Genomic DNA, 46,109 nt, shown 5'->3' on the forward strand with positions numbered 1-46,109 from the left:
CGGAGAAGATCGCGCGGCGCGGCTATCACATCTATCGCGAATATGGCGTCGATCCGCTGGAGCGGCATCACGTCGACCAGGTGATGTCGCGCGGCGTGCAGACGATCGACGCCGGCCTGACCGTGCGCGACGCGCTCGCGACCTTCTTCGGCGACTCGCAGACGCATCGCGCGTATCCGGCGGTGCGCGACGGCGCGGTGATAGGCATGGTCGACCGGGCAACGCTCGCGCTCGATCCGGATTCCACCGTCGCCGATGCGCTGCGCGGCGTGGCGCCCGTCGTCGCGCTGCCGGGCGAAAACTGCCGGCTGGTCGCGACGCGGCTCGCCGTCCACGGCCTCGAACGGCTGCCGGTTGTCGCGGACAACGAGACGCGGCGGCTGATCGGCATCGTATCGCGCAGCGATCTCGTGAAACCGTCGCTCGCCCACTTCGACGAAGAGCACAAGCGCGAACGCTTTCGCCGTATCGGCCCGGGCGGCGCGGCGGCGTTCGCCCGGCGCAGACGCACTTCGCGTCCCTGACACCCTCGTTCCGACGGACTGCGCAACGCAGTCCGTGCTATTTGTCCGCGTCACGCCTACTCTCCTTGTCACCGGAGGCGCGCGGAACTGTCTGAACAAAACCTCTCCCGCTCCAAAAAACTTCCGTGCCCGCTCCCGGTGGGGATTTCCCTGCTTTACACGCGACTCCGCGCGGTATTAAATAAATCAACTTGATTTAATTAATCAGAAAACGACGGTTGGTTTCCAGGAGGAGACGCGTGAGAAGCCCCCACATCGGCCAAGGCAGCAATTCGGCCAACGTGCGCCGCTACAACGAGCGCTTGCTGCTGCAGGCGCTGCGCCGCACGGAGCCTGCATCGAAAGCGGATCTCGCCCGCCACGCGAATCTCACGAGCACGGCCGTCGGGAGCATCATCACGTCGCTTGGCAAGGCGGGTTTGATCGAATTCACCGGACGGCGTCTCGACGGCCAACGCGGCCAGCCCGCCTCGCTCATCAAGCTGGACCCGCGTGGCGCGTTCGGCATCGGCGTGCGGCTGGATCGCACGAGCATGGAGACGGTGCTCGTCAACTTCACGGGTTCCGTGCTGGCGCGCGCAGCGTACGACATGGTCCTGCCGCATCCGACTGAAGTCCTCGAAATATTGCAGCGCGACATCCAGGCGCTCCTGGAACATCTGACCCCGAGCGAGCGCGAACGTCTCGCGGGCGTGGGCCTCGCGCAGCCGTTCAATCTCGGTAGCTGGCTGCGCGAACTGAGCCTGCCCGCCGACACCTTCCGCGCCTGGGACGAAATGGATTTCCCGAGTGAACTCGGACGCGCGATCGGCCTGCCCGTGTTCAACGAAAACGACGGCAACTCGGCCGCCATCGCCGAACTCTTCTACGGCTGCGGACGCCACTGCGACGATTTCATCTATCTGTTCCTCGGCTCGGCGATCGGCGCGGGGATCGCGGTCGATGGTGACTGCCTGCGCGGTGTGAGCGGCAACGCGGGCGACATCGGCGTGATGCCGGTAGCGCCCAGCCGCCTGCCGTCGGCGCCGCAGCCCGACAAACAGTGGGACATCCTGATTTCGCGCGCGTCGCTCAATGCCCTGGCACGTCACCTGCGCTACACGGGCGAATCAATCGAAAGCCGCGCCGATATCGAAGCCTGCATCGCGCGGAAACTGCCGGCCGTCGATGAATGGATCGACGACTGCATCGATGCCCTCGCCCCCGCCCTGCGCGCGATGCTGTGCGTGCTCGACGTGCCCGTCGTCGTGCTCGATGCCGACGTCGACGCGGGCCTGCTCGATACGCTGATCGAGCGGCTGCGCGCCACGATGGCCGCGAACGCTCCGGAATCACGCGGCGTGCCGGTCATGGCGCGCGGCTCCTTTGGCCGCGATGCGGGCGCGATCGGCGCCGCGACGCTGCCCATGTTCTTCAACTTCTCTCCGCGCGCGGGGATTCTCAAGGGCGCTGGCGCCCATCCGAATGAGGTGAACTATGTCCAGTCCTGACTCGAGGCCCGCGCTGCTGGAAATGCGCGGCATCAGCAAGACCTTCCCGGGCGTGCGAGCGCTCGACAACGTGCGGCTCGCCGTCCACCCCGGCGAAGTCCATTCGCTGATGGGCGAAAACGGCGCCGGTAAATCGACGCTGATGAAAATCCTGTCCGGCGCCTATCAGGCCGATCCGGGGGGCCAGATCCTGATCGACGGCAAGGTCGTTGTAATCGATGGCCCGCTCGCCGCGAAAGATCTCGGCGTCGCGGTGATCTATCAGGAACTGAGCCTCGCGCCGAATCTCTCGGTGGCGGAGAACATCCACGCGGGACGGGAGTTGCGCAACGGCCTCGGCCTCGTCGATCGCGGTGCGATGGAGCGCGGCTGTGCCGACGTGTTGAAGCGCCTCGGCGCCGCTTTCAAGCCGCATACGCTCGTCGGCGATTTGTCGATCGCGGAGCAGCAACTGGTCGAAATCGCGCGGGCGGTGCATGCGCAGGCGCGCATCCTCGTGATGGACGAGCCGACCACGCCGCTCTCCTCGCGCGAAACCGATCGCCTGTTCGAACTGATCCGTACGTTGCGCGCCGAAGGCCTCGCAATCATCTACATCAGTCACCGGATGGCGGAGATCTATGAACTGTCGGATCGCGTGTCGGTGTTGCGCGACGGCGGCTATGTCGGCACGCTGGAGCGAGCGGATCTGTCGGCGGAAAGCCTCGTCAAGATGATGGTCGGCCGCGATATTTCCGGCTTCTACAAGAAGGAGCACGCGCCCTATGATCCGGGCAAGGTCGTGCTGCAAGTGCGCGACGTCGCCGACACCGGCCGCGTGCGCGGTTGCAGCCTCGACCTGCACTCGGGCGAAGTGCTCGGCATCGCGGGATTGGTCGGCGCGGGGCGCACGGAACTCGCGCGCCTGATCTTCGGCGCGGAACCGCGCACGCGCGGCGAAGTGACGGTCGACGGCAAGAAGCTCAACCTGCGCACCCCGCGCGATGCGATCGATGCTGGCCTTGTCTATCTGACCGAAGACCGCAAGGGCCAGGGCCTCTTTCTCGACATGAGCGTGCGCGACAACATCAACGTGGCCGTTGCGGGCCGCGATGCGCGCGCGGGCGTGCTCGATCTCAAGCGCGGCGCGGCGCGCGCGCGGGACGCGATCTCGTCGCTGACGATCCGCGTGCCGAGCGCGAAGGTGAACGCTGGCGCGCTCTCCGGCGGCAACCAGCAGAAGGTGCTGCTCTCGCGGCTGCTCGAAACCAAGCCGCGCGTGCTGATCCTCGACGAACCGACGCGCGGCGTCGACATCGGTGCGAAGTCGGAGATCTACCGGATCATCAACGAACTGGCGAAGACGGGCGTCGGCATCATCATCATCTCGAGTGAACTGCCCGAGGTGATCGGTACCGCGGACCGCGTGCTCGTCATGCGCGAAGGCGCGCTCGCCGGCGAACTCGGTGGCTACACCGGCAAGCCGATCACGCAGGAAGCCATCATCGAACTCGCCACCGGGTCGCGCCCGGCGCTCGGCGAAGCCGCTTGAATAGACACGCAACACATTAGCGACACATATATCCGGAGGACGACATGAGCAATCCCATCAAGCAGGAACACGACGCGCCCGTCATCGCAACGGCCCAGGGCCAGGCCCAGCGGCAATCGCGCATCGAGCACAAGGAACGCATGCAGACGCTGATGCGAACGGCCGGGATGCTGCCCGTGCTGATCCTGCTATGCATCGGCTTTTCCGTCGTCACCGACGGCTTCTTCAGCCTGCAGAACATGTCGATCGTCACGCAGCAGGCCGCGATCAACGTCGTGCTCGCGGCGGGCATGACCTTCGTGATTCTCACGGGCGGTATCGACCTTTCGGTGGGTTCGGTGCTCGCGGCATCGGCGGTGACGGCGCTGATCGTTTCGACGATTCCCGGCTGGGGCTACCTCGGCATTCCGGCGGCGCTGCTCGTCGGGCTGCTGTTCGGCTTGATCAACGGCGCGTTGATCGCGTTGTTGCGGCTGCCGCCGTTCATCGTCACGCTCGGCTCGCTGACCGCGGTGCGCGGCATCGCGCGGCTGATCGGGCATGACACGACCATCTTCAACCCGAGTCTGCCGTTCGCGTTCATCGGCAACGACACGGTGCTCGGCGTGCCCTGGCTCGTGATCATCGCGGTCGCCGTGGTCGCGCTCTCGTGGTTCATCCTGCGACGTACCGTGCTCGGCCTGCGCATCTACTCGGTCGGCGGAAATCCGGAAGCGGCTCGCCTCTCGGGTATCAAGGTGTGGGGCATCCAGATGTTCGTGTACGCGGCATCGGGCGTGCTCGCCGGGCTCGGCGCGGTAATGTCGTCCGCACGGCTTTACGCGGCGAACGGCTTGCAGCTCGGGCAGTCGTATGAACTCGATGCCATCGCGGCCGTGATTCTCGGTGGCACGAGTTTTGTCGGCGGCGTGGGGTCGATCGTCGGCACGCTGGTCGGCGCGCTGATCATCGCGGTGCTGACGAACGGTCTCGTGCTGCTCGGCGTGTCGGACATCTGGCAGTACATCATCAAGGGCCTCGTGATCATCGGCGCGGTGGCGCTCGACCGCTATCGCCAGCGGGGCTCGGCTCGCACCTGATTCACTTCATTCTTCGCGACGGCGTACGGGAACATGCAGGTCCGCTTGTTCCCGCCAAAACCAACGGACCACCCTGGAGACAACAACATCATGTTCAAGCAAAAAGTCGCATACGCCAGCATCGCGCTGGCCCTGGGCTGCAGCCTCGGCGCCTCCGCCGCGCAAGCCGCCGACAAGGAACTGAAGTCGATCGGCATCACCGTCGGCTCGCTCGGCAATCCGTACTTCGTGACGATTTCGAAGGGCGCGGAGGCAAAGGCGAAGCAGATCAATCCGAACGTCAAGGTACAGGCGGTATCGGCGGATTACGACATGAACAAGCAGTTCACGCAGATCGACAACTTCATCTCGGCCAAGGTCGACCTCATCCTGCTCAACGCGGCCGATCCCAAGGCGATCGAGCCGGCGGTCAAGAAGGCGCGGGCGGCGGGGATCGTCGTGATAGCCGTCGACGTGGCTGCGGCCGGCGCCGATGCCACCGTGCAGACGAACAACATCCAGGCGGGGCAACTGGCCTGCGATTTTCTCGCGAAGAAGATCAACGGAAAGGGCAATGTGATCATCGAGAACGGGCCGCAGGTATCTGCCGTGATCGATCGCGTGAAGGGGTGCAAGGAGGTGCTCGCGAAGAATCCGGGAATCAAGATTCTTTCCGAGGACCAGGACGCGAAGGGTTCGCGCGAAGGCGGGATGAACGCGATGCAGGGTTATCTGACGCGTTTCCCGAAGGTCGATGGACTTTTTGCGATCAACGATCCGCAGGCAGTGGGCAGTGATCTTGCGGCGAAGCAGTTGCATCGGAAGGATATGGTGATTACATCCGTGGACGGTGCGCCGGATATCGAAACCGCGCTGAAGAGCGATACGCTGATTCAGGCGTCTGCGAGTCAGGATCCCTGGATGATGGCGCAGACGGCCGTCGATGTCGGTTACAAGCTCATGAACGGGCAGAAGCCGGCGAATCCGCTGATCCTGATGCCGTCGACCCTGATTACCCGGGAGAATGTGGGGGCGTATAAGGGGTGGTCGTCGGCGCGGTAAATGGCTGAAATCGGGAGAAGCGCTCGCGCGGGTCGGCGGGCGTTTTTTTATGCCGTCAGAGCGGCAAGACGCTCAAACCCAAAGCCTCCCCCTTCCCCCACCTTCACCCCCGACCAGATCACTCCACGGAAACGGTAGCGCTTCCATCCGGCGCACTTCCTCGTCGTTCAGTGCATCGCGGCGAATATCCCACTGCTGCCCAGGCGGATACGCGCCGACGACCTGAAACCGCCCGTCGCTGGAAGGCAGACAATGCCCCGTCCCCGCCGGCAGCACGAGCGCATCCCCCGCCTGCACGGAGTCGATTCGCCCCGCCGGACCACCGAGAATCAGTTGCGCCCGCCCAGCCGCGACGCCGAGCGCCTCGTGCGCGGTCGAATGATAGTGGTGATAGTCGAAAACGCCGTCACGCCATTGCGGCGGCCAGCCGTTCTCGCTGAACATCGCCTCGAAGTGGCTGGCGAGATTCGTCTGCTTCCCGCCGATCACCCCGCGATACAACAGCACCGGCAGCCGCCGGTTGTTCGGCACCCAGCCGTTTGCGTGCAGCATGAAAGGTTCGCAACGTGAGTCGACAGCTTGCAGATGGTCGGTTCGTAAGTCATTGCAATTCTCCTGAAGCTTCGTCGAATACGGCGCAAATCGCGTTCCACCTGCAACGGCTGAAGCAAGCCCCCATCAAGCTCCGAGGCCCAGCGCGGAACCACTCGTCTGTCAAAGCCAGATACAGATTTCGGACCTCGGCTATCGCGTGCTACGGGCGAAGGACGCGCAAAGCGCGCTCGCCATCGTCGAAAGCGGCGTGCCGATCGACGTGCTCTTCACCGACGTCGCGATGCCCGGCGCGCTGCGCAGCACGGAACTCGCGCGCGAGACGCGCGAGCGGCTGCCGGCCGTCGCGGTGCTTTTCACGTCGGGTTACACCGATAACGCGATCGTGCATTCGAGTCGGCTCGATGAAGGCATCGAATTGTTGAGCAAGCCGTACACGCACGAGGCGCTCGCGCGCAAAGTGTGGCACGTACTCGCTGATCCGCACCGGCGCGCGGCGTCGAATGTGCTTGCTGCCAGCCGGCCGCAGGAGCGCGAAAGCGACACGGCCCTAGCGGCGGTGCGGCGTTTGTCGATCCTGCTGGTGGAAGACGACGTCCTCGTGCGCTCAAGCACCACGGAACTGCTCGCGACCTTCGGGCTCGCCGTCATTGAGGCAAACTCGGACCTGAAAGCGATGCGCGTGCTGCGCGAGCGCCCGGTCGATGTGATGCTGACCGATGTCGGGCTTGGCGGGGTGTCGGGCGTGGGGTTCGCCATCGCGGCGCGGCGGCTCATGCCAGCGCCAGGCGTGATTTTTTTGAGCGTGCGCGATCTCGCGCTGAGATCGGACGAAGAGCACGCGCTCGCGGGCGCGCAGCAGTTGTGCAAGCCTTACGATCCGCATGATCTGATCGATGCGCTAAAGGCTTGTGTCAGATAGCTGAATTTGAGGGCGCGATGCGTCTTTAGTGCGAAAAGTCAGCGGCGTGAAGCACGATCGACGCGCTCTTGTCGCGTAGCATTTTTCGCTCGACGGCGGCCGCGATGCGCTTGCGCCCGTCCGCGAACGCCTTCAGGAGCCGCGCGTCGGACGCACCGATCGGCGACCAGAAGTGCTCTTCGAGCGCGTCCCGGGTAATAGCGCACTGCACCGTCTGCCCGTGCGCGGCGGCCACGAAGACTACTCGCTTTCCGTCTGACGAGACGCTCGCTTCTGCCGTAAGTGTGCTTTCCATGACCGCGCTTCTTTTTCAGCCGACCGGCCCCGGAACGTCCGGAGCGCCGCACCTCCAATTCGTTCTCAGCGGAAATGATAGCGCCCAAATGCGGGGAGCGTCGTGTCGCGGCGTGCAATGGCGGCGAGGTTGGTTTCCTCTGGTGTTTGGGGTTCGGACAGACCGGCCGGCTTCGTTTTGATGGCACGCGGACCACATGCATTCGATTAAGCATTTGCTTGGCTTTTGCAAAAGACACTGCGAGTGGCTTTAAGCTTCTCTTAGCTCTGCATCTTTAATACGGTCGATCCCTTCGCTAAACGCGCTAAAGGTGGCATAGTGCGATCAACACCCCCTTTTAGGAGTTGACCATGGCAACGCTCGCACAGCTTAAGCAACGGATTGCGAAGCTGCAAAAGCAGGCTGAAACAATCGCCGCAAAAGCGGCGAAGTCGGTTTTGAATGACATTCGCGCGATGATGGACGAACACGGTTTGACGACCGCCGACATCGAGGCGCATGACGCAGGACGCAAGACCGCGCGCAAGGCGGCGCCGCCGAAAGCGGCTAAGAGAGTCGCCAAATCCTCAAAGGCTTCGAAGACCGCGAGTTCCAAGGGCAAGCTGCCAGCCAAATACATGAACACGAAGACGGGCGAGACCTGGAGCGGCCACGCGCGGCCTCCGGCCTGGATCAAGGACGTGAAGGACCGCACGAAGTTCTTGATCGACGGCGCGGCGGCGCAACCGGTCGTCGCTAGCACGAAGGTCGCGGCCAAGAAAGCCCGCTCGGTCAACGGGATCGCCTCGACCAAGACCACGACAAGCCGCAAGTCTGCTGGCAAGAAGGCGACGTCTACGAGCAAAAGCGCCCAACCGGGCAAGCCTGTCACGCGACGCGCACGTGTCAAGCCCGCGAGCAACGGAGCGGCGCAATCGGCTTCGGTCGACGGTGCAACACCGGCGGCTGTCGTCGCGTAGGGAATTGTGTTTGTCGCGCGGTGCTGTTTTGGCCGCGCGGTTTGGCGCGACCACATGGCAATTCTCCACTGAGGAGGAATATATGCCCTTCTTCTGCTACGCCTGATTCGTATCGGCGCACCGCCCTCTTCCCTGCAATGAACTTGTCTTTCATCGTGCGCGGGTACTCATCGACACGGTGTGGCGAAGACGAGGGACTGATCCCTTGCTCTTTTAGTTCAGAGTGTTCTATCGCGACGACGAGGCTTCGCACGCTCGAAGAATGGCGTCGAAGGCTTCGCGAGCTTCCTTTTTTAGCTACTGCATCAATGCTCCATTGCACGAGTTGCGGAATCGATCGGCGCGATGCGCCTTATACCGCAAGATGAACTTCGAGTGCGGGGCATGCCGGTTCCACTTCCTCGCCGTGATGGTGGCGAGTTGGATTACCGGTCGTAGATTTCGATGGGTTGAGCTTCGGTCATACGCTTTGAGAATTCGCGTTTACGTCGCTTGAAACAGTGAGTTGGTTCGCCCTGTTTCGCCTGCATCAATGATCGCGATTTCTTTACGGCATCGGCTCCGTCCGTATATGAGGTACACCGTCGGAATGTCGAATCTTCCCTGCTCCAGAAACTTCGCCCATAAAAGCTACTAACGGATGTGAACCTATCATTTAACCAAGGGATAGACTTTCCAGCATGGTCATGGAGTTGCTTCCTTAGAAGCCTCGCCTCCGGGAAACGTGGAGTGTTGCTTGACGAGACGCTCGGATTTACGCAGACCCTCGTCAGTGAGCGCCACAGATTTGGCATATTGACGGGATCGCCATTCATGCCTTGCTCGTAAAGCCTGTTTGGCGCATCCCAGTCGAACCTCTTCCATGCTCGGTCTCGGTCATGAAGCTAAAGAAGGGCAAGTGCTGTGTCATCGATCGCAGCGATGTCGATGTTCATAGTGGTTACGCCGATACCGTCTGGATTGCCTCGGCTAAATTCATGGAGGCTCACGCGATTTTCTTCAGCTTACTCGCCGAGGCGGCGATGAACAATTTCACGACTCTCGTCAACCCCGTTGTCGTTGTTGGCTCGAACGTCAACCACGACCTGTCGCTAACGGAAAGTGAAGAGCGCTCGATGTCGAAGAACCTGATGGGCCCCGCTACGAAAAAGGCAATCGCGTCGCGAACGCCGCTGGCGCGGCACAGCCTCTTGGTTTTCGAGCGACATATTCGTGGGCACGATCACACACTATATCTGCGGTTCTCAATCTGCTGGGATCGTTCAACGAACATTCCAGTCATCATTCGATAGGCGCGCATGCTGGAAAGCGACTCCCGACTCGGGTACTGCTGACTGCTTCCGCGTCTGCACATATTTTTGCGAGCCATTTTCGCGTCGCGTTCGACGTGTGGAAAGCAGGGTGTCACTTCCCGCAATCGCGCTCATAGCCGCAGCGCTCTTGATCGTCGATCTCCATCAGGGGTGTGCGCGAAGGAAGCGAAAACGTCGTGACCGGTTGGCGCAGATCACATTGCTCAGTAGGACCGCGTCGAAGATGTCTTCGAACAATGGCGCTCCGCTGTCGATTACGGGAAGTGAGCAAAGCATCGCTTTTATAGCGAAACTCGTCGCGTCGAACGCCACGGTCTAGAGGCGCACGCGTAAAGAAAGGCACGGCGTCCTTGAGTCCCTAACATTTTGAATCTCATGCAGTCTTCGACGAATGAAAACAATAAAGGCGTCGAAGATCGCGGGCACAAAGTCAGGAAAGTCCATCCGTCGCGCCGTGGACATCGCCGCAACGAGAGAGCAGAACGTCGTGAGCATCTCGCATACGAATCAGGTCACTTTTGAAAGTGCAGGACGGTTTCGCGTTTCCGACAGGATAAGACGTGGTTGTGCGGGGCTTGGGTGGAAAAAATTGACTTAGCAATCGCGCGAGCTTTCTTGCTCGAAGACCCCATGCAAATGACGTTATGCAGCAACTGCGTTGTAGTTACTGGGTGGGCTGCCCATCTGTTTTAACAATGTGCCTCGCGGCGTCGAGCGCGTTCAAGCCGAAAGATATCTTAGGCGGAGGACGGCAAACTCGGTCTTTCCAATTTGGGAACCGTTATGGCGTGCGTCTCTAGCCCGGCTCGGAAATAGGTTAGCGCGATCTTAGACGGTAGCAAAATTATGAAATTTGTAACGCTTGCTACATTTGCCAAGCAAAGTCTAGGCGGAGGTGTCTAATCTGCGGAAATCGCGTAAAAATCATGCTTGTAGACGGGATAAGCGTGAAACATGTTCATATTTGGATTGCAACTGCTTGATTTATAACAGAACTATCCGTTAGCTTGTGGAGAGCGATTGTTCCACGGTGTATGAAATTAGCGAGTCCGCGGCGGAAATCTTCGACCCACTGCCTCTTCCCCGGTAAGTTCAGCGAATGGTTGACACCAGGGACCGTTAGCGGCCGCCGCACCGAGACATTCCGGGGCGCATCGGCGGGGACAGACTTAGACGGTTGCGCTCGAGGCAACGCCTCCACTTTTGGCGTGAGAACTTGCGCCGTTTATCCGGGCAGCGTAACTCGCAGCGCAATCCGCTTGGCCGCATTCCTGTTCCAAGCAGCAATCGAACGCGTCATGCGCCTGACGGACGGCGACCGTTCAAGTCTTCCCCAGTTCCAGGACATAAACCGCCGTGCGTTTACGTCCCGCCGAAAAAATCGGCCCCGAACGGGCCGCTATAAGCCGCGCGCGTCTCGAAACAACACTTCAGAGTTTACTTGAGGTTTACCGGTTCGCCGTTTATTCTTCGGTTTGCGACATCTTCCACACAAACCGAAGAATTTTTGCTTACCTAGGCCCGCCAGTGACTGCGAATTCCATGTTAAGCGCTCGGCTTCCCGAAGTCGACCAATCCGTTTCAATCGAAACGCTCTTGGGAGTGGCTGCCCAAGCTACTGACATCCTTAACCAGATTCGCGATGCGATGCTGGAACCGTATCCGCGAAAAAACGCGCCCACTTTTACTAGCGCCCAAGTTGCGTCGCTCTGCGGCCTGGACAAACAACGTTTCCAATATCTCACTACGAAAGGCGATTTGCCGCCCGGAACGTCCAAAGGGGCCGGGCGGAGCAAGGAATTTACGCTTGCCGAGACGCTCACATGGGTTCAAGCGACGTCCGAGCGGCCGCAGCGACCTCAGGGTAAACGCGGACGCATCGTCACGGTCGCAAACTTCAAGGGTGGCGTCGCGAAGACCACGACGGCCGTGTCGGCCGCGCAGGCGCTAACGCTGCTCGGGCGCAAAGTACTGGTCATCGATTGCGATCCGCAGGGAACGACCACGCAGCTTTGCGGGTGGGCACCCGACGCCGAGATCTCCGACGACCAGACCCTCCTGCCACTCATCTATGGCGATCAGCAAACCTTGCACTATGCCGTGCAGGAAACGTACTGGCACAACCTGGACTTGATTCCCGCGTCGTCATCGCTATTCGATGCCGAGTTCGAAATCCCCGCGAAGGTGCTGAACGACAGCACTTTCGAATTCTGGGAGATCGTGCAGAAGGGACTCACGCCCCTGGCATCGGACTACGACGTCATCGTCATCGACACGCCGCCTGCTCTCAGTTATCTCACGATCAACGCTTTGCTGGCGTCGGATGCGATTTTGCTTCCCTGCCCTCCCGAAGCGCTGGACTTCGCCAGCTCGACTCAGTTCTGGCATTTGTTCGCGGATATCGCGAAGAAACTGCCAGGCGTACTCGAGCAAAAGCGCTTCGACTTTGTGAACGTGATCATGACCAAGGCGAAATCGGACGATGTTTCGCGCGTCGTCCGCGGATGGCTTCAGAAGGCTTACGGCGATCGCGTGCTGCCATTCGAAATTCCGGAGTCAACGGTCCCGAAGGGCGCGTCCGCGCAACTCTCAACGGTGTACGACCTTTCGAAACCGGACGGAAGTACGGCGGCATACAACCGTTTCAAGGAACCGTTGGATCGGCTGGCAGAGCATCTCGATGCGCAGTTCGTGCGCTCATGGAACAAATCGGAGGCTTAAATGGGCATCGGGGACAGACTACTTGCAAAAACGGCGAACGTTGGCTCGAAGCCAGCGGATGCGAGCCCGCCCAGGCCGGTGAACCCGGAACCGCGGACGTCGCCGGGCCGATTGATGGACGCGCAGAACCGGATCAACTCGGCGCAGGCGCGAATCAAGGAACTGGAAACGCAGCTTGAAGAGAAGGCGGCGCTCGAGGTCGGGCTGGACTCGTTAGTCGAAGTCAACGGCAGACGACGCAAACTGACTTCCGAGCAATTTCAGGAATTGAAGAACAACTTGGCGCAGCACGCGCTCGCGACGCCTATCCTCGTCCGAGCCCTACCCGACGACCGGTTTGAAATCGTCGCCGGCCACAATCGCGTGGCGGCGTATCGCGAACTCGGACGGAAGAGTATCCGCGCCAACATCGCGTCGATTGAAGAAGGCGAGATCGAGTTTGCCGCCTTCTTTTCGAACCTGCTTTCGCCGTCACTCACGGACTTCGAAAAATACTGGAACTTCAAGCGGCTCCAGGAAATTTCCGGACTGTCGCGCACTGAGATATCCGGAAGTGCCGGCCTCAGCAAAAGTCACGTAACGCGGATCTTCTCATTCGATGCTCTCCCCGACGCCGCCAAGGCCGCACTTTCCGAGAAGCCCGAGCGACTGGGAAGTAATGCGGCCCAGAAACTCGCGGCACTTGCAGATGCGGGGAAGACGGAAAAGGTAGTGGAAGCTATTCGCCGGCTTGTGGACGATGAAAGCTTTACCCAGGACCGCGCCGTTGCTTTTGCCACCGAGAAGCCGCGCACAGCGCCTACGTCACCAACAGTGATCAGGGCAGGAAAGCGGAAGGTTTGCGAAATCTCGGCTCGAAATGGGGTCGTGGGCGTTCGATTTTTCGAAAAAGACGCAGCAGACGCCAGTGAATGGGCGCGACGAATTTCCGTGTTCATTAACCAAAGTCTTAGCGAAGACGCCAGCGGTTGAGTTTCTAGTAGGTTCTTTCGTTAAATCAACGACTTAGCGAAAGTGCACGCAACGGATGTAGAAGCTCTAGTAGAGTTTTCTTAAGAATCAACGACTTAGAAACAACCACCTTAGAGGTCGGCTATGTAGATTTACTGCTTCAGAAAGACAAAAGCCTTCGGCGCCAACCGAAGGCTTTTGAATATCGGGCTTAACTGTCGTTCGCCCGTTACGCTTCCCGACGCCAATCGGGTCACGAGTGCACACCTCGAAGTGTAGCGAATAGCGTTCGCCAGTCAAGCGTTTGTCTTCCATTTTTTCAGAAATGGACGCACTGGACATGCTTATCGCGCAACTTCCCGTTGCTGGCGAGGAAAACTGTCGTCTCCTCGCTTCATCACCCGTCGGCCTGAATGAAGATCGAGCAGCATTCGAAGAATATGCTTGCGACCGATCCAACTTGCCATGGGTCATCTTTCGAGCGGCCCATCGCGCCAATCACGTCGAGGCGCTCCCTGCACGCTCGCGAGCGCTGCTTGCCGCCCTCGCTCGCACTGTCGATGCCCATCGACCGTATGCGGCCATCTTCGCGCGACGCGAGCTGTTAACCGGTCGCGCGCTTCAATCAATGCGAACGTTCTATCGAAGCCTCGACGATCTCGAAGCTGAAGGGTTCATCGTCCGTCCGCCGCAGAAGCGTCATGGCAATGCGGGGCTCTTCGGACGCGCGTATCTTCATCTCACTGACAAAGCCGCCGCTCTTCTGGGCCTAGTCGATGAAGACCGAACGCAATCGTCGCCGCAAGTTACAGATGCCTCCCGAGACGCTGCCCAGACGGGCGAGTCCTTTTCGCTCGCGATGCCGTGTGCCACCGTGGCAGACGGAGCTATATATAAGGATCTATACCCTAACATTCAAAAGAGACAACCAGCCAGACTGCCTGAGGACCTTCAGCGCCTGCTGAACCTGGGTTTTCACGAGTTTCTGATTTTCAAACTGATGCGTGAAGCGAAACAGAACCTCAAGCGACTTTCCGACGTCGTCGAAGCCACCTGGGAGCATTTGAAGCACGCCAAGTGTCCAATCAACTACCTCCGGGCGCTGTTGCGTTCCTCCGTCGATTTCGCACACCAACTTCGCGCCAAGCACGCCGCGCGTGTCGAAGCCGATAAGCTACGGAATAGGGCCGCTGAAGTCGATGCAATCCTCAAGCAGCACGCCGGTGAAACGTTCTTCGATCGTTCGACGGATCGGCGCTTCGTTTTGTGTGCCGATGCCGCGGAAATCACTGTTCAACACCATGCGGAACTGTCGCCGCGCGTGCGCGTCGCAAATTGGGCTCAAGACTTTGTCACAGCGATCGACGAAGGGCGTATCGTCCGTGCGACGCCAGAGCGGGCATCTGCGTTCGCAGCGAAGCTTGGACAACGTATTTCGCCTGTCAATCTGGAACATGCCTCGATGCATGCACGGCAAAAGCCCGTCCGCACGTCCGCGATCGACCAGCGTCTCAACGAAATGAAACGCCTCTTGCGGAAAAGTTGCGCAGGTGTGATTGCAACCGGTAGTGCTAGTGGGTGAGGATTGGAAAACAGATATTTTCATTCCTTGCAGCCGTGGTTATCAGCAGTGATTCGCGCTGATGTAACCGCTTATAAGGGGCTTTGGGCCACACATGGAATGAACAAAATCCGCGGCATATCAACGACGTATGCAACTAACCGTTAACTTGCACCACGGTTTCATATGGACCTTTGGGATGTTCGGACGCTCTTGAGTGAGCGCGCGTATCTTCATGCACGACGACAGAACAGCGGCCACAACGCTGGCGAAAACGCTTCCGGCCGCCAAACGATACGACCCTTCGACCCCACACGATCCACGTCAGCGTCTCGAACCAAGGACCACCTAATGATCAAGTTCTACTACCATCCTTCTCCAAACCCTGCGAAGGTAGCTTTGATGCTGGAAGAAACGGGAATTCCTTACGAACTAGTACCCGTCGACACCCGCAAAGGCGACCAGCATGCGCCCCTGTTCACCGCGATCAACCCAAATGCAAAGACACCGGCGCTGGTAGATGGTGATGCCATCGTTTTCGACAGCAACGCGATCCTCCTGTACCTCGCGGAAAAGACAAGCCGCTTCGTCCCACCGAACACGCCCGCCAACCGCGCCCAAATGTACTCTTGGCTGATGTTCGTCGCGACGGGAATCGGCCCATACTCCGGTCAGGCCGTCCACTTCAAGCATTTCGCGCCCGCCCCGAAGGACTACGCCGTCAATAGGTACGACTTCGAAGCATGGCGCCACTGGAACATCATCGACGCTAGGCTCGCCGCGTATCGCTACATGCTTGGCGATGAATACACGATCGTCGATATGGCCGTGTGGGGATGGGCGCGCGCCCTTCCGTTCGCGCTGGGTGCCGACGCCTGGGACAAATTGCCACACGTCAAACGTCTGTTCGACGAAATCAACGCGCGCCCAGCCGCCGTGCGCGCCGACGCGCTGCGCACCGCCCACCAGTTCAAAACCGAAATGGACGACGACGCTCGCCGCGCGATGTTTCCCCAAAACGCGCGTTTGGAGGCGTGAGAAAACGCGTCAAAGAGCGTAGTCTCCACGGACCGGCGCAGCATCCGCCCACGCGCGAACCCCGTTGATCCACAGTCGCTAATTAAATTTTTATTGCTGCGACGCAGCAAGCGCGGGTATAATCTAAGGTTGCGCGATTTGCGCACAGTTCCAAACCGGCCCGCCCGTTATGCGCGGGCCGCGTTCTTTGCTCGTAGCGATCTTACAGGTCGTGGGATCGTGGAACTCTCAGACCGCGAATGTCCGCGGCGCGAGAGACGGCGATACCTGTAGCCACTGGTCCCGCCATCGCCGAGCAAGCCTGTCGAGGAGAATGTATGGCAAGTTTTGATCGGGAAGATTCAGGGTCGGAAACGACCGTATCCGCGCGGAAGACAACGGCCCGGCGCGCAGGCAAAGGCAAGGCAGCCGCCGCCTTGCTACCGTTGGACGCCGCGTCGACGGCGTTGCAGGACGAAGAGCGGCAGCGCCAGATGCGTGCCCTCATCCAGTTGGGCAAGGAGCGCGGTTACCTGACCCACGCGGAAATCAACGATCACCTGCCCGACAACTTCGCGCAAACCGCCGCGATCGAAACCATTGTCAGCACGTTCAATGACATGGGCGTGGCGGTCTACGAGCAGGCGCCCGATGCAGAAACGCTGCTGCTCAATGACGCCGCACCGGCCGCCGTATCCGACGACCAGGCGGACGAGGAAGCTGAAGTCGCGCTGTCGACCGTCGATTCCGAGTTCGGCCGCACGACCGACCCCGTGCGCATGTACATGCGCGAAATGGGTGCGACCGAACTGCTGACACGAGCGGGCGAAATCGCGATTGCGAAGCGCATCGAGGACGGCCTGCACGAGATGATTCAGGCGATCGCGGCGTGTCCGGCGACCGTCGCGACGATTCTCGCGAGCGCGGCGCAAGTTGAATCGGGCGAGCTTCGCATTGACGAACTCGTCGACGGCTTGAACGAAGACGGTGAGGAAGAAGAACTTGCGGCATCGGATACGACGGCTACGACCGAGATCGATACTGCCGACACGTCCGATTCCGACGACTCCGACAGCGACGACGACAGCGACCTCGAAGCCGTCGATTCGAACAAGGCCAACGAAGCGCGTCTGAAGCAACTCGCGAGCGACAGCCTCGCAATCTTCGCGCGCGTTCGCGAACTGTTCGAACAGATGCCGCGCAGCCGCGCCACCGACGAAAAGGGCGCCGCCGCCTTCGCTCGTGTGCGTGAAGAAATCCAGCGCGAACTGGTGCCGATTCGCTTTACGGCCCGCACGATCGACCGTCTCTGCGCCGATGTGCAGCAGCAGGTCGCGCAGGTGCGCGCAGTTGAGCGTCGCATTTTGCAGATCGCCGTTGACCGGTGCGGCATGCCGCGCGACAAGTTCGTGGAGTCGTTCCCCGGCCACGAAACCGATCTCGGCTGGACGGCGAAGACCGCGTCGGCATCGTCGTCGCGTGAATTTGGCGCTGCGCTCGAACGCAGCTTGCCCGCGATTCAGGCCGAACAGCAAAAGCTGATCGACATCGAAGCGAGCGTCGCGTTGCCGCTGCAGCAGTTGAAGAAGATCAACCGTCAGATGACGGCCGCTGAGGCGAAGATGCGCCAGGCGAAGCGCGAGATGATCGAAGCGAACCTGCGTCTCGTGATCTCGATCGCGAAGAAGTATGTGAACCGTGGCATGCAGTTCCTCGACCTGATTCAGGAGGGGAACATCGGCCTGATGAAGGCGGTCGACAAGTTCGAATATCGGCGCGGCTGGAAGTTTTCGACGTATGCGACGTGGTGGGTGCGCCAGGCCGTGACGCGTTCGCTCGCTGATCAGGCGCGCACGATCCGCGTGCCGGTGCACATGATCGAGACGATCAACAAGCTGAACCGCATCTCGCGCGAAATCCTGCAGCAGACCGGGCAGGAAGCGCATCCGGCCGTGCTGGCCGAGCGCATGGAAATGCCGGAAGAGAAGATCCGCGGCATTCTGAAGATCGCGAAGCAGCCGGTTTCGCTCGAAACGCCGGTCGGCGAAGATGCCGACGCGACGCTCGGTGACATGATCGAGGACTCAAGCGCGGCATCGCCGGCGGATGCCGCCGTGCACGCTAACATGCGCGCCGCGATCGACGATGCGCTTAACGCGCTCTCGCCGCGCGAGGCGAAGGTGTTGCGCATGCGCTTCGGTATCGATACGGCGTCGGATTACACGCTCGAAGAACTCGGCAAGCAATTCGACGTGACGCGCGAGCGGATTCGCCAGATCGAAAGCAAGGCGATGCGCAAGCTCATGCATCCGAGCCGCGCCGACAAGCTTCGGCCGTTTCTCGATCGTTGATATTGGGGGGCGCTTTCGAGCGCTCTGTCAGATGTGCAAAGCGGCCAACTTGGCCGCTTTTTTTTGCAGTAAAGACTCTCGGGAGCTCAAAAGCACCGCTACCGCTGCGCGCTATTTTCGGGATCGATCGATACAGAAGGCGACGTCGAGCACGTTTCCAGCGCTGTGATCGCTTTTTTCGCGAGCGTCATCGTTTCGTCGCAGGCGGGGCGGTCTCTGAAGATCGCACAGCCGCCTCCCGCTTCCACCTTCGACAACGCCCGTTTCACCCGCGCCAGCGCAAACTCCGCCGAGCCAGCGTCGGCGATGAGCGCCGCCACGTTGAACACGCTCCCCGATGCCGTCTCCACCCAGTTCGGGCACGCGGGACCGGCCTGGGCAAGCGTCGAAAGGAGCAGGGCGGTACAGCCGACGAGCCAAAGCAAGTGGTGTCGCGAACCCGGGGAACACGGTTTCATGATGATCTTCCGCTACACAAGCGATCGGCTTAATCACTGAGTGAATCACCGATCATTAAACGCCTACTAACATTATCCACAGCTTTTGTTGAGAAGCTTGTGGATATCTTGCCTGAATCGTCGATAAAGCACTGACGCGAAAGGAAAATCATCGCACGAACGATCGGGTGGCAATGGGTGGGCAACAGGCATCGGAGCACCGGCCGGGACGCCGTCGGATCACGGTAGCGAAACAAAAAAAAGGCGGCAAGATCCGGCGGAATTCGGCGGGCGATAGCTTGCTTGCACGAGCACCCGAGCCAAGCTCGGCGGCCCGAAGGCCGTCACTGCGACGACCCGATCACGCAAAGGCGGAATTGGCGAACTGAAAATGCTCCCTTACGCTCGCTTCGGAATGTCCAGCGCCCTGACAACCGCCGGACGCGTCAAAAACGCATTGAGCGCGCGTGCGACATTCGGAAACTGCTCGAACGCTACGATTTCGCGCGCTTCGTAAAACCCCACGAGATTGCGCACCCAAGGAAACACGGCCATATCGACGACTGTGTATCCATCGCCCATGATCCACGCGCGATCCGCGAGCCGCGTCTCGAGCACGCCGAGCAGCCGCTTCGTTTCCGCGACATACCGATCGCGCGGGCGCTTGTCCTCGTATTCCTTCCCCGCGAACTTGTGGAAGAACCCCAACTGCCCGAACATCGGCCCGACGCCGCCCATCTGGAACATCAGCCACTGGATCGCTTCATAGCGCTCGGCAGGGTCGTGCGGCATGAACTTTCCAGTCTTGTCGGCGAGATAAATCAGGATCGCGCCCGATTCGAACAACGTCAGCGGCTTGCCGCCGGGACCGTCGGGATCGACAATCGCGGGAATCTTGTTGTTCGGACTCACCGAAAGAAACTCGGGCGTCATCTGGTCGTCCTTTTCGAAGCGCACGAGATGCGGCTCGTAGGGGAGGCCGGTCTCCTCCAGCATCGTCGATACCTTGACACCGTTGGGCGTCGGCAGCGAATAGAGTTGCAGCCGCTCAGGGTGTTCGGCGGGCCATTTCTTCGTAACGAGGAAGTTGGAAAGATCGTTCATCGGGGTCCTTAAACAAAGGCGCCGGTCGAGTCCGGCGATAGGCTGTCCAATATAAACACTCCCGTCATTCTTGTCTTTTCTGCTCGGAAAGCGCGGCGGCCGCAGCTTGCAATTACTATCGCGCGGACCTTGCAAAAAGGGACTGAGGGTTCGCGTACAGACTTTCGTCGCCGTCAGCGCGAAGCTGTAATCACTCGCTCGGCAACACGGAAACAAGGCCTTCCTGCAAGGCGGCACGCGCGGGAAAGCGCCAGGTCCGCAGCGCCCTTTCGACGACGAAATATTGGCGCGTTTATTGCATCGATCCTGACGCCTCGTACCGTCAGAAACACGATCGACGCATGCCATGAAACAGCGCCTTCTAAATCTCGCTACCGCGCTCGCCACGACAAGCGCCGCCATTGCGGCCGTCGTCCCCGCCACGTCATACGGGCACGCGCTCGATCGTCCCCTCGATTGCAAGTCGAGTGCGCACACGTTCATCGCGCCGCTCGTCAACGCGCGCTATATCGAGACGACGCCGATGCGCGTCGAGTCGAATTCCGTCAACGCGTTTCGCCCGACGCATGGCAGCGACCTGACCGCGTTCGGCTTTCGCGTGTACGCCGTGCTCGGCTACGAACGCGACGACGCAATGTTCAAGAAGGGCAGCGGTCAGCCGCTCACCGATTCGGCTTATGGCGTCGTGGTGACGGGTCCGGCCGAACAGGTCGAGGAGCGGGTGCGGGCGTCGGGCAGTGATGCGGTCGTGCATTCCGTGGTGCCGCTCGTGCTGACGGCCGTGTTTTGCGGGAAGGGGTGAACGAATCTTACGACTGCTTGCGGCGGTGCGTCGAAGCGAAAGCCGGGAGTGCGCCGGTCGGCGAAGGATTTGCCACCGTCATCATTTTCTTGATCTTTGAACGTGCCCGGCTGGACTGCGTGTGCCCGCGCTACCGCGCAGCGGCATCCTGTTTGCGGTGGCTCGCCGAGGTCGACGATGTTTGCGCCGCTCTGCCTCCTCCCTCGACAAAACGCGCCCGGGTGCCCTGACGGTCCGTGTTCTCATACGTTTCGCGCGTCCCGCTCGTGAACGGCATTTTTTTCGGCAAACACTAGAGTGCTCGAAGCGAGCGAATTCGCCGTTTCCGCCGAGTTCCCGATGATCATTACGTCGTGCTGTTTTCCTCATCGACGAAGCTCGCGCGCATTCCGTAAGCCTTTCCCCGTGTGCACGACGCCTAAAGTTGGTAATGTCCAACCTTCGGCACAGCGTGCGATAACACGGAGAAGACGGCAATGTCAGAAGGAAGCAACGAACGCATCGCAATCGTGACGGGCGCGGGGTCCGGTATCGGCCGGGCCGCGGCGCTGGCACTGCTTGGCGACGGATGGCGCGTCGCGCTCGCCGGCCGCCGGCCCGAGCCGCTTGACGCGGTCATCAACGAAGCAAACGCGCAAGACCGCGCGCACGCGGTCCCCACCGACGTATCCGACCCGGAATCGGTCGCGCGTCTTTTTGCGTCGGTCGTCGAGCGCTTCGGGCGCGTCGACCTGGTCTTCAACAACGCCGGCGTGAGCAATCCGCCCGGCCCGTTCGAGGACTGGACGCCCGAGCAATGGAAGGGCGTCGTCGACATCAATCTGAACGGGATGTTCTACTGCATCCAGGCCGCGTTTCGCGTGATGCGGGAGCAGAATCCGCGCGGCGGCCGCATCATCAACAACGGTTCGATTTCGGCGACTGCGCCGCGTCCCAATTCGATGGCCTACACCGCGACCAAGCACGCCGTCGAAGGACTCACGAAAACCGCCTCGCTCGACGGCCGCAAGTACGACATTGCGGTCGGACAGATCGACGTAGGCAATGCGCGCACTGAGCTGTCGCAGCGCATGGAGAAGGGCGTGCCGCAGGCGAACGGCGAGATCGCCGCCGAGCCTATGATGGACGTGCGCTTCGTCGGCCAATCGGTGCTCTATATGGCGAACCTGCCGCTCGAGGCGAACGTGCTGTTCCACACCGTGATGGCGACGAAAATGCCGTTCGTCGGACGCGGCTGAAGAATCAGGCCGTCCGGTACCACACGCGGATGCCTGAATACCAGTGGCTGACGCTGGTATCGTCGCCAGCGCCGAACGTCGAGAGGCTCTCGACGTTCAGAACGTCGATACCGTGCTCCGCGATCCACGCGTTCGCCCGCTCGACGAGCGCCGCGCCGTTCTCGTAGACGTTTCCCTTGATCAGGTGATGCTGCACCACTTGCCGCTCGAAGTCTTCGAAGGCGATTTTCGGCATATTGTCTCCTGGCTGTCCGGTCAGATTTTTCTTATGGCTTTCAGTCTATCAAAGGCGTCGGCGCGCTGACATCTCGCGCGCGTCCGCTTTCGTGGGACTTAAGCATTCACTTCGATGCGGTTTGCCCCAACGCACGCGCAGTCAGCTACAGTAGGAGTCCCGTCCCAAAAATCGGCCGAGGCGAAACGAGGCGCTCCGAGAAGCGCCCGAGCCGCGCCGCACGGGCAGGAGACACCAAGGAGAGCACGATGGACATGCGGCAACGCAAGCACATCGAGGCGGTAGTCGAAGCGACCACGCGCACCCCGCCGATGGTCGCGGCGCGCACGCACGAGGCGATCATCGAGTCGTCGTGGCGGCGCTGCGTGCATCAGTACGGTCTCGACCCGTCGCGGATGCAGGAGGCGCGCATCCTGCCGCAGACGCGGCTGCGCGAGCACCAGCAGCGTATCGACGACTTCGCCCGCATCGCCCGGCACGGCCTTCAGACGCTCTACAGCCAGGTCGCGGGCCTCGGCTACGTCGTGCTGCTGACCGACGCGCAGGGCGTGACGGTCGACTATCTCGGCGACGCCAGCACCGACGCGAGCCTGCGCCGCGCGGGCCTCTATCTCGGCGCGCAGTGGAGCGAGAACGGCGCGGGGACGTGCGCCGTCGGCACCGCGCTCGCGACGGGGCAGGCGTTGACCGTCCATCAGGTCGATCACTTCGACGCCACGCATATTCCGCTCACCTGTACCGCCGCGCCGCTCTTCGATTCGCACGGCAGCCTCACCGCGATCCTCGATATTTCCGCGCTGACTTCGCCGCAGGCGCGCGAGAGCCAGAGCCTCGCGCTGCAACTCGTGCGCGTCGCGGCGAGCCGGATCGAGAACGCCAATTTTTTGCGCACGCATCGGCAGGACTGGATTCTGAAGCTCAACGCATCGCCGGAATTCGTCGATGTCGATCCGGAATTTCTCGTCGCGCTCGATGCGGGCGGGCGCGTCGTCGGGCATAACCGGCGCGCGCACGAAATGCTTGCCGCCGAAGTCGGGCAAGGCGGCGTGCCGCTGGCGCCGCTGATCGGCGCGCGTTTCGAGGCGCTGTTCGACGCGCGGCTCGAAGACCTCGGCCGCTTCGTCTATTCGCGTCCGAGCGAATTGCGCGCGCTGGCGCTTGCGCGCAGCGGCGCGTTGCTGTACTTGAGCGTGATGCCGCCCGCGCCGCTCTGGCAGCCGAACGCGAGCGCCACGCGCGACGCGGCCCGCGCGATGAAAATCCCTGCGCCGCTCGCTGCGCTGTGCGGCGGCGATGCTGCGCTGGGACGCCAGCTCGAACGCGCGGCCAAACTCGTCGATTCGCCGATCAACCTGCTGATCAACGGCGAGACCGGCTCCGGCAAGGAGTATTTCGCGAAGGCGCTGCATCAGTCGAGCGCGCGGCGCGGCGGGCCGTTTATCGCGGTGAACTGCGCGGCGATCCCCGAGACGCTGATCGAAAGTGAATTGTTCGGGCATCTGCCGAACAGTTTCTCCGGCGCGGGGCCGAAGGGCAAACGCGGTCTGATCCAGGAAGCAGACGGCGGCACGCTCTTTCTCGATGAAATAGGTGACATGCCGCGCGAGTTGCAATCGCGCCTCCTGCGCGTGCTGGCGGAAGGCGAAGTGCTATCGATCGGGGCGTCGCGGCCGGTGTCGGTGGACGTGCGCGTTATCTCGGCGACGCACCATCCGCTGGACGCGCTCGTCGAAAGCGGCCGGTTCCGCGAGGATCTTTACTACCGGTTGAACGGCGCGCGCTTTGCGCTGCCGCCGCTTCGTGAAAGGAGCGACCTCGACTGGCTGATTCAGAAGCTTCTGAAGGATCTGTCGGGCGCGACGGTGACGTTGTCGGAGGAGGCGCGCGAGCGGCTGCATCGGCATCGGTGGCCGGGGAATCTGCGCGAGCTGTGCAACGTGCTGCAGTACGCGCGCGCAGTGTGCACCGATACGCATATCGAAGTCGACGATCTTCCCGAGAACCTGTCGACGGTCAAGCCGACGCAAGCGGCTAAGCCAGCGCTGCCCGCCGCGAGCGCTCCCATCGATGAATTCGATCCGCATCTCTTGCCGCCCGAAGGCATGCTGCTGATGCAGTACCTGCGCGCGGCGAGCTGGAACCTGAGCGCGGTCGCGCGGCAGATCGGCGTAAGCCGGATGACGCTCTATCGGCGCATGGCGCGGTATGGCATCCGCTCGCCCAATCAGCGCGATGCAGGCGTGCACTGAGCGTTACGCCTGTACTCCCCGCGATACATCTGCCGCTGTGACACCTGTCACAGCGGTTCTTCCTTCTGGCTGCCGACAGCCTCAATTCAAGCGCTTTTGTTCGGGTAATCCCTCGACATTCGCGCGTCTTCAGATTGGCATAGCGCTTGCCTAGTACTCCCGCAAAACAGAGCTACATGGAGACAACGCATGCGCAGCCCCACGCCCGCAAGGCCGCCGCTCGTCGGCATCATCGCGAATCCGATTTCAGCGCGTGACATCCGTCGCGTGATCGCGAACGCGAGCAGCCTGCAACTCGCCGATCGCGTCAGCATCGTGCTGCGGCTGCTTTCGGCGCTCGCGTCGTGCGGGATCGAGCGCGTCGCGATGATGCCGGACCGCGAAGGCCTCAAGGTGATGCTCGAGCGCCATTTGTCGCGGCGCCAGGGTCCGGATGCCGGGCTCGCCGCTGTCGACTGGCTCGACATGCCCGTCACCGCCCGCGTCGACGACACGTTTCGCGCCGCGCAACTGATGCGCGAGGCGGGCGCCGCCGCGATCGTCGTGCTCGGCGGCGACGGCACGCATCGCGCGGTGGTCCGCGAGTGCGGCGCGGTGCCGGTCGCGGGCCTTTCGACCGGCACCAACAACGCGTTCCCCGAAATGCGCGAGCCGACCATCGCGGGCATCGCCGCCGGTCTCTACGCCGCCGGACGCATTCCCGCCGACGACGCGCTCCAGCGCAACAAACGCCTCGACATCACAATCCGCGACGCAAAAGGCAACGTGCGGAGCGACATCGCGCTCGTCGATGCCGTCATCTCGCACGAGCACTACATCGGCGCGCGGGCGCTCTGGAAAATCGATACGCTCGCCGCCGTCTACGTGTCCTACGCCGATCCGCAGGCGATCGGGCTTTCCTCGATCGCGGGCCTGCTGGAACCGGTCGGCCGGCATGAACCGGGCGGCTTGGCCGTTGAACTCGCCGCGCCCGGCGAAGGCGAATTCGAGCTGTGCGCGCCGATCGCACCGGGCCTGATGCGCGCGGTGCCGATCGCCGGCTGGCAGCGTCTGCGCGACGGTATCCCGCAGCGCGTGCGCCAGCGTGCCGGCATCGTCGCGCTGGACGGCGAGCGCGAAATGGCCTTCGCCGCCAGCGACGAAGTGACCGTCACCTTGCGCGAAGGCGCCTTCAACAGCATCGACGTGGCCGCGTGCATGCGTTACGCGGCGCGCACGGGCCTGATGCGCCAGATGGCGCACGTGCAGCCCTGAACCGTTTTTCCGCCCCACCCACTTCAAACGAAGGAGACAGACATGACAGTCCGTTCAACGCAGCAGGACGCAGGTGCGCTGCCGCTCGGCAAGGAGGAACTGCTGACGGTCTATCGCAAGATGCGCACGATCCGCGATTTCGAGGAGCGCCTGCACGTGGACTTCGGCCGCGGCGACATCCCCGGCTTCGTGCATCTCTACGCCGGCGAGGAAGCGGCTGGCGTCGGCATCATCCATCACCTGACGGACGGCGACCGCATCGCGAGCACGCACCGCGGACACGGCCACTGCATCGCGAAGGGCGTCGATCCCGTCGCGATGATGAAGGAGATCTACGGCAAGAAAGGCGGCTCGTGCAACGGCAAGGGCGGCTCGATGCACATCGCCGATCTGTCGAAGGGGATGATGGGCGCGAACGGCATTCTCGGCGCGGGCGCGCCGCTCATCTGCGGCGCGGCGCTCGCGGCGAAGTTCCGCGGCAAGGGCGAAGTCGGCATCACGTTTGCGGGCGACGGCGCGTCGAACCAGGGCACGTTCCTCGAAAGCCTGAATCTCGCGGCGGTGTGGAACCTGCCGGTGATCTTCGTGATCGAGAACAACGGCTATGCGGAATCGACGTCGCGCGAGTACGGCACGGCGGTGGACAGCTACGTCGATCGCGCGGCGGGCTTCGGCATCCCGGGCGTGACGGTCGATGGCACGGATTTCTTTGCGGTGCACGAAGCGGCGGGCGAAGTGATCCGGCGAGCGCGCGAAGGCGGCGGCCCGGCGCTGCTCGAATGCAAGATGATCCGCTTCTACGGCCACTTTGAAGGCGATGCGCAGACGTATCGGGCGCCGGGCGAACTCGACGATATCCGCTCGAATAAAGACTGCCTGAAGAAGTTTGCGCAGACGGTGACGCAGGCGGAAGTGATCACGCGAGCCGAGCTGGATGCGATCGATCGCGATGTCGCCGTGCTGATCGAACGCGCGGTTCAGGAGGCGAAGGACGCGCCGCAGCCCAGCGCCGCCGATCTGCTCACCGACGTGTACGTCAGCTATTAATCCAGCGAAGACACGAAAACCTTTCATGGGACCAGAGTACGGCGCTAAGCGCCAACTCTGGTCGACCGCAGCTTGCATGGGACCAGCGTAAGGCGCTAAAGCGCCAGCTCTGGTCGACCGCAGCTTGCATGGGACCGGAGTAAGGCGCTAAAGCGCCAACTCTGGTCGACAGGAGACGAAACATGGCCCGCAAACTCAGCATGAAGATGGCAATCAACGAAGCCCTCGACCAGGAAATGACCCGCGATCCGAGCGTGATCGTGCTCGGCGAGGATATCGTCGGCGGAGCAGGCGCCGATGGCGAGAAGGACGCATGGGGCGGTGTGCTCGGCGTCACCAAGGGACTCTACGCGAAGCACGGCGACCGGCTGCTCGACACGCCGCTGTCGGAGTCCGCGTATGTCGGCGCGGCGATCGGCGCGGCCGCGTGCGGCATGCGTCCCGTCGCCGAGCTGATGTTCATCGACTTCATGGGCGTGTGCTTCGACCAGATATTCAACCAGGCCGCGAAGTTCCGCTACATGTTCGGCGGCAAGGCGGAGACGCCGGTCGTGATTCGCGCGATGGTCGGTGCGGGCTTTCGCGCGGCCGCGCAGCACAGCCAGATGCTTACACCGCTATTCACGCACATTCCGGGGCTCAAGGTAGTGTGCCCGTCGACGCCGTATGACACCAAGGGCCTGCTGATCCAGGCAATCCGCGACAACGATCCCGTCATCTTTTGCGAGCACAAGAACCTGTACGGCTTCGAAGGCGAAGTACCGGAGAACTCGTATGCGATTCCGTTCGGCGAAGCGAACATCGTGCGCGACGGCAAGGACGTGTCGATCGTCACCTACGGCCTGATGGTGCATCGCGCGCTCGAAGCGGCCGCGACGCTCGCGAAGGAAGGCATCGAAGCGGAAATCGTCGATCTGCGCACGCTCTCGCCGCTCGATATCGATACGGTGCTGGAGAGCGTCGAGAACACGGGCCGGCTCGTCGTGGTCGATGAAGCCAGTCCGCGTTGCAACATCGCCACCGATATCTCCGCGCAGGTTTCGCAGCAGGCGTTCGGCGCGCTGAAGGCCGGCATCCAGATGGTCGCGCCGCCGCATACGCCGGTGCCGTTCTCGCCGACGCTCGAGGATCTCTACATACCGAGCGCCGCGCATATCGTGGAAGCCGTGCGCAAGACGATGAACAAAGGAGGGTCGCACTAATGTCCGAGATCACACCGATCGTGATGCCGAAGTGGGGCCTGTCGATGAAGGAAGGCACGGTGAACGCATGGCTTGTCGATGAAGGCGCGCAGATTTCCGTCGGCCTGCCGATCCTCGACGTGGAAACCGACAAGATCGCCAACGCCGTCGAGGCGCCCGACGCGGGCACATTGCGTCGCAAGGTCGCGGCGGAGGGTGACGTGCTGCCGGTGAAGGCGCTGCTCGGCGTGCTCGCGCCGTCCGAAGTGAGCGACGCCGACATCGAAGCGTACATCGCCGCGTATGAAACCCCGCCCGACGACGAAGGCAGCGACGATGAAGCCGCCGCCGCGTATCACTTCATCGAAGTCGACGGCATCCGCGTGCGTTATGCGAGCCGCGGGGAGGGCGGCAAGACCGTGCTCTTCATCCACGGCTTCGGCGGCGATCTCGACAACTGGCTCTTCAATCTCGATGCGATCGCCGAAAAGCACAAGGTCGTCGCGCTCGATCTGCCGGCGCACGGCCAATCGACGCCGAAGCTGCCCGGCACGACGCTCGAGGATCTCGCGCAGTTCGTGCTTCGCTTCATGGACGCGCTCGACATCGGCGAGGCGCATCTCGTCGGGCATTCGATGGGCGGTGGCGTGGCGGCGCAACTGGCCGTCGATGCGCCGGGGCGCGTGCTGTCGGTGGCGCTGATATCGCCGGCAGGGCTCGGCGACGAGGTCAACAACGGCTACACGGAGGGCTTCGTGAAAGCGCAGTCGCGGCGTGATCTGAAGCCGGTCGTCGAACTGCTGTTCGCGGACCCGGGGCTCGTGAGCCGCCAGATGCTCGACGATCTGCTGAAGTACAAGCGGCTCGACGGCGTGAGCGAAGCGCTCGCGGCGCTCGGCGGCAGTCTCTTCGGCGACGGTCGGCAAAAGGCGCTGCCGGGCGCGAAGCTCGGTGCGACAGGCAAACCGGTGCTCGTGGTGTGGGGCGCGCAGGATCGCATCATTCCGGCCGCGCATGCGCAGAACGCGCCGGCGGGCGCGACCGTCAAGGTCTTCGATGACGCTGGCCACATGAGCCAGATGGAGAAGGCCAACGACGTCAATGCGCTGTTGAAGAAGCATCTGGCGGGGTAAGGGGAGGGCGGACGTGGTTTGCGCCGCGTCCGCTGTTCTTCGTTACCATATTTGCTTTCGCCAGGCGCTTGATCATGCCCTTCGAACTCATCGATTTCGACGCTTCTGCCGCCAATCCCCTCGACGCCGAGCAGGCGCTGCTTGCGTATGCGTCGGCGGGTCGCGCGGTGGCGCATCTGTGGGAGGCGCCGGTGTCGCTGGTGTTGCCGCGCAGCTATCAGCGCTACGCATCGCTCGATGATGCCCGCGCCGAGTTCGCGCGGCGCGGCTGTCCCGTGTGGTTGCGGCTTTCGGGCGGCGGGCTCGTGCCGCAAGGGCCGGGGATCCTCAATCTGAGTCTCGCTTATCCGCTCCGTGCAACGATCGGGACGATGGCCGACGCGGTGTATCTGCATCTGTGCGAAATTCTCGCCGATACGCTTCGTCAGGTGGGCGTGGAAACGCACTGGCAGGCGGTGGAGGGATCGTTCTGCGACGGCCGCTTCAACCTCGCGTGGGGCCCGGCGGACGATGCGCGCAAGATCGCGGGTACGGCGCAGTACTGGCGGCGCGTGCCGGACGCAGCGGGCGACGCAACGTATGCGGTGCTCGCGCATGCGGTGCTGCTAGTTGATGCCGATCCGGTCGAGATCAACCGGCGCGCCAACGCGTTCGAAGCGATGATCGGCAGCGGGCGGCGCTATGAAGCGGGCAAGGTGGTGAGTGTGGCGCAGGCGATGAGGTCGCCGGGCGATAACTTGCGCGCAAGGGTTAAGGACGCGCTACGTGCCGCTGTGCTTGCGGCTTCTCCACCGATCGCGGACTTTCAAAAGTGAACAAAACCGATCTCTCCGATATCTACAGAGGCTACATCGCGTGCCTGAACAATCAGGATTGGGCGAATCTGAATCAGTTCGTTGGCGATGACGTGCATTACAACGGTCAGCGTATCGGTTTGTCGGGTTATCGCGCGATGCTCGAAAAAGACTTCACCGAAATTCCTGACCTTCATTTCGACATTCTGCTGTTGATTGCCGACTCGCCGTATATAGCGAGTCGGTTGGGCTTTGCGTGTACGCCAAAGGGAAAATTTCTTGGGCTGAACGTCGATGGGAAGAAAGTGTCCTTTACAGAGAATGTGTTCTATCAGTTCCAAAGCGGAAAGATCGAGCAAGTATGGTCTGTCATAGACAAAGCGGCTATCGAAGCTCAGCTTTAAGACGCGCTTACTTTTTCTCAGGCATCACCGACGAGTGATGACTCGTAATCAGCCATTGCGTCCCATCCCAGCGATACGTGTATGTGTAGCGCGCCTTTACGACCGCTCCGGTCTTGGCGAACGTGAACGTATAAAGCCCGGCATCGACCGCGGTGTTGCATCCTAGTTCAAGCTGCCGAAAATCGATTTTCCCGGAAGGGCCACCGGGTAAAAAATGGCTGAAGTAATCCTCCTTTTCAGCAGGCGTCAGACGCGGCTTGTCGGATACCGTTGCAAGAAGAATTGAACGCTCCGCGTAATTGGCCACCACCTTGTGCGGATCACCGGTTTGCAGGGACTGATTCCATCGATCGAATAACGCCGCAATCTCCTGATCGGATACAGCCTTACAGCTCTCCGTTCGCGATGGCGACGCGCTATTCGACGACATGTCCTTGTTCGCCGCGCATCCGGCGAGCATAAGCGTTAGGGCAGCAATGGTGATTGGCTTCATGGCGGCTTACTCCCGTTAGTAGGTGAGAGGAAAGCAAAACGCCGGAAGGAGGGCCGTCCTTGTCTCATTGGAGTCGTGGGACCTGGCCGCTTCTGACTGACGGAACGGTTATGGTCCCGACAGCATTCGAGTATGCGCCCTGTTACTCAACGAATAACGGTTAAGGGAAGCAATCGAATGGTGTGATGTTGAATATCCTGTCCGCTTGGGGCGCTTGAGATTCGAATTGATCTTGAAAGTGCAACGTGCGGTTTAATTGCTGCGATTGCTTAGCGAGCATGTAACTGCTTAACGATGCATTTTCTTAAGGGCGGCGACTCTTCGCTTAAGGATCACCCGCCCAAGCAGAGTCGAGCCGACAAAAAGCGCGGACCATCAGCATCAGGCAAAGGGATTTCAACTTGAAGGTGGCGGAGGCGGGGGCATCCCGGGAGGCGGCGGTGGAGGCGGTGGCCCGTACGGCCGTGCGTTCGGCGTAGACATCAACCCGCTCACCGGCACGCGATCCCCCGCTGCGTACATGCATTGCAGATACGCGTAGTCGTAGCGTCGCTGCACTTCGTATCCGGAGGCCTGAGCCGGCCCCATCCCGACGAGACTCCCCGCCAGCAATCCCGCGCCCGCGCCCACGGCCGCCCCGGCGCCGCCATTGAAAGCCGCCCCCGCCGCCGCCCCCAGCGCCGTGCCGACCGCTGCGCTTCCGACCGCGCTGCCCGTCGCCGCCTGATTCGCCGACACCCCGCCGACCTGGTTGAACGCAAATTGCCGGCAGGAATTATCGTCGGCGCGGAACTGGTCGAAGGTCTTGCCGGTGCCGGGAAGCGCCATGACGCTCGGCTGCGTCGGCAGGACGACGCAGCCGCCGACGCACGCCGACAGCGCCGCGACGGCTACAAAGGATGAACGTTGCATAGTGCTGGATCGTCAGTTGGAAGGCTCGGGCTGCGGCGCGACTTCACGCCAGCCGCCCGGACACTGCTTCACATAGGGGTAGTAGGCGCGCGACGCGTCGCAGTAATACCAGTTCCCGCTCGGCTGGCCGGGACCGGCCGCGACCTGTCCCTGCTCGACATAGACCGGCGGCGCGGACGGCACGGCGACGACCGGAGGCGGCGGATAGTAGTAGTACGGAACCGGCGCGACCGGATAGTAAAGCGGCCCTCCGATGAACACGCCGACGTGCCCGCCGGCATACGCCGATCCGCAAGCGAAAGCCGCGGCGGCCACCGACAGCGTGACGAAACTCTTCAGGCGTATCACGACGATCTCCTCGTTGGATTTCGATCGCCGTCGGCTTCGAGCGGAGCACTTACAGGAAACTGTGGCGCGGCGATTGGCGCACGATTCGGCGCACTAATCCAACGCTATGCCAGTTGGTCGTGAAATTCAATTGCAGGCTGGCTCGCTTATTTTTCGGCGCGTTACGCGGTAAGGCATCAAGCCAGCAGGGAAACCGCCTTCACCTGCGCCCACACTCGCATTCCGACGCTCAGCCGCAGATGATCCCGCGAATAGCGCGTAATACGCGAAAGCACTGGCGTTCCATCGATATCGAGCCGCACCATCACCTGCGCCGGGTCGGCCGCCGCCTCGATCTCGACGACCGTCGCCGGGAGCACGTTGAGGATGCTGGTGTCCTCGGCGGCGTTCGCGGCGAGACTCACGTCGCGCGCCCGGACGACGATGCGCATCGGCTTGCCCTCGGGCAGCGGCCCATGCGCGGCACGCAGCGTCGCGCGCCCGCCCGGCAGCCCGAGTGTCAGCAGCCCGTAGTGCGCGTCATGCGCGCCGACGGTGCCCTCGATCACCACCGACGCATCGTCGGCCATCGCGACGGGCAGGTCGAGGCGCGCGAGCGTCTCGGCGATCGGCCCGCTGGCGACCGCGCGGCCGTTGTCGAGCAGCACGAGGTGATCGGCGAGACGCGCGACTTCCTCGGGCGCGTGGCTGATGTAAAGCACGGGGATGTCGAGCTCGTCGTGCAGCCGTTCGAGGTAGGGGAGGATTTCGAGCTTTCGCTTCTGGTCGAGCGACGCGAGCGGTTCGTCGAGCAGCAGCAGACGCGGGCTCGTCAACAGCGCCCGCGCGATACCCACGCGCTGCTTCTCGCCGCCCGACAGGCCTGCCGGCATCCGTTCGAGCAAATGGCCGATGCCGAGCAGATCGGCGGCTTGTGAAAGATCGACGCGGCGCGTCGCGGGCGCGACGCGCTTCATGCCGTATCGCAGATTGCCCGCGACTGTCAGATGCGGGAACAGGCTCGCTTCCTGGAAGACGTAGCCGAGCGGGCGCTTGTACGTCGGTATCGAAAGGCCGGTTTCGGTATCGAGCCAGACTTCGCCGTCGACGGAAAGACGCCCGCTTGACGGCTTCACGAGGCCCGCGACGCAGCGCAGCACCGTCGTCTTGCCCGAGCCCGAATGGCCGAAGATCGCCGTGACGCCGCGTCCGGGCAGGCGCAGGTCGACGTCGAGGACAAAGCCGCCATGTTCGACGCGAAAGCGCGCGTGAATGCCTTCAGCCATGTTCTGTCAGACGTAAGCGGAAGGTCGGCGCCGGCTCGAATAGAGCGCGAGCAGCACGAGAAACGAGAACACGACCATGCCGCCCGCAAGCCAGTGCGCCTGCGCGTATTCGAGCGCCTCGACGTGATCGAAAATCTGCACCGAAACCACGCGCGTCCGGTTCGGAATGTTCCCGCCGATCATCAGCACGACGCCGAATTCGCCGACCGTGTGCGCAAAGCCGAGAATCGTCGCGGTGATGATGCCGGGGCGCGCGAGCGGCAGCACCACGGAGAAAAAGCAGTCCCACGGGCTTGCGCGCAGCGTCGCGGCGGCTTCGAGCGGCCGGTCGCCGATGGCTTCGAACGCGTTTTGCAGCGGCTGCACGACGAACGGCATCGAATACAGCACCGAGCCGACGACGAGCCCCGCGAACGTGAACGGCAGCACGCCCCAGCCGAGCGCCTGCGTCGCGTGTCCGACGTAGCCGTTCGGCCCCATCGCGACGAGCAGATAGAAGCCGATGACGGTCGGTGGCAACACGAGCGGCAACGCGACGATCGCGCCGACCGGCCCCTTCAGCCGCGAGCGCGAGCGGGCGAGCCACCACGCGATCGGCGTGCCGACGACGAGCAGCAGTAGCGTCGTGAGCGAAGCGAGCTGAATCGTCAGCCAGATGGCTTCGAAATCGGCGCGATTGAGGGGCATCGATCAGAGCGCGATCAGAGCGTGTAGCCGTACGACTTGATCACGGCAGCCGCCTTCGGTCCCTTCAGATAGTCGGAGAATTGCTTCGCGACCGGGTTGTCCTTGCCCTTGTTCAGGATCACGGCGTCCTGCTTGATCGGCTCGTGCAGCGACGCCGGCACGACCCACGCCGAGCCGCTCGTGATCTTGCCGTCCTTGTAGATCTGCGACAGCGCGACGAAACCGAGCTCCGCGTTGCCCGTCGCGATGAACTGCTGCGCCTGCGAGATGTTCTGCCCTTCGACGATCTTCGATGCCACCGCCTGCGTAAGCCCGAGCTTGTCGAGCGCCTGCGTGGCGGCAAGGCCGTACGGCGCGGTCTTCGGATTCGCGATCGCGAGATGGTTGTAGGCGTTCTTCTTCAGGACGTCGCCGTTCGCATCGACGTAGCCTTCCTTCGCGGACCAGAGCGCGAGCGCGCCCGTTGCGTAGGTGAAGCGGCTGCCGGGCACCGTCATGCCTTCGGTTTCGAGCTTGGCGGGCGTGGTGTCGTCGGCGGCGAGGAATACTTCGAACGGCGCGCCGTTCTTGATCTGCGCATAGAACTGCCCGGTCGCGCCGAACGACGCGACGACCTTGTTGCCGGTGTCCTTCTCGAAGTCGGCGGCGATCGCCTGCACGGGCGCCGTGAAGTTGGCCGCGACGGCAACCTGGACTTCGCCGGCGAAAGCGGCACTTGCCGATGCGGCGGCGATGATCGAGAGGACAAAGCGGAAAAGTCGGACCTTCACGGAAAGCTCCTTAAGCGGCGCGTTGAGCGTTGATATTGGTCGGCGCGATGCGTGTTGGCGTGCGCCGTTTTCGAGTACCGTAATATAGCTGAATATATTGCGCGGGCGTGCGTGAGGCGCGCACATGTATGAGCGTTATGTGTGCTGGACGAACTTGGCGCGCGGCCGTCAGAATGGATTGATTTAGCGTGATCCAACATCAAGCGACGAGGCCCAGCCAATGATCATCCTGCACCATTGCATGAGCGCGCGATCGTTCCGGCCGCTGTGGATGCTCGAGGAAATCGGCTTGCCCTACGAGCTGAAAATGCTGCCGTTCCCGCCGCGCGTGCTCGCGCGCGCGTTCCTCGACACCAATCCGCTCGGTACGGTGCCCGCCTTCTTCGAAGGCACGTTGCGCATGACCGAATCCGCTGCGATCTGCCAGTATCTGGCGGCGCGGCATTCGCTCGGCGTGCTCGATGTCGCGGTGCACGAGCCGGACTTCGCCAGCTATCTCAACTACCTGCATTTCGGCGAGGCGACGCTCACGTTTCCGCAGACACTCGTTCTGCGCTACACGCATTTCGAGCCGCCGGAGCGCCGACAGCCGCAAGTCGCGGCGGACTACACCAAGTGGTTTCTCGCGCGCCTGCGCACGCTGGCTCCGCTACTCGCAGAGCACGAGTTTCTTTGCGCGGGGCGATTTACGGCGGCGGATGTATCGGTTGGGTACGCGCTGCTGCTCGCCGATCATCTGGGGCTGGCGGAGCGCTTCGAGCCGTCGGTGCGTGCTTATTGGGAGCGCTTGCAGCAACGCGATGGATATAGGCGCGCGCTGGCAGCACAGAAAGCGGCGGCCGAGGCGCAAGGCGTGTCGATCGTGGCCGCGCCGGATGCGCGGTAAAAAGATGCAGAAACCCGTGAGGTCGCGTTGTTTTTAGGGTAAGACCGCGAACCGCGAACCGCGAACCGCGAACCGCGAACCGCGAACCGCGAACCGCGAACCGCGAACCGCGAACCGCGAAACCGCGAACCCGCGAACCCGCGAACCCGCGAACCCGCGAACCCGCGAACCCGCGAACCCGCGAACCCGCGAACCCGCGGAGCCCGCTCAGCCCAGCGCTGACGCACGCTGACCAATGCCGAAGAAGCGCTAAAACCCGCGCTGATCTTGCATGCAGAACCGGTGCCGAGCGCGCAAGCGCACGCACCCCCCGGAAACACCCCCCTTCAAGTCCCCGCATCAGCGGGGCTGCCTGATCGTCGACACGAAACTAACCTTCGAATTCAGACGCATCTGATTGCTGATCGCGTTCCAGCCGAGTTTTCACCGCGAGTCATTTTCTTCAGGCATCGCTATCGCGCCGGACGCCATCCCCTTCGAGTCGATTCGCTCGCGGATGCCAACCATTGCGAGGTAACTGAAATGACGACCTTTTCTATCTGGCTGACGTCGATTTGCATCGCTCTCGTGGCCACCTGCACGATCGCGCTCACGCTGCCGATCTCCCCCGAAGACGAATTGAGCCGCGCGACGGCCCCCGAAGCGATTCTCAAGGTCGGTGTGCCGGCGCTGCCGCATTGGCTGGAGGCATCGGCGTCGACGGTTGCACAGCCTTTCCCGCGCGCGACGGACAGCGAACACAAGTAAAGCGCAGATAAGCCGCGCCCGCCCGGTGGCTTTCGCGCCAAGTCCTTTTCAATCAAAGCGTTGCCGCTTTCCCGCCGCCGATATCCACAGGGTTAGTCACAAAAACTGTGGATAAATCGGCGGTTTGCACGCACCCGCACTCACGCGTCGCTACGGGGCGTGTCGGCTGGCTTGGCTGCATCCGTCGGCGGCGGGAAAAACGCGTTCCACACCGCACGCACGCCCTCGGCGGCCGTCGCTTCCGCCCCGATGTTTTCCTCAGTCCCAGCGCCCGCTGACGGATCCGACGCCAGCCCGCGCCAATGCGTGAAGGCGAGCACAGGCTTCTCGGTCCATGCGCCGTCGGTGAATTTCGAGAAAGCGGTTTCGCCGCTCGTGAGCTGGACTTCGTACCACCCGTCGCGAACGGGCGCGTGTTCGTCCAGCGGGAACCATGCCGTCGATTCGATTTCCATCGTCTCCTCCGCGTTTTATTTCATTAGGGACAACGCATCTTTTGTACCAGATTTGTCCGCGCGCAGTCTCAAATCGGATGAGAATTCCAGATAGTGGATTTCGTTGATATCCAGGCGGAAACACGACGAATGCAAAGGACCATAAGAAAAGCCCGCACTCGGCGGGCTTCTCCTTGAAATGAGGCGGGGCGCAAACAGGCGGCGTACCTTCCGGCCAATCCCGCTTTCACCCCGTGTGTGACTCATGTTCGACACGAATCACGATTACAGAATAGGCGATCAGCGGGCAGAGTCAAAGTTTTTTGAGACGCCGCCATTCGTCCGAAAAAAGACAAAAAAAAGCCCGCTCTCGTTGAGCGGGCGTAATCCATATCGGTTGAGACATGGAGGAGACAGGAGTAAGTATAAACCCTTAAATCGTCCTGTCAACTATTTTGACAAATTCCGCGTCGTCCATCAGGGGGCCTTCAGGCTGTGGTAGTACGCGGCGAGATTGGCGATGTCGGCATCGGACAGGGGTTTTGCCATCATGTTCATCATCTCGTTCTTCCGCTCGCCGGACTTGAAGTCGTGCAGCGCTTTCGTCAGATATTCCTCGGTCTGTCCGGCGAGATTGGCCGCCTCCGGGATCTTCGCGATGCCGTCGATGCCATGACACGCCTGGCACTGCACGGCCTTCGCGCGGCCCGCCTTCACGTCGCCGGCGGCATAAGACGTGCTCGCCGCGCACGCGGCGGCGAGCGTCACCACGAAAATCAGCGTCTTCATTTTCCGCCCGCGTAGGAAATGCGATAGATCGCTCCCGCGTAGTCATCGGAGACGAGAAGCGAGCCGTCCTGCAACTGCTGGACGTCCACCGGGCGGCCCATGTATTCGCCTGTCGACGTGAGCCAGCCTTCCGCGAAGACTTCCGGCTCGCCGGCCGTGCCGTCGTCCTTGACCGGTATGTACATGATCCGCGCACCGACCGGCTTCGTGCGGTTCCACGAGCCGTGTTCGGCGTCGAAGATGCCACCCTGGTACTTCGCCGGGAACATCTTGCCCGTGTAGAAGGACATGCCGAGGTCCGCCGCGTGCGCCGCGAACTCGACCTGCGGGAACACGACGCCCGCCGGCGGCGTCGCGTCCTTGTAGTCGGCCGTGCGTACCTTGCCGCCGCCGTACCACGGGAAGCCGAAGTTCTCGCCGGCCTTCGTTGCACGGTTGAGTTCGCCCGGAGGCGTGTCGTCGCCCATGCCGTCGACCTGGTTGTCGGTGAACCAGAGCGTCTTGTCCTTCGGATTGAAGTCGAGGCCGACCGAATTGCGCACGCCGTGCGCGTAGACCTCGCGGTTCTTGCCGTCCTGATCCATCCGGATGATGCCGGCAAGGCCGTTCTTGTCGAGATCGGCGAGCTTGTCCTTCGATGGCACGTTCCACGGCTGGCCGAGTGCGATGTACAGCTTCTTGTCCGGGCCGATGCGGCACGCGCGCGCGCCGTGGTTGAAGCTCTCGAACTGGGTCGGGATCAGTTTGCCCTGCGGCACGACGACTGCCGCCGCCACGTCGCTGCCGCCTTCGCCGAAGAACTGCGCCGCCGGGAACGCCAGCACACGGTTCTGCTCGACGACGTACAGCACGCCGTCAGGCGAGAAACAGACACCGTTCGGCACCTTGAAGGTCACCGAGCTCGCGAACGCGACGACATCGTCGGCGACGCGGCGCTTCGTGCGGTCCGTCACCTGCCACACGCGCGCCTTGCGCGTGCCGACGAACACGACGCCCGTCGACGGCTCGATCGCCATGTGACGCGCATCGGGCACGACCGCAAACAGCTCGATCTTGAAGCCGGGCGGCAGCTTGATCGTTTTGAGGTTTTCGCGCAGGGCGTCGGCGCGCTGGCCGGACTGCGACACCGTCTCGGCGGGCTGGGTGTTGCCCGTCTGCTTGAAGTTGGAGAGCGCGTTGACGTTGTCCTGCGCCGCATAGGCGGACGGCAGGGCGGCGAGCATCGCGCCGAGGGCGAGGGGCAAAAGCTTGAGCGCTGCATTCATCGGTTTTGTCTCCTGGTGCTGCGTCGTTTTAGAGGACTGCAATCAGGCTGAAGCGGGGCGGGGCGGGGCGAAAGGAAAGCGAGAGCCGATTACTTCGTGCCGTCGAAGACGAAGGCGTCGGAGCGGCCCGGGAGCGGCAGCGCGGCGAGCAGGCGCGCGCCGTCGAGCACGGCGGTTCCGCCGAGCGTCGTGCCGGGTTGCGGACAGGGCGCGGGACCGAACGTGATCGAGACGTCATAGGCGTTCACGCCCGAATGCGGCGCGACGGTGCCCTTGAACACGCAGCCCATGCCGGTCGTGCCGGCGAGAAAGCCGTCGCCGGTGACGGTGAGTTTCGAGTTCGTTGCGCCTTGCAACGAGCCGCCGCGGCCGGTGTACAGGCCCGCGACGGTCGCGCGCGCCGGATCGGCGCCGAGCATCTGGTCGGAGGTCGTGGAGAACGTGAGGCTTTCACCGCCTTGTGTCCTGGCCGAACCGGTGACGGCGGGCGCGCGGGCGAAATCGGCATCGAACGTGACGGGCGATGCCGCATGCGACTGCACGCTGTAGTTCTGCGCGGTGGTACTCGTGAAGCGGCCGCTAGCGGACTGCGAGCCGTTGCTCGCGACGACCACGCCGCCGAGTCCGCTCATTCCCGGCGATGCAGCGCCGTAAAACAGATAGGCGGTTCCGTCGAAGAGCATCACGAGGATCGCGTTTCCGTGCGCGGGGACGGTGCCTTTGTAGACGCCGCCGGAGGGCAGGGTGGTGGTGCCGGCAGCGGTGGCGGGCTGAAGCGGGCCGGTCGAGCAGGCTGTGAGGCCGATACAGAAGGCGGAGAAGGCAAATAGTGCGCTATACGAGCAAGCGGTTTTTGTCATTGCGGCCTCGCGATGCGTTCGATTTTTCTGAGGGCTGCCAGTCCGAAACCTTGTTCTGCTCAATCGATACCAACCTGAACGGCCGTCGTTTGCAGCCCGCTCGCGGTTGTAAGAAAAGTACGAGTGTCTGGTATAGACCGTCCGCCGATACAGGTCAAGAAGGCGCTTAAGTAATTCGCGCGTCGGCGTTTTGTTCAGGGTGATCCGGCTCAGGAATGCAGCGTGCGCCGCTACCGCTGCCAGCCGCGCTCGAATTCCGCGAAGCGCAGGTGCGTGACCGCGAGGTTGAACTGCATACCAGCGTTGCGGGCAACAGGCGCGCGGCGGCGATGCTGTACGCGCATCGCGCCTAAGTCGCCGCGCATGTTGCAGGCGCAGCACGCGTTGTGATGCAACAACGCGTTGTCGGAATCGATGGCGAGGCCCGCGCGGGCGATGTCGAGCGTCGATACGCGAACTGTCCTAAAAAGGCAGCGCTCAATCCATCCAGACCATATTCGTCCCAAGCTGCTCGGCGAGCGCCGTCGGCAGGTACTTGAGCGTGACCGCGACACGCTGGCCCGTCTTCGGATCGATCCCCATCCGGTGCGCGATCGAAATATGCGCGCCGACGTCCTTCGGGAACGGGATCGGTGTGCGCGGCCCCTTCGGCAGAAGGTTGAACGGCGGCTGCGTCCACGGCTCGTGGCCCATGCCGAAGAAATCGGGCTTGAACGACCACGGCGTCGGCTTGACGTGCAATCCGATGGCCGGATCGCTCAGGCGCTCGAGCATCCACGTGCACGCGATGTCGGACAGCCCCGATTCATCGATCGGATAGCCGCCGCCCACGTCCGCGTGCGCGCCCGCGAAGAGCGCTTGCGTGATGCCGTCGCGCGCATCCCAGAAAGTCGGCGTGAAGTCGGAGCGCTGCTCGTCGAGGCTCAACGCGTGCACGCCGAATGCGACTTTGTTGCTGAGCGCGGTATCGGCGAAGCGGAATACGTCGACGTCCGAGCCGTTGGCGCCGAGGTACAGCGGAATCCCGAGCGACCCGACCGTATCCCACACGCCGATCGCCTTGATGCTGTCGACGGGAACCGTGTCGTCGGGTTCGGATGTATCGAACGCGAATTGCGGCAGGTGGCGCATGAGCGCGCTGAAGATGCCGAGCAGGCCGCCCGCGTTCTGCCGCGCCTTGACGCGTGCCTCGCGATGCCGCCGCCACGCGTTGATGCCGAGCATGTACGCGTGTTCCTTGTCGCTCAGGTCGAACTTGTGCCCGTTCAGCAGGCCCACGTCGGCGATCATGCCGCCGAGCGCGCGCACGGTGTACGCGCCGCGCGAGAAGCCGATCAGGATGACCGCGTCGCCCGGCTCGTAATTGCGCGACACGTAGGTATAGCCGCGCACGATCCGCGCGATGATGCCGTTGCCGAACACGCCGCCGAGCAGCTTGATCGCGACGTTGCGCGAATCGCCGACGCCGTGCAGGTATTTCGCGACCTGCGCCTCGGGACCGGTCTGCTCCAGTTCCTGCTCGGACGCAAGAAGCACGCTGTCTAGCTTGGCATCGCCGGCGAGCGTGCAGAAGGCTTTCCAGACATTGGTCGTGTCCGGAATGCCGTCGTTGTCGTCGTCCTTGGAGTTGGGGCCGTTCCAGGTGCCGTCGGCGCAGAAAACGATATTTTTCGGCATGAGATCTCCCACCGATGCGGATTGGGTCCGGCGCATGCGATGAACCGCAGGCCGGCTGGCGTCCTAATATCGTAGACGGTGAGAGGAGGAGTTCAAACGGCGTGCGTGTGCTTGCGCACGCCGGGTACGGCAAACCGTAAGGAGGCTTACAAAGCGATTCAGTCGGCGAGGCGCTTGTCGGCCAGCGCCCGGCGGCAGTCTTCGAACACGCGCAGCACCAGCACCGATTCGTAGTTGAGGTCCTCGCTTTCGAGGATCTCTTCGACGGCGTCGAGCGCCCAGTCGGCGTTGACGCAGCCGACGTTCTGCATCGCGAGGCGCTGCGCGATGGCCGATAGCCGCGCGACGGTGAGCCAGTCGGCCTGGCGCTTGTGGCGGTCGAGCCACTTGCGCGCCGCCTGCACGAAGAAGACCGGCGCGGGCCAGGATTCGTTCAGGTAGTAATTGCCGAGACTGCCGCAGGTGAGCCAGCAGAGCAGTTCGACGCGATCGCGCGGGCTGAGTTGGTGACGTACATCATTCATGGCGGCACTCACGAAGACGATTGACACGGCCGATAAATTCGATTCCCTCGAGAAAACAATATCAGATCATTTTGCATCGCGGAACAATTCAAATCGGCGAATCGATCCGCTTGCGTGCGGCTCGCCCTGTTTCGGGTGAGAAATCTGCGGCGCGCGCCTTGCTCGGTCAGGTGGATGTGACCTCGTCGCACCACTCGATCGCCCAGGCGCGCGCGCAGTGAAGCGCATCGGATTCGTTGTCGAAGGAGTCGAGTTCACCGGAGTGGTGCGTTTCGACACGCGTGCGCCCGGCGCCAGGCGCGCGGGTGATCGTGGCCTGCGCGTAGTAGCTACCGTCTTCGTCGTGGTGGGCGCGGCAGTCGATGTGCCACTCCTTGTAGTCGAATCGCATCGGTGTGTCTCCGTGTCTGTCGGTGGTTCGGGAAAGCCTAGCATGGAGGGCTGTTCATGCGTCCGAGCGGGGATCTCGTGGGTACGTTGTTCATCGGCGCCTTCGATCGGCATAACTTCGGCGATCTTTTGTTCGCACATGTCGCCGAAGCATTGTCCGGCCGCGCCGATGCGATCTTCGCGGGCGTCACGGAGCGCGATCTGCGCGCGTTCGGCGGACATCGGGTCGAGGCGCTGCCGGCTCTCGCCACGCGTTTGCGTGATAGCGCGGTGAGCCTCGTTCACGTCGGCGGCGAACTGCTGACGTGCGATGTCTATGAGGCTGCGGTGATGACGCTGTCCGATACCGACGCGCAAAAAGCGATCGCGCGGTTCGATGCGCGGCCGCGAGAGCGCATCGCGTGGGCGCGGGCGGCGTTGGGCACGGACGCGCTGGCGCCGTATCTGGCGTCGCGCGAGATGTTTCCGGGCGCGATGCGCGTGGTCTACGACGCGGTGGGCGGCGTGGACCTCGATAGCCGCGACGACCCGATGCGCGCGGAGGTTTTAGCCAAGCTCGCCGCAGCCGATGACCTCAGCGTGCGCGACCGGCACACGCAAGCGCTGCTCGAAGGGTGGGGCGTGAAGGCGCGTCTCGTCCCCGATTCCGCCGTGATGGTGGCGGAACTGTTCGGCGAGCGGATTCGCGAGCGGGCGCGCGAAGGCGCCGTGCGGCAGGTTCTGCGATCGTTTCCGGACGGCTACCTCGCCGTGCAATTCAGCGCCGATTTCGCCGACGACGACACCCTCGCCCGCATCGCCTCGCAACTCGATCGCACGGCGCGCCGGACCGCTCTCGGCGTCGTGTTCTTTCGCGCGGGCGCGGCGCCGTGGCACGACGACGCGTCCTGCTACGAGCGCACGGCGGCGCGCATGCGCACGCTTCCGGTCACGATTTTCCGTTCGCTGAATCTGTGGGACATCTGCGCGCTGATCGCGCATGGTCGCGCCTATCTGGGCGGAAGCCTGCACGGGCGGATCGTCGCGATGGCGTTCGGCTTGCCGCGTGTGAATCTGCGCCATCCTGCGCGCGCTTTATCGAGCATGACGAAGCAGACGGCGTTTGCGGCGACTTGGGACGCCGCCGATATGCCAGCCGCCGTGGCTATCGATGAAATCTGCGATGCAATCGATTCAGCGCTCGCAACGGACGAAGCGCGTCGCAAGCGGCTCGCGCTGGACCTCGCCGATGCTTATCACCGAGCCTCGCCGACAAACCATCGATAGTACGGGTTGGCTCCGTCCGTGCTCATGACGCGCTGCACGGCGCGCGCCCAGGCTTCTCGATCGCCACGGTACGCCGCCAGCCCGGCGCCGTAAAACGTGCGCAGCGTCTCGCGCTCGCGTTGCATGGCGGCGCGAAACGCATCGTCTCCGCCGGTGAGCGGAGGCTCCGCCTGCAGCGCCATCAAGCGCGCGAGCACTGCGGGGAACTCCGCGCGCCGGACCCACGGCGCATATTCGATGCGCGGGGCGTCATCGGTGACGGGCGGCGTATCGGCGACGTAGTACGCGAGCCCCGCGCGATCCGTCACCCACGTCGCCATGAGCGCAGCCGGCGACGCGACGCCCACTTCCTCCAGCGCCTTCGACACCGCCGGCTGCGCAAAGCGCGCGCTGATACGCGAAACGTCGAACCCGATCGGCGTCATCGATCCGACGAGCATCATTTCGTGCAGCTCTGTCGTCCAGAGCGACGCATGCGGAAACACCTGGATGAAGCTCTGGATCAGCGCGCGCGTGTCGTTCTCGTTTTGCGTCGGCAGCGGCAGCCACTGCGCGACGATCCCGTCCGGTTGCAGGCGCGCGGCGGCGAGCCGGTAGAAATCGGTCGAATAAAGATTCACAACGCCCGCAGCCGATGGCGGCGGCGGCTCCAGCGTGATCAGGTCATAGCGTTCAGCGCTTTGCAGCAACTCGCGGCGGCCGTCGCGCAGGCGCACGTCGATGCGCGGATCGGTGCTCATGCCGTAGTTGCCACTGAACTGCGGCGCCGCGCGCGCGACCGCTGGCAGCAATTCCGCGACGACGCGCCTGTCGAGCCCCGGATACGTCAGCAGCGCGCCGCCCGTGATGCCCGTGCCGAGGCCGATCACGAGCGCGGAACGCGGCGCGTCGCGGTGGATGATCAGCGGCAGGAGCGCCTGCAGGCGCATGTAGCGCAGCGACGTCATCGTGTCGCCGGAATTGGACACGCCCTGGATATAGAGACGCTTGAAGCGATGCGTGCCGGACGTCTGCTCGACCACCGCGACCGTGCCGCCCGCGCTCTCCTCGTAGTGGACGAGCGTCCCGCCGCGCGCTGCGGACAGGAGCGCCGCGAGCCGGTCGGATGGCGTGAAGACCGCCGCGCACGCCGCAAACACGGCCAGCGCGCCGACGGCGAAACGCGACGCGCGTCGCGTGCCGGGGCCGCACAGCACGGCGACGAGACCGACCGCGCATGCCGCGACCGCGAGCGCCGCGAGCGAATGCACGAGCCCGAGCCAAGGCACGAGGACGAAGCCCGCGAGCAGCGTCCCGGCGATGCCGCCCGCCGTGTTCATCGCGACGAGCGCGCCGACGTCGCGCCCGACGCGCCGGTGATCGACGGTCAGGCGCAACGCGAAAGGGAACGCGGCGCCGAGGAGCAGCGTCGGCACGAAGACGATGCAGAGCGCTGCGACGGCGAAGCTCGCGCACATCGAAGCGAGGAGGTTGCCGGTTGCTGACAGCACCGCGCTCGAGACGTAGCTTTGCCACGAAATGAGCCAGCCACCGAGGAAAGCGATCGCGAGCATCGCCGCCAGCCCCGCCGATGCGATCAACAGCGCGAACGCGCCCCACGGATCGCGCACGCGATCGACCCGTCGCGATACCGCCGCGCTGCCGAGCACGAGGCCGCAGAGATATGTCGCGAGGACGATCGAGAACGCGAAGCTGCGCGTGCTGATGAACTGGACGATCGCCTGCGACCAGATGACTTCGTAGCCGAGCGCGATGCCGCCGGCGATCGCGTAGAGGGTGATGGGGAGGAGGGGCGTGCTGGCGCTGCTTTCGTCGGAGCGCGCAGCAGCCGAAATCGCATGGTCGCCGGAAGCGCCGGAGCCAGCTTCACCGCCACGCCCCACATCCGCCCTCCCACGCGCCAGCAGCACCGCAACCCCCGCCGCGATCGCGTTCAACACAGCCGCAGCAAATGCGCTCCCTTGCACGCCGAGCCACGGAATCAGCACGAACGTCGGCAGGGTTGCACCCGCTATCGCCCCAGCCGTGTTCGCCGCGTAAAGCCGTCCGCCGGCCCCGCCGATACCGCCCGCCTTCGGCTCGACCGCGCGCAGCAGCACAGGCAGCGTTCCGCCCATCGCCACTGCTGGCAGCCCGACGAGCGCAAACGGCAGCACCCAGGCGAGCGCACCTACATGACCTTGAAGCACCGCGAACGGCGCCGCCGCATGCGCGAGCGCGAACGTTCCGCAAATCGCCGACACGAGCGCCAAGACCTCCAAAACCGAATAAAGCCGCAGCGGCTGACGGCTCCGATCCGCGATTCGACCGAAAACCCATCCGCCCAATGCCAGCCCCGCAAAAAACGCGCTGACGCCTGTCGTCACCGCCTGCACATCGACGCCGACGACAAGCGCCAACTGCTTGATCCAAAGCACCTGATAGATCAGCGCCGCTGCGCCCGATGCGAACAGCAGCAGCATCGGCCAGATGACGGAGTGCGCCTCGACGGGAACCGGAACCGGCAGCGACGCCGAGCGCCGCTCAACACGTTCACGCTCGCGCCGTTCGCGCCGCGTGGATCTGCGGGGAGAAACCAAGGTGTCGGTCATCGGATGGGTCTATGTAAATG

The 46,109-nt window shown here is 62.9% G+C and carries 45 protein-coding genes; 25 read left to right on the forward strand and 20 right to left on the reverse strand.

Annotated features, from left to right (window positions below; genetic code table 11):
- The 5 genes from AWB67_RS25925 to AWB67_RS25945 form a co-directional block, all read left to right on the forward strand.
- Positions 1-524: CBS domain-containing protein (locus AWB67_RS25925; protein WP_125477670.1), on the forward strand; the 524-nt coding region annotated here is incomplete at its 5' end.
- A 239-nt stretch (positions 525-763) separates the two neighbouring features.
- Positions 764-2,014, forward strand: coding sequence for an ROK family transcriptional regulator (locus AWB67_RS25930; RefSeq protein WP_087659077.1), 1,251 nt, complete (start codon positions 764-766; stop codon positions 2,012-2,014).
- Positions 2,001-3,545 (forward strand): sugar ABC transporter ATP-binding protein, encoded by a 1,545-nt coding sequence (locus AWB67_RS25935; RefSeq protein ID WP_087659078.1) that lies wholly within the window; start codon positions 2,001-2,003, stop codon positions 3,543-3,545. The genes AWB67_RS25930 and AWB67_RS25935 overlap by 14 nt, the downstream gene beginning before the upstream one ends.
- A gap of 44 nt (positions 3,546-3,589) precedes the next feature.
- On the forward strand, positions 3,590-4,624 hold the full coding sequence (locus tag AWB67_RS25940; protein ID WP_087659079.1) for an ABC transporter permease subunit: 1,035 nt from the start codon (positions 3,590-3,592) through the stop codon (positions 4,622-4,624).
- A 90-nt stretch (positions 4,625-4,714) separates the two neighbouring features.
- The gene (locus tag AWB67_RS25945) at positions 4,715-5,665 is read left to right on the forward strand and encodes an ABC transporter substrate-binding protein (RefSeq protein ID WP_087659080.1); all 951 of its coding nucleotides are present in this window, start codon (positions 4,715-4,717) and stop codon (positions 5,663-5,665) included.
- 72 nt (positions 5,666-5,737) lie between these two features.
- Here AWB67_RS25945 and AWB67_RS25950 read toward each other — a convergent pair whose 3' ends face one another.
- Positions 5,738-6,217 (reverse strand): cupin, encoded by a 480-nt coding sequence (locus AWB67_RS25950; protein WP_087659081.1) that lies wholly within the window; start codon positions 6,215-6,217, stop codon positions 5,738-5,740.
- A gap of 199 nt (positions 6,218-6,416) precedes the next feature.
- On the opposite strand from AWB67_RS25950, the gene AWB67_RS25955 reads away from it, so the two are divergent.
- A complete protein-coding gene (locus AWB67_RS25955) occupies positions 6,417-7,139 on the forward strand; it encodes a response regulator (protein WP_445344246.1) in 723 nt (240 codons plus the stop codon).
- Positions 7,140-7,164: 25 nt separating this feature from the next.
- On the opposite strand, the gene AWB67_RS25960 is transcribed toward AWB67_RS25955, so the two are convergent.
- The gene (locus AWB67_RS25960; protein ID WP_087659083.1) at positions 7,165-7,434 is read right to left on the reverse strand and encodes a DUF1488 family protein; all 270 of its coding nucleotides are present in this window, start codon (positions 7,432-7,434) and stop codon (positions 7,165-7,167) included.
- 350 nt (positions 7,435-7,784) lie between these two features.
- On the opposite strand from AWB67_RS25960, the gene AWB67_RS25965 reads away from it, so the two are divergent.
- The 7 genes from AWB67_RS25965 (at position 7,785) to rpoD (ending at position 18,307) form a co-directional block, all read left to right on the forward strand.
- Positions 7,785-8,393, forward strand: coding sequence for an H-NS histone family protein (locus tag AWB67_RS25965; protein ID WP_087659084.1), 609 nt, complete (start codon positions 7,785-7,787; stop codon positions 8,391-8,393).
- Positions 8,394-9,271: 878 nt separating this feature from the next.
- Entirely contained in the window at positions 9,272-9,685 is a 414-nt protein-coding gene (locus AWB67_RS25975; protein WP_159964937.1) for a hypothetical protein, read from the forward strand.
- Positions 9,686-11,248: 1,563 nt separating this feature from the next.
- Positions 11,249-12,427 (forward strand): ParA family protein, encoded by a 1,179-nt coding sequence (locus tag AWB67_RS25980; protein WP_087659086.1) that lies wholly within the window; start codon positions 11,249-11,251, stop codon positions 12,425-12,427.
- Positions 12,428-13,399: a ParB/RepB/Spo0J family partition protein gene (locus AWB67_RS25985; protein ID WP_087659087.1), complete on the forward strand. Its 972-nt coding sequence runs from the start codon at positions 12,428-12,430 to the stop codon at positions 13,397-13,399.
- A 319-nt stretch (positions 13,400-13,718) separates the two neighbouring features.
- The gene (locus tag AWB67_RS39695; RefSeq protein ID WP_125477671.1) at positions 13,719-14,960 is read left to right on the forward strand and encodes a replication protein O; all 1,242 of its coding nucleotides are present in this window, start codon (positions 13,719-13,721) and stop codon (positions 14,958-14,960) included.
- 330 nt (positions 14,961-15,290) lie between these two features.
- Complete coding sequence (locus AWB67_RS26000) at positions 15,291-15,977, forward strand: glutathione S-transferase family protein (RefSeq protein ID WP_087659090.1); 687 nt, start codon at positions 15,291-15,293, stop codon at positions 15,975-15,977.
- A 317-nt stretch (positions 15,978-16,294) separates the two neighbouring features.
- On the forward strand, positions 16,295-18,307 hold the full coding sequence (gene rpoD / locus AWB67_RS26005) for an RNA polymerase sigma factor RpoD (RefSeq protein ID WP_087659091.1): 2,013 nt from the start codon (positions 16,295-16,297) through the stop codon (positions 18,305-18,307).
- A gap of 98 nt (positions 18,308-18,405) precedes the next feature.
- Here rpoD and AWB67_RS26010 read toward each other — a convergent pair whose 3' ends face one another.
- Both AWB67_RS26010 and AWB67_RS26015 read right to left on the reverse strand, forming a co-directional pair.
- A complete protein-coding gene (locus AWB67_RS26010; RefSeq protein ID WP_235025319.1) occupies positions 18,406-18,765 on the reverse strand; it encodes a hypothetical protein in 360 nt (119 codons plus the stop codon).
- A gap of 378 nt (positions 18,766-19,143) precedes the next feature.
- Positions 19,144-19,848, reverse strand: a complete 705-nt coding sequence (locus tag AWB67_RS26015) for a glutathione S-transferase N-terminal domain-containing protein (RefSeq protein ID WP_087659092.1) — start codon at positions 19,846-19,848, stop codon at positions 19,144-19,146.
- A gap of 346 nt (positions 19,849-20,194) precedes the next feature.
- Here AWB67_RS26015 and AWB67_RS26020 point away from each other — a divergent pair, with 346 nt between their 5' ends.
- Complete coding sequence (locus AWB67_RS26020; protein WP_125477672.1) at positions 20,195-20,650, forward strand: hypothetical protein; 456 nt, start codon at positions 20,195-20,197, stop codon at positions 20,648-20,650.
- A gap of 476 nt (positions 20,651-21,126) precedes the next feature.
- Entirely contained in the window at positions 21,127-21,888 is a 762-nt protein-coding gene (locus AWB67_RS26025) for an SDR family oxidoreductase (protein WP_087659093.1), read from the forward strand.
- Between the two features lie 4 nt (positions 21,889-21,892).
- Here AWB67_RS26025 and AWB67_RS26030 read toward each other — a convergent pair whose 3' ends face one another.
- Complete coding sequence (locus AWB67_RS26030; RefSeq protein WP_087659094.1) at positions 21,893-22,123, reverse strand: hypothetical protein; 231 nt, start codon at positions 22,121-22,123, stop codon at positions 21,893-21,895.
- Between the two features lie 248 nt (positions 22,124-22,371).
- On the opposite strand from AWB67_RS26030, the gene AWB67_RS26035 reads away from it, so the two are divergent.
- The 7 genes from AWB67_RS26035 (at position 22,372) to AWB67_RS26065 (ending at position 30,185) form a co-directional block, all read left to right on the forward strand.
- On the forward strand, positions 22,372-24,372 hold the full coding sequence (locus AWB67_RS26035; RefSeq protein ID WP_087659095.1) for a sigma-54-dependent Fis family transcriptional regulator: 2,001 nt from the start codon (positions 22,372-22,374) through the stop codon (positions 24,370-24,372).
- Positions 24,373-24,561: 189 nt separating this feature from the next.
- Positions 24,562-25,626, forward strand: a complete 1,065-nt coding sequence (locus AWB67_RS26040; protein WP_087659096.1) for an ATP-NAD kinase family protein — start codon at positions 24,562-24,564, stop codon at positions 25,624-25,626.
- A gap of 42 nt (positions 25,627-25,668) precedes the next feature.
- Positions 25,669-26,673 carry a thiamine pyrophosphate-dependent dehydrogenase E1 component subunit alpha gene (locus AWB67_RS26045; protein ID WP_087659097.1) on the forward strand — a complete coding sequence of 335 codons (1,005 nt, stop codon included), beginning with the start codon at positions 25,669-25,671 and terminating at the stop codon, positions 26,671-26,673.
- 182 nt (positions 26,674-26,855) lie between these two features.
- Positions 26,856-27,875, forward strand: a complete 1,020-nt coding sequence (locus AWB67_RS26050; protein ID WP_087659098.1) for an alpha-ketoacid dehydrogenase subunit beta — start codon at positions 26,856-26,858, stop codon at positions 27,873-27,875.
- Positions 27,875-28,987, forward strand: a complete 1,113-nt coding sequence (locus tag AWB67_RS26055; protein ID WP_087659099.1) for an acetoin dehydrogenase dihydrolipoyllysine-residue acetyltransferase subunit — start codon at positions 27,875-27,877, stop codon at positions 28,985-28,987. Before AWB67_RS26050 ends, AWB67_RS26055 begins: the two co-directional genes overlap by 1 nt.
- 74 nt (positions 28,988-29,061) lie before the next feature.
- Positions 29,062-29,802 (forward strand): lipoyl protein ligase domain-containing protein, encoded by a 741-nt coding sequence (locus AWB67_RS26060; protein WP_087659100.1) that lies wholly within the window; start codon positions 29,062-29,064, stop codon positions 29,800-29,802.
- Positions 29,799-30,185 carry an ester cyclase gene (locus AWB67_RS26065; protein WP_087659101.1) on the forward strand — a complete coding sequence of 129 codons (387 nt, stop codon included), beginning with the start codon at positions 29,799-29,801 and terminating at the stop codon, positions 30,183-30,185. The genes AWB67_RS26060 and AWB67_RS26065 overlap by 4 nt, the downstream gene beginning before the upstream one ends.
- A gap of 7 nt (positions 30,186-30,192) precedes the next feature.
- On the opposite strand, the gene AWB67_RS26070 is transcribed toward AWB67_RS26065, so the two are convergent.
- The 6 genes from AWB67_RS26070 to modA form a co-directional block, all read right to left on the reverse strand.
- A complete protein-coding gene (locus AWB67_RS26070; protein WP_087659102.1) occupies positions 30,193-30,678 on the reverse strand; it encodes a DUF4440 domain-containing protein in 486 nt (161 codons plus the stop codon).
- Positions 30,679-31,074: 396 nt separating this feature from the next.
- Positions 31,075-31,590 carry a hypothetical protein gene (locus AWB67_RS26075; RefSeq protein ID WP_087659103.1) on the reverse strand — a complete coding sequence of 172 codons (516 nt, stop codon included), beginning with the start codon at positions 31,588-31,590 and terminating at the stop codon, positions 31,075-31,077.
- A gap of 12 nt (positions 31,591-31,602) precedes the next feature.
- Positions 31,603-31,938 carry a hypothetical protein gene (locus tag AWB67_RS26080; RefSeq protein WP_087659104.1) on the reverse strand — a complete coding sequence of 112 codons (336 nt, stop codon included), beginning with the start codon at positions 31,936-31,938 and terminating at the stop codon, positions 31,603-31,605.
- Positions 31,939-32,114: 176 nt separating this feature from the next.
- Positions 32,115-33,203, reverse strand: coding sequence for a molybdenum ABC transporter ATP-binding protein (modC, locus tag AWB67_RS26085; RefSeq protein WP_087659105.1), 1,089 nt, complete (start codon positions 33,201-33,203; stop codon positions 32,115-32,117).
- Between the two features lie 6 nt (positions 33,204-33,209).
- Positions 33,210-33,890 carry a molybdate ABC transporter permease subunit gene (modB, locus tag AWB67_RS26090; protein ID WP_087659106.1) on the reverse strand — a complete coding sequence of 227 codons (681 nt, stop codon included), beginning with the start codon at positions 33,888-33,890 and terminating at the stop codon, positions 33,210-33,212.
- Positions 33,891-33,904: 14 nt separating this feature from the next.
- Positions 33,905-34,660 carry a molybdate ABC transporter substrate-binding protein gene (gene modA, locus AWB67_RS26095; RefSeq protein ID WP_087659107.1) on the reverse strand — a complete coding sequence of 252 codons (756 nt, stop codon included), beginning with the start codon at positions 34,658-34,660 and terminating at the stop codon, positions 33,905-33,907.
- Between the two features lie 220 nt (positions 34,661-34,880).
- Between modA and AWB67_RS26100 the strand changes: the two genes are divergently transcribed.
- Positions 34,881-35,546, forward strand: coding sequence for a glutathione S-transferase family protein (locus tag AWB67_RS26100; RefSeq protein WP_087659108.1), 666 nt, complete (start codon positions 34,881-34,883; stop codon positions 35,544-35,546).
- Between the two features lie 522 nt (positions 35,547-36,068).
- On the forward strand, positions 36,069-36,293 hold the full coding sequence (locus tag AWB67_RS26105) for a hypothetical protein (protein WP_087659109.1): 225 nt from the start codon (positions 36,069-36,071) through the stop codon (positions 36,291-36,293).
- Positions 36,294-36,433: 140 nt separating this feature from the next.
- Here the strand turns inward: AWB67_RS26105 and AWB67_RS26110 are convergent, their stop codons facing one another.
- From AWB67_RS26110 to AWB67_RS26140, 8 genes are all read right to left on the reverse strand, one after another.
- The gene (locus tag AWB67_RS26110) at positions 36,434-36,748 is read right to left on the reverse strand and encodes a hypothetical protein (RefSeq protein WP_087659110.1); all 315 of its coding nucleotides are present in this window, start codon (positions 36,746-36,748) and stop codon (positions 36,434-36,436) included.
- A 456-nt stretch (positions 36,749-37,204) separates the two neighbouring features.
- Positions 37,205-37,516: a c-type cytochrome gene (locus AWB67_RS26115; protein WP_087659111.1), complete on the reverse strand. Its 312-nt coding sequence runs from the start codon at positions 37,514-37,516 to the stop codon at positions 37,205-37,207.
- Complete coding sequence (locus tag AWB67_RS26120) at positions 37,513-38,781, reverse strand: PQQ-dependent sugar dehydrogenase (protein WP_087659112.1); 1,269 nt, start codon at positions 38,779-38,781, stop codon at positions 37,513-37,515. Before AWB67_RS26120 ends, AWB67_RS26115 begins: the two co-directional genes overlap by 4 nt.
- 89 nt (positions 38,782-38,870) lie before the next feature.
- The gene (locus AWB67_RS26125; RefSeq protein WP_087659113.1) at positions 38,871-39,641 is read right to left on the reverse strand and encodes a hypothetical protein; all 771 of its coding nucleotides are present in this window, start codon (positions 39,639-39,641) and stop codon (positions 38,871-38,873) included.
- 230 nt (positions 39,642-39,871) lie between these two features.
- The gene (locus AWB67_RS39700) at positions 39,872-40,147 is read right to left on the reverse strand and encodes a hypothetical protein (protein WP_125477673.1); all 276 of its coding nucleotides are present in this window, start codon (positions 40,145-40,147) and stop codon (positions 39,872-39,874) included.
- Positions 40,119-41,318, reverse strand: coding sequence for a T6SS phospholipase effector Tle1-like catalytic domain-containing protein (locus tag AWB67_RS26130; protein ID WP_087659114.1), 1,200 nt, complete (start codon positions 41,316-41,318; stop codon positions 40,119-40,121). The genes AWB67_RS39700 and AWB67_RS26130 overlap by 29 nt, the downstream gene beginning before the upstream one ends.
- A gap of 158 nt (positions 41,319-41,476) precedes the next feature.
- Positions 41,477-41,842 (reverse strand): hypothetical protein, encoded by a 366-nt coding sequence (locus tag AWB67_RS26135; RefSeq protein WP_087659121.1) that lies wholly within the window; start codon positions 41,840-41,842, stop codon positions 41,477-41,479.
- 166 nt (positions 41,843-42,008) lie between these two features.
- Positions 42,009-42,233 carry a hypothetical protein gene (locus AWB67_RS26140; protein ID WP_087659115.1) on the reverse strand — a complete coding sequence of 75 codons (225 nt, stop codon included), beginning with the start codon at positions 42,231-42,233 and terminating at the stop codon, positions 42,009-42,011.
- Positions 42,234-42,289: 56 nt separating this feature from the next.
- Here AWB67_RS26140 and AWB67_RS26145 point away from each other — a divergent pair, with 56 nt between their 5' ends.
- Positions 42,290-43,498 (forward strand): polysaccharide pyruvyl transferase family protein, encoded by a 1,209-nt coding sequence (locus tag AWB67_RS26145; RefSeq protein ID WP_087659116.1) that lies wholly within the window; start codon positions 42,290-42,292, stop codon positions 43,496-43,498.
- On the opposite strand, the gene AWB67_RS26150 is transcribed toward AWB67_RS26145, so the two are convergent.
- Positions 43,468-45,960 carry a fused MFS/spermidine synthase gene (locus AWB67_RS26150; RefSeq protein WP_125477674.1) on the reverse strand — a complete coding sequence of 831 codons (2,493 nt, stop codon included), beginning with the start codon at positions 45,958-45,960 and terminating at the stop codon, positions 43,468-43,470. The genes AWB67_RS26145 and AWB67_RS26150 overlap by 31 nt on opposite strands.
- Positions 45,961-46,109: the final 149 nt, after the last annotated feature.

This window comes from Caballeronia terrestris, from assembly GCF_001544515.1.
In the GTDB taxonomy this organism is placed as follows: Bacteria; Pseudomonadota; Gammaproteobacteria; order Burkholderiales; family Burkholderiaceae; genus Caballeronia; species Caballeronia terrestris.

What these genes read in the sequence shown, in the direction of transcription:
- AWB67_RS25935 (WP_087659078.1), top strand. Translation starts at nt 2,001, where the DNA reads ATGTCCAGTCCTGACTCGAGGCCCGCGCTGCTGGAAATGCGCGGCATC.
- AWB67_RS25940 (WP_087659079.1), top strand. Translation starts at nt 3,590, where the DNA reads ATGAGCAATCCCATCAAGCAGGAACACGACGCGCCCGTCATCGCAACG.
- AWB67_RS25945 (WP_087659080.1), top strand. Translation starts at nt 4,715, where the DNA reads ATGTTCAAGCAAAAAGTCGCATACGCCAGCATCGCGCTGGCCCTGGGC.
- AWB67_RS25950 (WP_087659081.1), bottom strand. Translation starts at nt 6,217, where the DNA reads ATGCTGCACGCAAACGGCTGGGTGCCGAACAACCGGCGGCTGCCGGTG.
- AWB67_RS25960 (WP_087659083.1), bottom strand. Translation starts at nt 7,434, where the DNA reads ATGGAAAGCACACTTACGGCAGAAGCGAGCGTCTCGTCAGACGGAAAG.
- AWB67_RS25965 (WP_087659084.1), top strand. Translation starts at nt 7,785, where the DNA reads ATGGCAACGCTCGCACAGCTTAAGCAACGGATTGCGAAGCTGCAAAAG.
- AWB67_RS25975 (WP_159964937.1), top strand. Translation starts at nt 9,272, where the DNA reads ATGAAGCTAAAGAAGGGCAAGTGCTGTGTCATCGATCGCAGCGATGTC.
- AWB67_RS25980 (WP_087659086.1), top strand. Translation starts at nt 11,249, where the DNA reads ATGTTAAGCGCTCGGCTTCCCGAAGTCGACCAATCCGTTTCAATCGAA.
- AWB67_RS25985 (WP_087659087.1), top strand. Translation starts at nt 12,428, where the DNA reads ATGGGCATCGGGGACAGACTACTTGCAAAAACGGCGAACGTTGGCTCG.
- AWB67_RS39695 (WP_125477671.1), top strand. Translation starts at nt 13,719, where the DNA reads ATGCTTATCGCGCAACTTCCCGTTGCTGGCGAGGAAAACTGTCGTCTC.
- AWB67_RS26000 (WP_087659090.1), top strand. Translation starts at nt 15,291, where the DNA reads ATGATCAAGTTCTACTACCATCCTTCTCCAAACCCTGCGAAGGTAGCT.
- rpoD (WP_087659091.1), top strand. Translation starts at nt 16,295, where the DNA reads ATGGCAAGTTTTGATCGGGAAGATTCAGGGTCGGAAACGACCGTATCC.
- AWB67_RS26010 (WP_235025319.1), bottom strand. Translation starts at nt 18,765, where the DNA reads ATGAAACCGTGTTCCCCGGGTTCGCGACACCACTTGCTTTGGCTCGTC.
- AWB67_RS26015 (WP_087659092.1), bottom strand. Translation starts at nt 19,848, where the DNA reads ATGAACGATCTTTCCAACTTCCTCGTTACGAAGAAATGGCCCGCCGAA.
- AWB67_RS26020 (WP_125477672.1), top strand. Translation starts at nt 20,195, where the DNA reads ATGAAACAGCGCCTTCTAAATCTCGCTACCGCGCTCGCCACGACAAGC.
- AWB67_RS26025 (WP_087659093.1), top strand. Translation starts at nt 21,127, where the DNA reads ATGTCAGAAGGAAGCAACGAACGCATCGCAATCGTGACGGGCGCGGGG.
- AWB67_RS26030 (WP_087659094.1), bottom strand. Translation starts at nt 22,123, where the DNA reads ATGCCGAAAATCGCCTTCGAAGACTTCGAGCGGCAAGTGGTGCAGCAT.
- AWB67_RS26035 (WP_087659095.1), top strand. Translation starts at nt 22,372, where the DNA reads ATGGACATGCGGCAACGCAAGCACATCGAGGCGGTAGTCGAAGCGACC.
- AWB67_RS26040 (WP_087659096.1), top strand. Translation starts at nt 24,562, where the DNA reads ATGCGCAGCCCCACGCCCGCAAGGCCGCCGCTCGTCGGCATCATCGCG.
- AWB67_RS26045 (WP_087659097.1), top strand. Translation starts at nt 25,669, where the DNA reads ATGACAGTCCGTTCAACGCAGCAGGACGCAGGTGCGCTGCCGCTCGGC.
- AWB67_RS26050 (WP_087659098.1), top strand. Translation starts at nt 26,856, where the DNA reads ATGGCCCGCAAACTCAGCATGAAGATGGCAATCAACGAAGCCCTCGAC.
- AWB67_RS26055 (WP_087659099.1), top strand. Translation starts at nt 27,875, where the DNA reads ATGTCCGAGATCACACCGATCGTGATGCCGAAGTGGGGCCTGTCGATG.
- AWB67_RS26060 (WP_087659100.1), top strand. Translation starts at nt 29,062, where the DNA reads ATGCCCTTCGAACTCATCGATTTCGACGCTTCTGCCGCCAATCCCCTC.
- AWB67_RS26070 (WP_087659102.1), bottom strand. Translation starts at nt 30,678, where the DNA reads ATGAAGCCAATCACCATTGCTGCCCTAACGCTTATGCTCGCCGGATGC.
- AWB67_RS26075 (WP_087659103.1), bottom strand. Translation starts at nt 31,590, where the DNA reads ATGCAACGTTCATCCTTTGTAGCCGTCGCGGCGCTGTCGGCGTGCGTC.
- modC (WP_087659105.1), bottom strand. Translation starts at nt 33,203, where the DNA reads ATGGCTGAAGGCATTCACGCGCGCTTTCGCGTCGAACATGGCGGCTTT.
- modB (WP_087659106.1), bottom strand. Translation starts at nt 33,890, where the DNA reads ATGCCCCTCAATCGCGCCGATTTCGAAGCCATCTGGCTGACGATTCAG.
- AWB67_RS26100 (WP_087659108.1), top strand. Translation starts at nt 34,881, where the DNA reads ATGATCATCCTGCACCATTGCATGAGCGCGCGATCGTTCCGGCCGCTG.
- AWB67_RS26105 (WP_087659109.1), top strand. Translation starts at nt 36,069, where the DNA reads ATGACGACCTTTTCTATCTGGCTGACGTCGATTTGCATCGCTCTCGTG.
- AWB67_RS26110 (WP_087659110.1), bottom strand. Translation starts at nt 36,748, where the DNA reads ATGGAAATCGAATCGACGGCATGGTTCCCGCTGGACGAACACGCGCCC.
- AWB67_RS26115 (WP_087659111.1), bottom strand. Translation starts at nt 37,516, where the DNA reads ATGAAGACGCTGATTTTCGTGGTGACGCTCGCCGCCGCGTGCGCGGCG.
- AWB67_RS26120 (WP_087659112.1), bottom strand. Translation starts at nt 38,781, where the DNA reads ATGAATGCAGCGCTCAAGCTTTTGCCCCTCGCCCTCGGCGCGATGCTC.
- AWB67_RS26125 (WP_087659113.1), bottom strand. Translation starts at nt 39,641, where the DNA reads ATGACAAAAACCGCTTGCTCGTATAGCGCACTATTTGCCTTCTCCGCC.
- AWB67_RS26130 (WP_087659114.1), bottom strand. Translation starts at nt 41,318, where the DNA reads ATGCCGAAAAATATCGTTTTCTGCGCCGACGGCACCTGGAACGGCCCC.
- AWB67_RS26135 (WP_087659121.1), bottom strand. Translation starts at nt 41,842, where the DNA reads ATGAATGATGTACGTCACCAACTCAGCCCGCGCGATCGCGTCGAACTG.
- AWB67_RS26140 (WP_087659115.1), bottom strand. Translation starts at nt 42,233, where the DNA reads ATGCGATTCGACTACAAGGAGTGGCACATCGACTGCCGCGCCCACCAC.
- AWB67_RS26145 (WP_087659116.1), top strand. Translation starts at nt 42,290, where the DNA reads ATGCGTCCGAGCGGGGATCTCGTGGGTACGTTGTTCATCGGCGCCTTC.
- AWB67_RS26150 (WP_125477674.1), bottom strand. Translation starts at nt 45,960, where the DNA reads ATGCTGCTGCTGTTCGCATCGGGCGCAGCGGCGCTGATCTATCAGGTG.